Origin of the sequence: Enterococcus sp. E5-37 (assembly GCF_035726925.1) — a bacterium.
In the GTDB taxonomy this organism is placed as follows: domain Bacteria; phylum Bacillota; class Bacilli; order Lactobacillales; family Enterococcaceae; genus Enterococcus_B; species Enterococcus_B faecium.
Map to the genome: position 1 here is coordinate 57,672 of NZ_JAPMLG010000002.1, position 57,671 is coordinate 115,342.

The window sequence follows — 57,671 nt, forward strand, 5'->3', positions numbered from 1 at the left end:
CCTAGATTTTTCCAGTAAATCCTTGGTTTTTTTTCAGAGTCTGCTACAATAAGGTAAAAAGTACTTTTACTGTCAATGGAGGTGGTCAGATGAACCGTTTTGCTTCTAAAGAAGAAGAAAAATTATATTATGAACATGAAGCAAGTGAAGAAGAATTTCTTAACTGGTATCAAAAACAGGAACGTCCAGAATATGACAAGCCCTCTTTGACTGTCGATATCGTACTGATGTGCTATAACAAAGAAGAAGATCAGCTGAAAGTTTTGTTGATCCAAAGAAAAGGGCATCCTTATCGAAATTCATGGGCATTGCCTGGTGGCTTTGTCCAAAAGGATGAGTCAACTGGAGAAAGCGTCTTAAGAGAAACAAAGGAAGAAACTGGTGTGGTTATTTCAAAAGAAAATATTGAGCAACTGCATACATTCAGTACGCCTAATCGAGATCCGCGAGGCTGGGTCGTCACAGTCAGCTACTTAGCCTTTATTGGAGAAGAACCGCTAATCGCCGGAGATGATGCCAAGGAAGTACGCTGGTTCACACTAGAACGTCATAGTAACAAGATCCATTTATCTAGCGGAGAAGTTGCTATCTCGCTTGATTTAGTCACTGGAGAGTCTTCTGGCAAAGATACTTTGGCTTTTGACCATAGTCAAATCATCTTGAAAGCATTCAACCGTGTAGTCAATAAAATGGAACACGAGCCGCAAGTTCTACAAGTTTTAGGTAAAGATTTCACGATTACGGAAGCTCGAAAAGTATTTGCTAAATTCTTAGGGATCGATTATAAAACGATCGATCATTCCAATTTTAAGAAAGCTATGCTCCAATATTTCGATGAGATCGGTGAACGTCCTGTAGGAATCGGCCGTCCTTCAAAAATCTATCAGCTCAAGCCGGGGCACCATGAATAAGGTTGTGAACAAAAGATTCAGACCTAATCATTCAAGAAAGAACGCAAAAACAACTCTTTGTGAGTTACGTTTTTTGTTTCAGAATTTTGATGTATTCGTAAACTTTCTGAATAAAAAATTAACAATAGCAGAAAAAGCTCGTACGAACTTTTTCTGCTATTGTTTTATTGGTTTGTCATAATTAGTGAGCTTTTCTTCAAAAGAAAAATTCCTAGAAACAAAAGTCATTAAGACTTTTTATTAACAAGGCGAACCCTAACGCTCCTATCAGTTTCATTCATTTTTTATCCCTTGATAACCGAATGTCTGCCCATTTTTTCTACTACTTGGCTCTTTCTTACGGAATTGCTTTCTTCTGCTCCGTCGGTATTGATCAAAAGAAATTTTTTATTATACCATTGGGACTTATAACGCAATTTTGTTATTAATTTATGCCAGTCATGAATAGAAAAATCAGCATGTGCTTCTTCTTTTGGAAAAGATTCTACAAATAAGTAGTCATATTGTTTGACCAATTTCCCAGATAATTGTTCAAGATAATCTTCTCGCTGGTTCTTTTGTTTCAGATAAAGATCCATTACTTTTCTCTTTTGTTTCTGATAATTGCTTGCCTGATCTAACCTTGTCTTTCTATGGTGAGCGGAGCGGACTTTTACGCTTAATTTCCGCTGTGCATGCTGAAGTTTTTCTTCTGTCTGGTCAAATTTTGGCAAAGATACTTCTATGGGCTGCGATGTTTCGATCAATGTTTTTGGATGATAGGCGATCCCAATCCATTTAGCTGAAGATTCTTTTTTTATTGATGAAACATCACAAAGTAGTGCGACATAGAACTCTTCATTATATCGAGCAGAAATCGTAGCGGAGCGAATCGATCCTTCAACTGGCCGATGCTGATTTATCTTGATTAGTTCTTTTTGTTTTGGTAACTTTAAGTAGCCATTTTCCAGATAGATCGTACGGGTTTGGTTGTTGGTCGTATAAGATTGCCACATACTTTTTTTCGTTTTAAGCTTTGGGAAGCTGGCACGTCCCTTGAAATAATTGCGAAAAGCCCGGTCCAAATTAAGCTGTGCATTTGCTAAAGCAAGACTGTCTACTTCTTTTAAGAATGGGTATTCTTTTTTTAGTGTAGCGGGTGTGAGCGAAAAATCGGCCACTCCTGTTTGTTGCCAACTTTTCTGCCGTTCTTTCAGCAAATGGTTATAGGTAAATCGAACACAGCCAAAAGTACGGATCAATTGCTGTTTTTGTTCTTCTGTCGGATACATACGGAATTTAAAAGCTTTTAGCATCTATGTCCCTCCTAGTTAGCAACCAGAAGAGATTCCTTTTGTCGTTTTAGTTTTTTTGCGTAATATGGGACTTCCTGCTCAGTTGCATAGACAAAATGTTCTGGTGCGATTTCACGAAGTTGACGTACTTGTCCGTCATCTGGTTCAGGTTGATATTTGATTCTTCTGCGTTTTCTCTCATGATCTGGATCTGGCAAAGGAATAGCAGATAACAAACTTTCTGTATAAGGATGAACACCGTGATTATAGATTTCATCACTTGTTCCCATCTCTAATAACAAGCCGTTATGCATTACACCGATTCGGTCACTAATATGTTTAACCATCGACAAATCATGTGCAATAAATAGATAGGTCAATTGATGTTCTTTTTGGAGATCCTGCAACAAATTGACCACTTGGGCTTGGATCGACACATCTAGTGCAGAAATTGGTTCATCACAAATGATAAAACGCGGTTTTACTGCCAATGCTCGTGCAATACCAATACGCTGGCGTTGCCCACCTGAAAATTCATGAGGATAACGAGTACCGTGGCTTGGATTCAATCCAACAGTTCTCAATAGATCATCGACTTTTTTTGCACGCTCTTCAGATGATTTAGCTAGTCCATTAACATCAATTCCTTCGGCAATGATATCTCTGACTTTCATACGAGGATTCAACGAAGCGTATGGATCTTGAAAGATCATCTGAACATCATGTCGGAATTTCGTCAATCCTTTTTTGTCTTTGATCTTCGTTATATCTTGACCGTCGAATAATATCTCACCATCAGTAGGTTCATTCAAGCGAATGATTGTACGGCCAGTAGTGGATTTTCCGCTTCCAGATTCTCCAACTAAACCGAATGTTTCTCCTTCATAGATGTGAAAGCTGATGTCATTTACAGCATGTACTTCATTCTTTTTTCCTACATTGAAATACTGTTTCAGTCCTTTAACTTCAAGTAGTTTATTTGGCATCAGCAATTCCTCCTTGACCGTAAGTATGTTTTTGTTTCTCTTTATAGATAGCCCAGCGACGTTGGATTTCTTCTGGCGGTGTCACTTTGGGTGCCTGCGGAGCAAGTAGCCAAGTTGCTGCCTTGTGTGTTTTTGATAGTTCAAAAAATGGTGGTTCTTGTTCTGCATCGATTTTCATCGCGAATTCATTTCTTGGATAGAATGCGTCTCCTTTTGGCGGGTTCAATAAATCCGGTGGAGAACCAGGAATAGCATACAATCGATCGTTCGCACTATCTAATGTCGGCATTGAACCAAGCAGTCCCCAAGTATAGGGATGTTGCGGGTTGTAGAAAATTTCTTCCGATGTTCCAACTTCAACGATTCTTCCTCCATACATGACAGCGACACGATCAGCGACATTCGCTACTACACCAAGATCATGAGTGATAAAGATAATTGATGTATCGATTTTTGTCTGAATTTCTTTCAGCAGCTCCAAAATCTGTGCTTGAATAGTCACATCAAGCGCTGTTGTAGGTTCATCAGCAATCAGGATTTCCGGATAACATACCAGTGCAATCGCGATCACGATCCGTTGACGCTGACCTCCTGAGAACTGATGCGGATAACTGTTGATACGTTTCTCAGCTTCGGGTATTCCAACTAATTTAAGCAATTCTAATGCAGCTTTTTGTCCCTCTTTTTTTGAAACTTTATTATGCTTTCTAAGGGACTCAGCGACTTGCTTCCCAATGGGCATCGTCGGATCTAAAGAGGTCATTGGATCTTGGAAAATCATCGCTATTTCTTTACCACGGATTTTTTGCATCTCTCTTTCTGATTTTCCAACGATATCGTTACCTTTAAAGAGGATTTGACCAGCATCTATATTGGCGTTGCTTGACAGCAAGCGCATGATGCTTCTGGTCGTCACTGATTTTCCACTTCCAGATTCCCCAACGATCGCCAATGTTTCTCCTTTATTCAAATGAAAATTGACACCGCGAATCGCTCGTACCTTTCCAGCATACGTATCAAAAGAGATTTCTAAGTCTTTCACTTCTAAAATTTTCGTCATCGTCTTCACTCTTTCATTTTAGGATCAAAGGCATCACGCAATCCATCAGCAAGTAAGTTAAAGCCAATCATGATAACCGATAAAGTTACTGCCGGAATCCACAACAGATAAGGCAGATACAGGAATGTCTTGTACCCTTCGCTCAACATCGTTCCTAATGAAGCTGACGGAGGCGTAAGACCTAAACCGATAAAGCTTAAAAAGGCTTCGAAGAAAATAGCAGATGGAATACTAAACATCATTTGAATAATAATGACACTAGAGATATTCGGCAAAATATGTTTGAATGCAATTTTCATTCTTGATTCACCTAATGTCAATCCAGCTAAAACATATTCTTGATCTTTTAATTTCATTGTTTGTGCACGAACGATACGTGCCATTGGTATCCAGTTTGTGATGGCCATAGCAGCCACGATTGAAAAAATTCCTGGTTCAAAAACGACCAACATCAAAATCATGACAACGAGGTTTGGAATTCCTGACAAGATTTCCAAAAAACGTTGCATCACGTTATCGACACGTCCGCCTAACAAACCAGAAACCAACCCGTAAGCTACACCAATCGTTACATCTAGTAATGCAGCAATAAATGCGATCAGCAACGAGATTCTCGTTCCCATAAATAAGCGGCTTAATACATCACGTCCCAAACCGTCTGTTCCTAAAAAGAAATTTACGTTTGAAGGGACGTTTGCTTGAGCATATTTATCAACAAGTTCACCACCAACCATTGCTTTTCCATTCAATCCATCGATATTGATTCCCGGAATACGAGGAGGCAAATTGATATAAGCCACGTTTTGGGCAGTTGGATCATGAGGAGAAACAAAGATTGTGATCACAGAGATCAAAATGATGACCAATAGTAAAACCATTGAAATAACGGCAGCTTTGTTTTTCTTTAAACGGCGCCATGAATCTTGGATAAAATTCAAAGAAGGTGCAGTAATCTGTTCACGTTCTTCTTCGGTATTTTTTTGTAATGGAAGAAATTCATCCGCAGGGATATCTGCGACTGTTTCATAACGCTTTGGTATCATTTCCATTTATCCTCGGCTCCCTTCTGAAACACGAATTCTTGGATCAACTAGACCGTACAATAGATCCACGATCAAAATAACAAAAATCAGCATAAATGAGTAAAGGATCGTTACAGCCATGATCGTAGGATAATCATTTGTTGTGATTGACTTAACGAATTGTTCCCCGATACCAGGAATAGCAAAGATATTTTCTACCACCAGTGATCCGGTCATCAATGCTACAGCTAACGGTCCTAATAAAGTCATCAATGGAATCAAACTATTTCGAAGACCATGTTTAAAGGCGATTTCCCAACGGCTCAATCCTTTTGCTTTTGCTAATTCCACATAATCACTATGCAGTACTTCCACCATTTCCGTACGGATAAACCGAGCAGAGTCAGCAAGCGGCGACATGGCCAACGCAATTGTTGGTAAGATTGTGTACACAAAGCCATCCCATTTTGCGATTGGCAAAACTTGTAATTTGATTGCAAATATATATTGTAATAAAACAGCAAATACAAAGTTTGGAATGGAACGACCTAATATCGCTACGAGTGTAGAAGATGTATCTGCCCATGTATTTTGCTTCATGGCAGAGATCGTTCCTAAAATCGTTCCTAGGACTGTTCCAAAGATAATTGCCTGTAAACCTAACTGCAAGGATGGTCCGATTCTTCCAGCTAGCAAATGTGCGACTGGCTGGTTTTTAAATTGGAAGGAAATTCCAAAATCTCCTTGAAGCAAATTAGAAAGATAAATCCCATATTGTACGATAACTGGTTTATCCAAACCAACTTGTTTATTTAGCATCTCGATTGTTTCAGGACTCAAACGTTCCTGATTCGTATATGGCGTGCCCGGCAGCAATTGCATCAAGAAAAAGGTGATTGTTGCAATTAACCAAAGCGTGATGATCATGAAAAAGACACGTTTTAATACATATTTGATATAACTATTCACTAATGTTTCCCCCTAGCTTTTGACTTCTGACAGATGTTTCGCTACATTATTAGATAATGAACCAAAAATAAAGGAGCAATCAAATGAAAAAAAAATTTATCCCCTACGCAGTAGCTTCTCTACTGATTCTGGTTAATTTAATAAAAAATCTCATCAACCATTCCTTTACACTCATTCAATTATCTAATGATCTATTCTTATGGTCATTGCCGTTTCTGATTATCGGCGGTTTTTTATGGGTCTTTTCTTCGGGTTTCTTCGATCATTTTCAGCGATCGGTCCATCTTGCACGAACAAGGAACCGAAAGAAAAAACCAGAATTTCCCTCGCTCTCGTCTGCCAGCTACGGTATGTACAGCTTTTGGCTGATCATTGCCGGAATACTAATTGCTCTTTCTGCTATTTTCATGCTTTTTTCTTTGTTAGGATAAGTGAATATGAGAACGAGGTTGCGACATTTGCCGCAGCCTCGTTTTTTCTCATGCTCACGGTATTAACGATTATTCTTCAACGTATGTCCATTTGTAATCCCATGAAGCACCTGCCGCATGGTGAACGATACCTTTGATTTTTTCATTCACTAGGTGACCTTCTGCTTTTTGGTACACCGGAACGACACCCATATCATCAGAGATGATCTTGATTGCTTTTTGGAAATCATCCCAACGGGCTTGTTCATCGCCAGCGTCTGTTGATGAAGCTGCTTTAACTGCTTCGTCATATTCTGCATTGCTCCAGCGACCACGGTTGTATGAATTACCTGTGACAAACAAATCAGTAAAGCTGCTTGGGTCTGCATAGTCAGCAGCCCATCCGCCTAGTACTGCGTCAAAATCACCCGAAGTTGAGCGGTCAAGACGTACAGAGAATGGAACAGGTGTTGGTTTGACTGTTACGCCATCCAAGTTTTCTTGGATTGAGTTTTGAACATATTCGATTACTTTTTTCGATGAATCATCATCAGAAGCCATCAAATCAAATTCTAAAGAATCAACGCCCAATTCTTTTTTCGCTTTTTCCCAATATTCTTTTGCTTTATCTTTGTCATAAGAAACTAATTTTCCAGCTTCTTTTGCAAAGTCTTCGTTCGTTGTTGGACTTTTTACCATATCTGATGGGATCAATCCTGTAGAGACAACTGATCCGTCACCTAGTACTTGTTTTACTAAAGCTTCACGATCGATAGAATAAGAAATAGCTTTTCTTAGGTTCACATTGTTGAATGGTGAATTCTTTTCACGTTGATTGAATTCGATATAGCTTGTCCGCGCTTCTTTAACAGAAGTATAAGCTGGATCGTTTGCGTTTTGCTGTGCTAACTCACCAGACAAGATCACGTCATCTGCTTGGCCATCTTTGAATAAGTTCAATGCAGTAGAAGATTCTTTTACTACACTGACTTTGATTTCAGAAAGTTTTACTGTATCTTTGTCCCAGTAATGGTCATTTTTCTTATAAGTCCATTCTGTATCTGTTCCTGGTCCATCAAAATCTTCTAATGTGAATGGTCCATTATAAACAGCTTTATCACTTGCAGATGCATAGGCATCCCCATTTTCTTCCACTACGGATTGTTTTTGTGGGAAAAATGATGGGAAAGCAAGCAGATATTGGAAATATGGTGTTTGTTTCGTCAATTTGATTTCTAATTCATAGTCACCAACTGCTTTGATCCCTAGTTCTGATTTATCTTTCTTTCCAGCTGTGATGTCTTCTGCATTTTCAACTGGCGCATACAGGTAAGCATATTCAGAAGCTGTAGCTGGGTCTACTGTTCGTTGCCAGCCATAAACGTAATCCGCTGCTGTCACAGGATCACCATTTGACCATTTTGCGTCTTCTCGTAATTTGATTTTGTAAGTTAATCCGTCTTCACTGACTTCTGCCAACTCGCTAGCTCCTGCCGGCTGTGGTTTGCTGTCTTCATCAAGACGGTAAATTCCTTCATAAACGTTATTCAATGCTGTAAAACTGATTGTATCTGTTGCAACTGATAAGTCAGCTGTAGGCATTTCTTGAGGCACGACTAAGTTAAATACGCCTCCTCCATCTGCTGAACCGCTTTTTGCTGAACTACTGTTGCTTGTGGCTGAACTGCCGCCATAACATCCAGCAAGTACAAGGCCGCATACCGCAACCAAACCAAATGTAAATTTCTTTTTCATTTTACGTACCCCTTTATTGGAATTTTCAGAATAATTAATATTTTCTGAAGTTGTTTAAGAGTTTAATGAATAATTATTAAAAAATCAACACTTTTTTTTGTCTTTTTCATAAAATAATGATTTTTTCGTGAGGTTTCAAGGAATTTTTCAGAAAAAATAGCTTTGTACAAGGTTTTCCATGGTCTTCCAAAAGCCATTAAATAATTTTCGTTATATTGTCTATTATTACCATACAAAGATAAAAAAGAATAAATAAAAAGAAACTGTGACAAAAGTCTTGTCACAGTCCCATATCTGAATAAACGGTGTTCAAAAGCTTGCATCTGCGGTAATAAGCCCAACCAAACGAAAAATATGAGGAGCTATTTTTGTTTGGCTGTTCTTATTACTTGATGCAGGACAGCTTTTTCACAACCTCTGGTACATGGTGTTCCAAAAGTAGCTTCTTCGGAAATAAGTTGGAATTTCACAAAAATTCAAGAAGTAATTTTCGTAAATTCCTTCTTATTTCTTGAAGCTGATCACTTCTGTCACAACCTCTTTTTATTATTGAGAATCTGGTCGAGGAATAATCGTTTTTGCCATCCAAATATCCGGTTTGTCCCAGCCATTTGCATTTGGTAAGACACCTACGATTTTATAACCTAATTTTTCATAGAATTCATACGGATGTTCCCGAAGGTTCTGGATGGAAGCCACTTTATCAAATGTATGCTCATACAGGTCCGTTTGACTTAACGTTGTTCCATGGTCTAAATCATCCGTACCTAAATAAATCGTGATTCCTCCTCTGGAAGCTACTTCTTTTTCTAAGTAATTGACTAATCGAGTACCTATTTGGTTCTTTCGTCGGGAGCTTTCTACAACTAATGGATGCAATTCCCAACCTGTGATACCGTATTGAGGGATTGCACCAATAAATCCTACTAACTCATCTTGGTCTACCGCTGCTACCGCGATTCGTTCTGGATTCATCATTTCTTCTACTTCTTCTGCCGAGCTGTCTCCATATTCTTCCGGCCAAGTCAGTCTCAGTAAATCAGAAAGCTGATCTTTCAATACTGGATTATTACGGTCAAATTCACTGATTATCATACGTCTTCCCCCTTGTTCTTGCTTATTCTAACAGTCCTTTTGAAAAAACGAAATGTTCTCGCTCAAAAATCTTTAGCTACCAATCAGTATCTCTATTCTTTCATTATTTATCTTACTTATAAAATAAAAAAATTATACAGAAACACTTTATTCAAAATAGGAAAGATCAGGAAAGCCATCAATTGGAGGAAAAAACTCTGTTTGTTCATCATGATATAGATTATCTTTTGCTTTAAAAAAAACCAATTATGAATTGACAAATAAAACCTGTTTTCATATAATAATCTTAATTTTTAGAATTTTTAGATAATTACAAAAAAGCAAAGGTAATCGGTAGAAATACTAAGAGGAACAAAAATTCAATATTGTCGTTTTCAATGTTTTTGTACTTGTTCGTTTTTAGGATACTTATTGATGATTTCAAGGTGTTCATGCCACCTTATTCATCACTTATCCTGTCTTAGGTTCACCTCTACTCCATCTACAGCTGCAGTCAGATCGATCACTCTTTAAAATTTTAACCCGTTTCAACGAAGAAAGAAGGAAATGAATATGAGTCAAAGTGTTTTCTTACCAAATTATACCATTGGAACAGATGCGTATGAAAAAGCAAATGGAATCGTCAAAGAATATGGGACAAAAGTAGTGCTGATTGGAGGGAAGACTGCACTTTCAAAGGCAGAAAACAAAATAAAAGCAGCTTTGACACAGGAAATAGAGGTTGTCGCCAGTCTCTGGTACGGGGGTAATTCAACTTATGGAAATATTGAACAGTTGATCCAGCATGAAAGTGTCCAAAAAGCAGACGTCCTGTTTGCAGTCGGTGGTGGCCGTGCTTGCGATACTGTAAAAGTCATTGGTGAAAAACTAGCTAAACCAGTCTTCACCTTTCCCACTATTGGTTCGAACTGTTCGCCCGTCACTGCGGTATGTGTCATCTATAACGAAGAAGGCGTAATGGACGGACTCTTCTTTCCTTCAAAACCACCTGTACACACCTTCATTGATACAGCAATTATTGCCGAAGCACCTGATAAATACTTATGGGCAGGTATTGGCGATGCTTTATCTAAAGAAGTCGAATCTACTTTTTCTGCTCGTGGCGATGATCTAGGCTACACGGATAGATTAGGAATCCAAATCGGAAAAATGTGCATTGATCGTCTCTTGACTTATGGTACGCAAGCATTGAAAGATAGTGCCGACGATCGTCCCTCATATGCAATTGAACAAGTCGTTTCGGATATCATTGTTACTACCGGATTGGTTTCTGTTTTAGTTAACAATAACTATAATTCTGCTATGGCACACTCATTCTATTACGGTACGACTGTTCTAGAAAAAATGGAGAGATACCTTCACGGAGCATCTGTCAGTTATGGTGTACTGACCTTATTGATGATGGATCAGCAGTTCGATTTGTTTGATAAAATCTATGTGTTTATGAAAAAGAACCAACTTCCAGTATCGTTAACCGACATGAATCTCAATGTCACGACCGATTTAGAAGCAATCTTAGATAAAGCCATGGCAACAAATGATATTAAACATGTGCCTTATGAAATCACCCGAGAAAAATTTAAACAGGCCATTCTTGACGTAGAAACTTATCATGCTACACAAGAAAGCCAGCAAGGATATAAGAAAATCAGTTAAATAATTGCTAAAACCCCCATCAAGCAGGCTGTCATCAAATTGAGGACATTTCTTTGCTTGATGAGGGTTTTTCTTGTCAAAAAAAGCTTTATAGCTTTCGCTATAGAATCTTTTCTCTTATTTAAGTTGAACAGTTCCTTAATTAAGAAAACTGCTCCTTTTATGGTAATTGAAAAAACGAGTAGGCTACGATTATTTGGCAACTGTTTTTTTCATTTGCTTGCTTCGCAATTGTCCGCAAGCTGCATCAATATCTGTACCATGTTCTTTACGTATCACACAGTTTACGCCGTTTTTCTTCAATACATCATAAAATCTCAATACATCAGCTTTTGGACTGCGAGAATATTGATCATGTTCACTGACTGGATTATATGGAATCAAGTTGACATATGCTAATTTTTTCTTATCTTTTAATAGATCGGCTAATTGCTGTGCATGCTCTGGTCTGTCATTTACTTGATTTAACATGATATATTCAAACGTGATTCGACGGTTTGTTTTCTCTAAATACTCATCTACAGCTTCCATCAATTTCTCGATTGGGAAACTTCGGTTGATCCGCATGATCGATGTTCGCACCTCATTATTCGGCGCGTGCAAGGAAATAGCCAGATTGACTTGCAAGCCGTTATTAGCGAATTCCTTGATTTTGTGTGCTAATCCACTAGTGGAAACTGTAATGTGCCGAGCACCAATTGCCAATCCTTTGGCATCATTGATGATATGCAAAAAGTCCATTACATTGTCGTAATTATCAAATGGCTCACCGATCCCCATTACAACGACATGTGAAACGCGTTCGCCAAGATTGCGCTCATCAAAATAATGTTGGACCATCATGATCTGCGCAACAATTTCTCCAGCAGTCAGATCACGGTTCTTTTTGAGCAGCCCGCTTGCACAAAATGTACAGCCGATATTACATCCTACTTGTGTCGTCACACAAACTGACAAGCCATATTCTTGTCTCATCAGTACAGTCTCAATCATGTTTTTATCAGGGAGTTCAAACAAATATTTTACTGTACCATCCGAAGCTTCTTGGACGACCATCTGTTTTAGAGGATTGATGATAAAATGCTCCGATAATTTTTCGATCAATTGTTTCGATAGATTCGTCATTTCTGTGAAATTACTTACACGTTTTTGATACAACCATTCCCAAACTTGGGCAGCTCGGAATTTTTTCTCGCCGTTTTCTATAAACCAATTGATTAATTCTTCATTCGTCAAGCCATAAATGGACTGTTTTTCCAAAGTATTTTCCCTCTTTTTCTCAAAGTTTCGCTACATACTATACATGATTCATTTCCTTAATGCAATACTTCACAAATAAATCGAATAGAACTTTAATCTCACAAAAACTAAAAAGACAAGACATCATACCGTATTAGAAAAGATGGAAAAAAACCATTTTTTCTTTTGGTATCATCATGCCTTGTCTTTTTATTGGTTATTCGTTTTTCAACCCTTCATCACACAAGTTTTACATGTCATTATCGTCCGGCAACGTTTCTGATGTTTCTTCCTGCTCAATGAATACTTTCCGAGGCTTGCTTCCTTCTGACGGGCCAACAACTCCATGAGCTTCCAGTTCATCTACTAAACGTGCTGCTCGGTTGTAACCGATCCGAAATCTTCTTTGGAGAAGGGAAATACTTGCCGTTTGCATTTCAATGACAAGTGCTTTTGCTTCTTCAAACAGCTCATCTTGTGGCTGCTCTGGAGCACCTGTCGTTTCAACTTCATCTGTCGGCATCATTTTCTCTTCATAATGAGCTTCTTGCTGATCTGTAACAAATTGAACGACCCGTTCTACTTCGTGGTCAGAAATGAATGCTCCTTGCACACGGATCGGTTTATTCTCACCCATTGGCAAGAATAGCATATCTCCTCGCCCTAAGAGCTTTTCTGCCCCATTAGAATCAATGATCGTCCGAGAATCTGTACCGCTTGATACCGCAAATGCCATTCTGGAAGGTACATTTGCTTTGATGATTCCTGTGATAACATCCACACTTGGACGTTGAGTAGCTAGGATCATATGAATCCCCGCTGCCCGAGCCATTTGCGCTAAACGAATAATCGCATCTTCAACTTCATTGCTGGCTACCATCATCAAATCAGCTAATTCATCTACGATCACTACGATGAATGGTAAGGTTGGATGTTTCGTTCCGTTTTCCAAGTTTTTCTGTTGAACAAATTCATTGTAACCAGAAATATTTCTTACTCCGGTTGCCGCGAATTTTTCATATCGTTCTTCCATTTCTTGTACTACTTTTTGTAAGGCTTGCGCTGCTTTTCTAGGGTTCGTCACGACCGGCGTCAACAGATGAGGTATGCCGTTGTACATATTCAATTCAACCATTTTCGGATCGATCATCATCAGTTTTACTTCATGGGGCTTAGCACGCATTAATATACTTGTGATGATCCCATTAATTGCTACTGACTTCCCACTACCAGTCGAACCAGCCACGAGTAAGTGAGGCATCTTCGAAAGATCAGCCGTTTGTACCCGTCCAGAAACATCACGTCCTAAAGGTACTTCTAGTAATTTATCTGGGTGGTTTGGTTGTGCTTCGATGATTTCTCTAAAGGAAACCATACTGATCTTTCCATTTGGTACTTCAATACCAATCAGTGATTTACCTGGAATCGGTGCTTCCATCCGGACATCTTTCGCCGCTAAAGCAAGCGCGATATCATCTGTTAAGTTCACAATTTTACTTACTTTTACCCCTACAGCCGGCTGGACTTCGAATTTTGTGACGGATGGTCCTAAGCTGGCTTTGACGACCTTGGCATCGACACCGAAACTTTGGAAAGTTTGTTCTAATACGCCGATATTTTTTTCAATTTTTTTATACTCATCACTTTGATCCACAGTTGGTATAGAATCAAGCAAATCAACTGTCGGTAATTCATAGTCTTGGTTTTCCTGTTCTGCTTCAATCTCAAATTCTAATGAGGTACCGTCATCCTCTGGCAACTCATCTGAAAAACCTTCTGCTGTATTGGTCTGTTTTGGTGTATCTGGTACTGGTTTCTCTAGATTCGCAGGATGGATATTTTCTTGAAAACTGTCGATTGGAACAAAACTTAGCTGCTCCGGCTCTGTATTTTCTGGTTCCTGCCATTCATCAGCAGTATTTTCCCTTTGCTGGCTCACCGCTTTTTTCTTCTCATATTCTGCAGCTTCTTTTTCTGCAGCTTCTTTTGCAGCTAAGCGCCTTGCTTCTTTCGCTTCTGCGCGCTGTTTCATTCTCTCTTCCTTTGCCGCTTGCTTTCGAGCTTGCTTGGCAGGATCACCTTCCAATAATCCCTGTACTCGTTCTCCAATTGATTGGATACCATTTAACAGCTGATAGCCTTCCAGATTACTGAACAGGAATGCTCCTCCTGCCAGTAATAGTACTGCTGCTAAATAACTTCCAGGCTGTGCAATCAAGAAGTAAGTAAAATGATAAAGGATTGCTCCAATCATCCCACCACCAACGTTATTGTCTACTTGACTTTGTTTTATATCACTGGCTAACAAATCCCATGTCGTCCCCATGATATTTGGTTCCCCAGTATGGAGTTTGCCAAATAAATGGGCATGTAACAATAATAAGATACCGAAATAAAAGAGTATGCCGCCAAACCAGCGTCGGTTTTTACCAATTGAAAACTCTGTATTCTTAATGACAATCCAAAATCCTAAGACGGCTAATAAAAGACAGAGGATTTGGTAAGTATTTCCTGCAATGATCCGAAAGCCGTTTGCAATCAATATTCCTAAAAAACCTAATTTTAAAAAGCCGAAGACAGCAAATAAAATCAAGGCAAACCCAACACCAATCGTCAGCATTTGTTCCTGCTGCTGTTTTTGCTTTTTCGTTTTTTTCGTCTTTTTCCTTTTTTTAGTAGGCCGTTTCTTTTGTGCCATTTATTATCCCTCATTTCATCAAGTTTCATTATACAAAAAAAAGTAAGGGAACTAAAGTTTTGTTTGAAAGAACTGACGCTTTCTTTCATTTTTCAGCTTATTTTACAGTTTTTCTTAATTTCTAAACGATTTTATCAAAAAAAGGCACGGCCATATCCAGCCGTACCTTCTTGTTTTAAGTATGTGAACTAAAGGTTCTCTCCATTTTGTTCAATCAGTTTTTGATACCAGTAATAACTGTCTTTCTTGTATCGTTCCAAAGATCCTTCTTGTGTTTCATCTTGATCAACATATACAAATCCATATCGCTTTTGATAACCGTTCAGCCAGCTAAGCAAATCTGTATAAGACCAGGTGCAATAGCCTAGGACTTCTGCTCCATCCGAAATTGCTTCTTTGATGGCTTTGACGTGGCTTTGTAAGTAATTGATTCGATAGTCGTCATGGATTTGTTTATCTTCTGTCAACTTGTCATACTCTCCTAAGCCATTTTCCGTAATCAGTACCGGCATGCGGTAACGGCTTGTGATACGACGCAGTCCGATCCTTAATCCTTCTGGGTCAATCTCCCAGTCCCAATTTGTTCGTTCGACAAATGGATTCTCAACTTTTTTATACATTCCAGGAACTCCAGTTTCTTCTGATGAACCTTTTTTTCCTGTCGTATTCATTTTTCCTGTACCAACTCCGTTTAATGGATTGAATGCATTCGTCGCCGTTTGATAGTAATTGATCCCAAGAAAATCTGGTTTAGCAGATTCTAGCAATTCTGCATCGCCAGCTTCAATCGTTGGTGCCCATCCTTTTTCTTCTAAGAACCTCATGGCAGCAATCGGATATTTTCCCCACATATAGACATCCATCCAATAATTGGCCATCAGGTCTTCTGCATTTTCAGCAGCCAGAACATTTTCAGGATTACTGTCAATTGGATAATTTGGCGTATACGCAAAGCTTGGTCCGATTTTCCCAGGCATTTCTAACTCGTGAAATTTATTGATGACAGATGCATTTGCTAAATTAGCAATATGGTTAACTTCATACATTCGTTTCGGGTCTGTCACACCTGGCGGATGTGCTGCTAACAAATAACCTAATGAAGTGAAGATATTTTGTTCATTCAAACTAATCCAGTAATGGACTTTCCCGCGGAATGCCTCAAATAATGTTTCTGCATAATGAGTGAAATCTTCAATGATCTGACGTGATTCCCAACCATTATATTCATCTTGCAATGCTTGTGGAAGATCCCAATGATATAAAGTCAACATAGGTTCGATATCGTTTTCAATCAATTCGTCGATCAATCTCTCATAAAAAGCGAGCCCAGCTTGATTGACTTCTCCTCGTCCATTAGGAAAAATCCGTGTCCAAGCTACAGAGAAGCGGTAAGCTTTCAGACCTTGTTCTTTCATTAAAGCAATATCTTCTTTATAACGATGATAGTGGTCTACTGCCAAATCACCGTTCGTTCCTTTAAATGTCTTTCCAGGTATCCGTACAAATCGATCCCAGACTGATTCTCCTTTCCCATCTTCTTGCCAAGCTCCTTCTACTTGATACGCTGCAGAAGCAGAGCCCCACAGAAAATCTTTTGGAAATGAGGTAAGTTCTTTGTGTTCCATTCATCTCTTCCTTTCCTATAACCTTCAATCGTTCCTCTTTTAGAATAACACGAAACCCCTTCCACAACAAAATAAAATTATGTAAAGGAGGTTGTGACAGAAGTGGTCAGCTTCAAGAAACAAGAAGTAATGTACGAAAATTGCTTCTCAAAGTTTTGTAAAATTTCGGCTTATTTTTCGAAGAAGCTACTTCTGGAACACCGTGTATAAGAGGTTGTGAAAAAGTCGCTTAGTTTCGAGTAGTAAGAAAAATTTTGTGAAAATGGCTTTCTACATTTTTGCATAAATTTGGCTTAATACCGAGAAACTGGCTTTTGAACACCGTTTACCAAGAGGTTGTGAGCCTGCCATTCAGCTCCGAGTCACAAGGAGTTGGCAGGAGAACACTGTTTATTCGGAAAAAGGGACTGTGACACGTCTTTTGTCACAGTCCCCTATTTGTTAATTTCTCGGCGTAACATCTTCGCCAAACCATTTATCGGATATTTTTTGGAATTCACCTGTTTTCTCTAGTTGATCTAGGGCTTCATTGATTTTTTTCACTAATGTACTATCTGACTTGCGTGCACCAACTGCAAAATCCTCACTTTCATAAGAACCTTTTGTTATGTTGAAGTCTTCTAGTTCGTTTCTTTGTTTCAAATAATAGTCTGCGTATACTTTATCCATCAGCAGACCATCGACCCGTCTGCTTTTCAGATCGATCAATGCTTCATTAAAACTATCATACAAAACAGCATCTTGGTTTTTGACTATCTCTTTTAATACTTCTGGTTGTTTCGTAAATACATCATAACCAGATGACCCATTTTGCGCACCTAATCTCTTATTATTCATTTGTCCAAAGTTTGTGATTCCTGATTCTTTAGGTGTGATCAGCACTTGATCGTTTTCCATATAAGGTTTTGTAAATTGCACTTTCTTTTCTCTTGCCGGCGTTTTGGAATAGCCGTTCCATATCAAATCGATCGTTCCATTGTTCAGTTCAAATTCCTTCATTGACCAGTCAATGGGCTGAAAGTCTACCGTAATCCCATATTGTTCAAAGACTGCTTTGGCTAAATCAATATCAAATCCTGTGAGCTTCCCGTCTTTATCTCTAAATCCCATAGGAACAAATGTATCGTCTAAACCTATAACGATTTTTTTCTCTTCGTTGATAGTCGCCCAATTATCTGCTGAAGTTTTTTTGTTCGAACAGCCTGCAAAAAGAAGAAGACCTGCGATCAAAGCGAATAGAAAACTGGTTTTTTTCATCTCTATCTTCTCCTTTCTTAATGAATTGGGGAAACTTTTAGTAATTGATCACCGACATTTTCTGCAAATACTAAATCATGGGTGACAATAATTTGGGTTACCCCATCTTCTTTCAATGATAGGATCAAACGCTCGACTTGCTGGCGTAATTCAGGATCTAAAGCACTTGTTGGTTCATCATAAGCCAATACCCGTGGATTCATAGCCAATGCTCTGGCAATCGCTATCCGCTGTTTTTGTCCGCCAGAAAGCTGATAAGGATAGTTATTCAATAAATCACTAATCCCTAATGAAGCCGCTAATTCTTCTGCTTTTTTGGTGTATTCTTCTTTTGTCTGTTTCAATACCATTTTTGGTGCTAAGGTAATGTTTTCAAAAATATTCAGATGTGGAAATAGCTGGAAGTCTTGGAATACGACTCCTACAACTTGTTCTTTCATTTTAAGCTCGAATGGGTTGAACGGTACACCATCTAAATAAAATTCTCCGCTGTCAGAACTTTCTAAGCCAGCCAAGATACGTAAAAGCGTGGTTTTACCGCCACCGGAAGGACCTACGATAGCTAATGTTTTCCCATCTGGAATGATTAGATTCAAATCTTTGATTATTTTTTTTTCACCAAATGCTTTGTTCACTTTCTTCAATTCAATCATATTTCTTCCTCCTATCAGTTAGCGGTAATAATTTAATTTTCCTTCAACTTGTTTCATTACGATTGTTAGAATACCAGTCAATGTAAGATAGATGATTGCCACGCCTAGCAAAGGCAGTAAAGTCGCGTCGCGTTCCATCGCGATTTTCCCAGCACGCATTACGTCACCTAAACCTAATATATAGATCAAGGAAGAATCTTTGACCAAGTTGATAACTTCATTCCCTACAGAAGGTAAAACAATCTTTGTCACTTGTGGGATGACGATTTTCGTCACCGTTTGAAAGGGACTTAATTGCAAAACTTGCGCTGCTTCATATTGACCTTGAGGAATCGATTGTATCCCTCCACGAAAGATCTCTGCAAAATAAGCTGCATAGTTTAAGATAAAGGCAATGAGTGCTGCTTCGAAACGATCAAAAACGATCCCAATCGTCGGCAACCCATAAAAAATAAAAATCAGTTGCAACAACAGCGGTGTTCCCCGCATAACCCATACATATGTTTGAAGCAAGTAGCGTAGCGGCTTAAAATGCAAAGACAATCCTAATGCTAAAACAATCCCTAATGGTAATGAGCCAATCAAGGTAAATAAAAATAATTTCAATGTTGTGAGTGCTCCTACTAATAATTGCGGCATAACTTCAATCAAATACTCCATCTTCTTTTCCTCCTTTAAAATAAAAAAATCCTCTTGGCAAATGCCAAGAGGACGTATTATACGTGGTTCCACCTCTGTTTATTTTTTCCTTGCAGAAAAAACCTCACACAGTCGTTGCCGTTCAGATGAAAACAAAAAGTCCTTTGATCCGAAGATCAAAGGACGTTAATCACGTGGTTCCACCTTTTTTTACCGGCTCCTCACGGAAAAGCCAGCCTTATCTGGTCATCTAGCAACGACCGCAGCTGTAACGGGCTCCCCGGATTTTCCTACTATACGCTTCAGAAAATCGACTCCAAGATGTGTTTCACGGTTAACTGCTGCCTCTTTCCACCAACCAGAGACTCTCTAAAAACACCTAACGGCTACTCTTCTTTTCGATGTCATTTGTTTTAACTTTACGTGTAATTTACATGATTATTTTTCATTTGTCAACTCTTTTTTATGATACACTAATAAAAAAAGGAGGGTGATGCGCGATGAGTCGTGCAACCGAACAAGAAGCTTATGAACTACTAAAAAAACTGGGTATCTCTTTTCAAAAAGTCGATCATCCTGCGATTACGTCAGTCAAAAATGTCCCTTTTTCCCTACCTGGTCCGCAAGTAAAAAATCTATTATTGAAATCAAGAAAAGGAAAACAAATCTATCTTGTCATCTTGCCTGATGAAAAGCATGCCGATTTAAAAGAACTAGCTGAACAATTAAAAGAAAAGCGCTTATCTTTTGTTTCTGAAGAACAGCTTCCTGACCTCCTAGGCGTTCCAGCAGGTACAGTAACTCCATTAGCATTGATGCACGACAAAGAGAAACAAATCCAAGTCGTGATCGATGCTGCTATTGATCGTCAAGATACCGTAGGCTTTCATCCAAATATCAATACCACTACGTTGATCATGGATTTTTCCGACTTTGAAAAGATACTTGCTTACTTAGAACATCTGCCAGTTTATGAAAATTTGTAGCAAAAAATTCCCCAAAGTTAGATAAATCCATTTAACTTTGGGAATGAATAGAATCATTTGAACCTAGCGTTATTTGAAAAAACTACAATTAAATTAGTAGAAAACTTTTGATTGATACAAATCTTTTTATAAATGCCCAAAAGTAATCGGTGCCGAAGCCATTCCTCGACCTAATTCTTTTTCAAATTTTCCTATTGTTGATATCTCCATATAAAACGGTGAGACTGGTTTAGACAATTCCCCCTTGATTGCTAACGGACGTAAACTATGTTCCAAATTATTCATGACTTTAGGATAATACTGACCTTTTTCTAAGCCTGTTTTTGCTTCTATCAGAAGTATACGTTCCTTTTCATTGATCTCTGGATTTAAAACGAGATCATATAATTTTAGTACCATGTTTTCTATTTCTTCACTTTTAGACATCACAATTTCCTCCCAGAAATATATTTCTCCCCACTACATTCTATAAACAAAGTATACGCTATTTTTAATGATTTTTAAATCACACAGACATAAATAAAAAAGACAGATACCCGACCAGGGTATCTGTCTTTTGCTTTATGCCAGCTATAGGGATCGAACCTACGACCTACGCGTTACGAGTGCGTTGCTCTACCAACTGAGCTAAGCTGGCCTTATCCAAAAGAAATTATATACTCTATTTGGCTGATTGTAAAGAGTTCGATGGAAAATTAGTTTAATTTCATGATATTTTTCATAAAACGTGGTATAATTAATGTGAAAGGCAGGTTTTATGAAAATGGCAACTTTTGGAAAATTTGATACAACTATCGTACCATCGGAAATTGGTGAAAAATTCAAGATCAATACTCACGTAATGTTCACAATTCACGGCAAGTCGCAAACTGGAACGATTTCAAAGCAATTGAAAAATTCCGCTGTTGTTGAGATTGATGAAACTGCAGAAAATGCGAACTTGATGACGCAAAGTAAGGGTGTAGTAATCGTTAACTACAAAGAACTAAAAAAGATTTGAATTTGACCATCTCTGCATTTTTGGGATGGTTTTTTTATATGCAAACGAAAGCTGTGAAAAAGCTGTTCTGCATCAAACGTTAAAAATGACCAAAAAAGGATGTGACAAAAGTTGTGTCACACCCTTTTTCGTATTTACTTATTTTGTACCAAACAAACGGTCACCCGCATCCCCTAGTCCAGGAACGATATAACCATGTTCATTCAATTTTTCATCTAGAGAAGCTGTATAGATGTCAATATCAGGATGCGCTTCTTGCAAAGCTTTTACTCCCTCAGGTGCTGCTACCAAACAAACAAATTTGATGTTCGACGCGCCACGTTCTTTCAATGCATCGATTGCCATGATTGCTGATCCGCCTGTTGCCAACATTGGATCTACTACAAACAACTGACGTGCATCAATGTCTTCTGGAAGTTTGACGAAATATTCATGTGGTTCCAATGTTTCTTCATCTCGATAAAGACCGATATGTCCCACTTTAGCAGCTGGAATCAATTCCAAGATACCGTCAACCATTCCAATACCTGCGCGCAAGATTGGAATAATCGCTACTTTTTTACCAGACAACGTTTTTTGTGTTGTTTCAGTGATCGGTGTTTCGATCACGATGTCTTCCAATGGCATATCCCGTGATACTTCATATGCCATCAACATAGCGATTTCATCGACTACTTCACGAAAAACCTTTGTTCCGCAGTTTTTGTCCCGAATAATAGTTAGTTTGTGTTGAATCAATGGATGATCGATCACTTGAAATTTGCCCATTTTTTAAGCTCTCCTTTGTTCTGTCGTTTCTTTTTAATTGTAAAACAAAATCAAGTGATTGACTAGTCAAACTCGCCATTTTTCCTAAGAAAATCCGTTTTTGAAAAGAAGTTTTCCTGCGGACAAGCAAAGCTTATTCTTTTTTCTTGATCCAAGAAGTAGATAATGCCATTGCTGCACGCGTTGCCTTTGTCTGATCCATAGCATTTACCATGACAAAATCATGGATGATTCCTTGGAAGCGTACTTGTGTAACAGGAACCCCTGCATCACGAAGTTTGCGCGCATAAGCCTCACCTTCATCTCTTAATACATCCGCTTCTCCCGTTAAAATCATTGCTGGAGGAAGATCATTTAGTTCATTCAGGTCTGCTCTCAAAGGCGAAGCTGTGATTTCAGCACGCTCTTCCTCATTCGTCGTGTATTGATCCCAAAACCACATCATTCCTTCTCTTGTCAAAAAATAGTTTTCCCCGAATTCATGATAGGAATCTGTATCAAAATCAGCGTTTGTGACTGGATAATACAGCAATTGCTTGGATATTGGGAGGCCCTTTCGTTCTTTTGTTAAGATCGTCATGACTGTAGCCATGTTACCACCTACTGAATCTCCTGCAACGATTAGATTCTCGAGATCCAGATTTTTTGACTTGGCTAATTTATTCAGCTGTTGCAACACAGCATAATTTTGTTCAATTGCTGTTGGATATTTTGCTTCTGGTGATCGACTATATTCTGGATAGACAACGACGGAATTCGTACGAACCGCAAGTTCTCTGATCAATTTATCATGGGTTTGAGCACTGCCAAAAACCCAGCCTGCTCCATGAATATAAAAAATAACTGGTAATTTATCCATATTCCCTTCTGGTCGTACGAGACGAATATTGAGTTTTCCCCATTCGCCAGTATCCACCATCAATTCTTCAATATCGACGGAATATTTGTTCACAGGTGATTCTTGTACTTCTTCTAGTAAAGCTCTTCCTTCTTCCGGTGCTAGTTCATAGATACGCGGATGAGGCGCATTTGCATCACTGAATGCTACTGCTTCCTTTTCTAACGAGATACGATCAGTCATGACTTTTCCTCCCTGAGATTTAGTGTGAAGACTAAAATTACACCTCATATACTAGAGAGCATCACCGATATTGTCAAAGAATCCGTTTTCCCAAAAAATAAACAGAAAAAAACAGAAAAGCCCAACATTGAACTTTTCTGTTTACTAATGGAATTTAAATTTTTATTTTTTATGCAACGGAAATTTTTCAGTTAATTCGCGTACACCTGTTTTGACTTCGTCTAGTTGAGCGTTATCATCTTTTGCTTGTAATGCTTTGACAACTAGTTCAGCCACTTTTACAGCATCTTCTTCTTTGAACCCGCGAGTAGTGATTGCTGGCGTGCCGATTCGAATACCGCTTGTTTTGAATGGACTTAGTGTTTCAAAAGGAATCGAGTTTTTATTTACAGTGATATTCACACTGTCCAAAATGCTCTCTGCTTCTTTTCCATTTATACCTAACTCGCGAACATCGATCAACATCAGATGATTATCTGTCGCCCCTGAAATGACTCTGGTTCCAATTGCTTGATTGAAAACTTTGACCATTGCTTTTGCATTGGCGATGATTTGTTCACTATATTCTTTAAATGCAGGATCTAATGCTTCTTTGAATGCTACTGCTTTACCCGCAATCACATGCTCTAGAGGGCCGCCTTGAATACCAGGAAATACCGCACTATTTATTTTTTTTGCTAATGCTTCATCGTTTGTCAAAATCATGCCGCCTCGAGGGCCACGCAATGTTTTATGAGTGGTAGTCGTTGTGATATCTGCATAAGGAACTGGATTAGGATGAAGTCCTGCTGCTACTAATCCTGCGATATGTGCCATATCTACCATCAGTTTTGCGCCTACTTCATCTGCGATTTCTCTGAATTTCGCAAAGTCGATCGTTCGTCCGTAAGCACTGGCACCTGCTACGATCAATTTTGGTTGATGTTTTCTAGCTAAAATACGTACCACATTATAATCAATAACTTCTGTTGTCGGATCAACACCGTAAGCAACAAAGTGATAGGTTTTGCCACTGAAGTTGACTGGTGATCCATGTGTTAGATGTCCGCCTGCGGAAAGATCCATTCCTAAGATCGTGTCCCCTGGTTCTACCAAAGCGAGATAAGCAGCCGTGTTGGCTTGAGAGCCGGAGTGAGGCTGGACGTTCGCAAATTTCGCTCCGAATAATTCTTTTGCACGGTCAATCGCTAAATTTTCAACGATATCGACAAATTCACACCCACCATAATAGCGATGCCCTGGATAACCTTCTGCGTATTTATTTGTCAAGATACTTCCTTGTGCAGCCATCACTGCTTCGGAGACAAAGTTTTCAGAGGCAATCAGCTCCAAATTATGTTCTTGTCTTTCTTCTTCTTTGGCGATCGCAGCCCAAAGATCAGGGTCAAACGTTTTGTAATCTACCACAAACAACAGCTCCTTTTTATTTTCCTACAATTTTATTTTTCCCATCAAAAACAAATTGCCAAATATTCGTATCTCTTCTATTACGATTAGTTACGCTTAGTTTTTCGTTCACTGATAGAAGATTTACTTGATAGCATTGTATCATACTAAAAGAATGCGACAATAACCAATTGATCATTTTTCAAAATAATTTTGTCCTGCTGCTTTTTTCAAGCGATTCATGTAAGCATTCCCCAATCCAGTTTCTGGATATACTTGTACAAAAATCAAATCTAATCCAAGTGTTGGTTCATCTAATCCTCTTAGACCTGCAAACAATCCTTTAGCCGCCGCTTCTACTGAGTTGTCGTTATACATATAAACAGCTGCAGTATCTGTCCGCACTTGATCCGCAATTTCGGGGCTTGCTATGACACCTGTACGGATCTTCTTATTTTTTGCCCATTGAACTGCAGTTGACCAATCGCCATCTCTGACCATCAGAACACGTGTATCGGGTGAGTAGTGTTTGTATTTCATCCCAGGCGCTTTTGGTGTTTCATTTTCTTTTACAAGATGCTGATCAATAGCAACAGGAGATTCGATGACTGCTTCGATTTGTTCTTTCGTTACTGCACCTGGTCGTAAAATCATAGGCATGGCTGTTGGATCACTTAAATCAAGAACAGTGGATTCTACACCAATTCGCGTAGCTCCATCATCAATAATCCCGGTAATTTTTCCTTGTAGATCATGATATACATGATCTGCAGTCGTTGGACTTGGTTTTCCCGACGTATTTGCACTTGGACCGACAAGCGGAACACCGGAAAGTTCGATTACTTCTAGTGTTTTTTTATTATCCGGCATACGAAATGCAGCTGTGGATAATCCTCCCGTCACAACTGAGGGCAAAGTGTCTTTTTTGATCTTAAATATCAAAGTTAGTGGTCCAGGCCAGAAGTTCTTCACAATCTTCTCTGCTGCCGGATGAAAGTTGTCCACATACTCTTTTACTTGTTCAAAAGAGGCGACATGGACGATTAATGGATTATCTTGCGGTCTCCCTTTTACAGAAAACACTTTCTTGACAGCGTTTGGTAAAAGAGCGTTGGCGCCCAATCCGTATACTGTTTCGGTAGGAAAAGCAACAAGTTCTCCTTCTTTCAGTGCTTCGGCTGCCTCTTGCAATTCTGTTTCATCATATCGTTTCGTTTCCACAGTTTATCCACAACCCCTTTTTCATACATTCTTATTTTGTCTGAGTTTACCCTCAAGTTTTCCACTGTTTGTGGATAATCTATTTGTCAATAGTGGATAAACTTGTTGATAAACCAAAAAGTCGTTTACATCCTTGTCAAATAAGTGTTTTTTTATAATAAAAAAACAAATAAAAAATTTTTCATCCACAACTTCAACCATAAACTTGGATCATTCGTTCATTGCCAAAAAGATCCTTTTTTATCGCCACTTTTTTATCTGGAAATGCTTGCTGAAATATTTTTTTTACTGCTTCACCTTGGCGAAATCCGATTTCTAAAAAAATCTTTCCATTTGATTTTAGTACGCTTGGTGCTTCAACTGCTATTTTTTCATAAATAGCTAATCCATCGTTCTCAGCAAAAAGGGCCATTTTAGGTTCGAATGACCGGACACTTTCATCCATCAGTTCCCATTCATTCCGACTGATGTACGGCGGATTAGAAATAATCACATCAAATTGCTGATCCATTACTGGTCCTAATGTATCTCCATGATAAAAACTGATTTTCGTTCCTTCTTTCTGAGCATTTTCTTTCGCTACTTCTAATGCTTCTTCTGAAAGATCCACAGCAGATACATGCCAATTTCTTCTTGCTGCTTTCAAACTAATAGCAATTGCTCCAGTCCCTGTCCCAATATCTATCACTTCTAACGGTACATCAGGCGTCTCGTCTAAACACCATTCGACTAACTCCTCTGTTTCTGGTCGAGGGATCAGTGTTGCTTCAGTTACCTTTAACCGATGATCATAAAAATCTGCATATCCTAGCAAATACTGAGGTGGATGATCTGCAAGCAGAAGTCGCAGATCGGTTTCGATCAACCGCTGTTCTTCTTCTGAAATCTCTTCGTTCATATGAAGGAGCCAATCAAGTTTTTTCCATTGTTTTCGTTCCAAAAATAAAAATTGGATACTATATGCTTCTTTCCCATGATCCTCTAAAAAAGAAGAAGCCCGTGACAGGACTTCTCGATAGGTCATTTTACCCATTTTGCATAGCTTCCAGTTTTGATGTTTGATCATACATGATCAATGCATCAACGATCTCATCTAATTTCCCTGCTAAAATCTGATCTAATTTTTGGATAGTTAATCCGATACGATGATCAGTCACACGATTTTGCGGGAAATTATACGTCCGGATCCGTTCTGAACGATCCCCAGTTCCGACTGCTGATTTTCGATTGGCATCATACTCGCTTTGTGCTTCTTGCTGGATCTTATCGTACACACGAGCACGCAAGATTTTCATTGCTTTTTCACGGTTCTTGATTTGAGAACGTTCATCTTGCATAGCAACAACGATCCCTGTTGGTAAGTGAGTCAAACGTACAGCAGATGCTGTTTTATTGACGTGCTGTCCGCCAGCACCTGAAGCATGATAGATATCTGTACGGATATCTTTGTCTTCAATATCGATCTCTACTTCTTCAGCTTCTGGCATCACGACAACTGTTGCGGTGGAAGTATGGATACGCCCTTGCGATTCAGTTGAAGGAACACGCTGGACGCGGTGCGCACCACTTTCATATTTTAATTTCGAATATACGTTGTCTCCGGTGATCATCATGATCACTTCTTTATATCCACCGATTCCGGTAACGTTAGCTTCCATCACTTCTGTTTTCCAGCCTTGTGCTTCAGCATACTTTTGGTACATATTGAAAAGATCGCCAGCGAATAATGCTGCTTCGTCTCCGCCTGCTGCTCCACGGATTTCCATGATGATATTTTTATCGTCATTTGGATCTTTTGGTAAAAGCAAGATCTTGATTTTTTCTTCTAAGACTTCTTTTTCTTTTTTTAATTCAGATAATTCTTCTTTTGCTAGTTCAGCCATTTCATCATCCAGTTTTTCACCAAGCAGTTCTTCTGTATCGGTGATTCCTTGTACTACTTCTTTATAACGACGATAAACTTCGACTGTTTCGCGCGTGTTTGCTTCTTCTTTTGAAAGCTGCATAAAACGCTTTGTATCAGAAATCACTTCTGGGTCACTTAAAAGTTCTCCAAGCTCTTCATAACGGTCTTCAATTGCTTGTAATTGATCGTACATGCTTATTCTCCTTCTGTAATCATTGATGGGTGAAAGTAATGTTTTCGACAAACGGGGTAATAAGCTTCATTTCCGCCAATTTGCACTTGATCGCCTTCATAAACAGGGTTTCCATCAATATAATGTAAATTCATGATTGCTTTTTTGTGGCAGAACCAACAGATTGTTTTCATTTCTTCGATTTTGTCTGCATAAAGCAATAAATATTTTGATCCTTCAAATAACTCGTTTCGAAAATCATTTTTCAAACCAAATGCCATAACCGGAATATCCAATTCGTCCACAATTCTCGTAAAAGCAATGACATGTTTCTTTTTTAAGAATTGCGCTTCATCGATCAGCACACAATAGGGTTTGCTTTCCATTTTCTGAATTACGTCAAATACGTCTGTTTCTTCAAATATCGGCATCGCATTACGTTTCAGTCCGATTCGGCTTGAAACAACGCCTAAACCATCTCTTGTATCAATACCGCTTGTCATTAAGACAACTGGCTTATTTTGTTCTTCATAATTATGTGCGACTTTTAGGATCTCGATCGTCTTGCCGCTATTCATTGCGCCATACTTAAAAAATAGTTGTGCCATGCTCTTTTTCACCTTCCAGTTTGTTCCTATGGTATTATACTTGATTTTCAGCATTTTTTACAGTGAGAATTTTCATCAAGCACAGATTAGTATTAAATCTATTGCTCACTTTTGTTCCAATTTTTTGACAAGAACTAAACATGGGTTCTATTCATCCCCTAAATTTGGAAAAACTTCCAACCTTGAAAATCCTAATGATTCGTAGAAACAAATAGTTTGATCATATATAGAGTAGTGCCCCTCGTCTACAGTCTTCACTTGCAAATATTTGTAATGTTTTGCTGCGTAACCTTCTGCTTCTTTAAAAAGTTTTGTTCCTAATCCTTGGTGATGATAGTCTTTTTTTATTCCCATACAATAGATTTCGGCAGTATCTTCACTTGTCTGTGAAAGAGTGATAAAGCCTAAATATTCTTCTTTTCTTTTTTCACACCATAAAGGTAGTTTACTTGATTCCTCGATATATTTTTCCGTTGATTCAGGAAGCCCAAACCACTCAGGCAAGTCTAGTAATATTTCTCGGACACACTTTCCTTTTTCCTCTCTATCTTTTACAAACGATATCGGCATATTCTTTCTAGATTCTCCCTTTTTGAATTGAGTATAGCATGCTTTCTTTCTTTTCACGTGCTATAATAAGTTAAAATTTCAAAGTTTTACGTAAGGAGCTATTTGATGACAAAAAATATTTTTGATTCCATCGCTAACCATTATGATTCCCCTGACCGTCAAGCATTAGCCAAGATTATTCGCGAAGAACTAACTACTTATCTACCGCGCGACAGCCACCAAAAAGTCCTGCTGGATTACGGAGGCGGAACTGGGCTTGTTAGTTTACCGCTTGCGGAAAGATTCAAAGAACTGATCATTGCCGATGCTTCGGAAACTATGCTGAAAATGGCAGAAGAAAAGATCCAAGCAGCAGATCTGAAAAATGTCCGAACGATCCACGCTGATGCTTCTGTCGAATTTCCTGCTGTCCAAGCTAATCTCATCCTTCTATCACTTGTACTTTTACACATTCCTGATACGGAGAATATTCTTACAAAACTTTATGAAATTTTAGCTCCTGGCGGTCAATTGATCATCGTAGACTTTGACAAGAATGAACAAATTAGTCATCCGAAAGTCCATAATGGCTTTAGCCCAGAAGAATTGAATAATCGATTGGAAAAAACGGGCTTTGTCTCTGCTACTAGTCATACCTTCCATCGTGGGGAAAAGCTATTTATGAACAAAAACGCTTCGCTTTTCTTATCCATCAGCCAAAAATCTTAAAATGAGATTGCAAAAAAGTGAGCAACTCCAAGAAATAAGAAGGAATTTTCGGAAAAAGAAGCTGTGACAAAAAACATGTCACAGCTTCTTTTTATTTTTTCATCACATGATTTTGATTTCTGAAAGAGGCCAATAACGGAAAACAACTTTTCCTTGGATCATATCTTTGTCGACTAACCCAAACATTCGGCTGTCTTTTGAAATCAAGCGGTTATCGCCTAGAACAAGATACTTTCCTTTCGGCACAGTATATTCAAAGTCACTCGTAAAGGTGGATGAACTTTCTGCTTGTGCTTGGAATCCTGAGCTATAAGCATATTCTCCTTGTAACTTATCTTCTGAAAATTCTTTTTTGAACTCATCCAGATAAGGTTCATCATACTTTTTGCCATTAATGGTCAACTGGTCATTTTCCATCTTGACTGTATCTCCAGGCATACCGATGATCCGTTTAACAATCATCCGTTCTTCATCCCCCGGTTCCTTTGTAGTAATAATATCCATTCGTTCATAGTTTGAGATCTTAGATGAAATCAATCGTTGTCCATCACTTAATGTAGGGTCCATCGAATGCCCGTTTACAGTAACTGGTGTAAACACGTACACTCTAGCTAATAAAATAGCCGCTAATACAAGGATCAAAATCCCCCAATTTTTCAAAAATTCTTTCACAGCTTACCTCCTACTTGTATTTTCCTCGTTATTTATTACGTTTTTTCACAATACTTCGTTGTACTTTCTTTATTCTACAATGTTTATAAATGAAAGGAAAGAATAAGTGATGTGTTCGTCTTATCTTTCTCGTTATATAAAAAAGGAACGTGACAAAAGACGTGTCACATCCCCCTTATTCCGAATAAACGTTTTTATCGCAACCACTGATACACGGCGTTTCATCACATTATGAATGTCTTCTTCTTTGGCTACGACTATAAACCACTGGTTCTTCCTGCGACTGTGCCTTTTTTGCAATCAATTTCAGACGATAAGGCTCATGATAGCGTAACCCGTCTTTGACAAAATCACCGCCGACGATGAACAATCCGACAGGTTCCAATGTGTCTTCTGTTGAGTCAAGTCGAATGGTCCCTACTTTTTCCATGTCCGAGTAGCTTCGTCCAATATTTAGAACATACTCTTTCTCTCCTGTTTTCTTGACATAGTAATAAGGATACAATGTATTTCTATCGACCAGAAATCCATCCATGCGACCGAGTTCATTTGTTTTGATCTCACCATTTCCAATCAAATACCGCATATTCTCGGCTAATTTCAATTGATAATCTTCGTCATAAGAAACCATGACCTCTTGTGTATTCACTTTATCGATCGAATTTCCATTATCTATCGATTCTTCTGTCTGGATGTTGAACGCTTCATCAGGTAAATACTTCACAAAAAGCTGAGTGACATCGGCTTTCGTGTTTTTATCTAAAAAGTAATAAAATACATTTAAAACAGTAAAATAAACAAGCACTAGAAATGCAAGTCCATATAAGAAAAATTGAAGATAGTTTTGGTTTTGCCAAAGTCCATAAACAATTCTCAATAAATAAAGCGTGGGAATCACACTTAAAATCGTATATCCACGGTTAAGATATTTAGGACTGATGTCTAAATAGCCAAGGAATTTATGCACCCCGTTGATAAGGTCTAGTAAAAATGTCATTGAGAATCACCTGCTTGCTGGTTATACGTTTGGGTATTTCCTGAATCTTGGTTTTGCTGTGCTGTACGTGCTGCATCATCATTTTGCGTGTTATCATCTACAGTCGTACTGCTTGGTATCGTTTCGGAGCTAGCACTTGTATCCGGACTTGTACTTGGATTGGTTGAATCCGATGGAGTGCCATCTGGTACCGTATTACTTGTTTCGCTTGAGCTGTCAGTTGTATATGTCTCATCATACGACGAACTAGTTGTTGTATCGTCCCATGTACTTGTCGTAGTGGTTTCATTCAAACTTTCCGTTGTTGTTGGTTCAGATGTCGAGACTGAAGTAGTTGGTGTTGTTTCTTCTACAGTACTAGAACTTGAACTTGGTGCACGGTAGCTGGAACTATTCACAATACCTGTAGTAGTCGCGACAATCGTCGAGATTGTTAATACAGCGATTGGCTTCAAAATAGGTGCTACTTTTCGCATCTTATCTCTTCCTTCATTGAAATTTATTCTTGTTTCCTTACTTTACTACGGACAAATTATACAGTCTACCTTATTTCTACCATAAATTCTTTATTTTTTTCTTACGTTTTTCCGAAAGATTTCTTTAATTTTCCTCAAAAACTACGGTTGATGTTTTTAAGTAAGCTTTTGCTTCCCGATTGATTTCTTTCAGATCGCATCCTTGCTGCTTGGCAGCGAACACGCAACCACAATAACATTGGCGATAAATATCATACTCTTTGCACATTTGCAAAGAGCGTTCATAGCCTTTGTTTTTCTTGAAATCACTTGGCAAGTATTGTGTCCCGTAAATCTTTTGGATATCCATTCCGATCTGATTGATCAAAGCTGCATTTTTCTTTGGCGAGATGGTCAGGGCACTTCCAAAGTAATCGTATCCTAGTTCTTGCGCTTTTTGCGCAACAAGATCTAATCGCATATTGAAGCATGCACTGCAGCGAGCACCACCTTCTTTTTCGTTTTCAAGATGGTTTGTTAAAACCATTTTGGTGAATTCATTTGGACGGTATTCATCAACGATTAGCGCAACATGATGGTCAGTTTTCTCATTAAATTGGTCTACAAATCGTTTTTGTTCATGTAATCTTCGCAAATACTCACTTTTAGGATGAATATTCGAATTTGAAAAAAATAACGTGATCTCTGCATATTGAGACATGAATTCCAATGTGTGCGTACTGCAAGGAGCACAGCATGTATGTATTAATATCTTAGGCTTTACTTCTTCTTTCTCCCATTGCATGATCATTTTTTTCAGAACTGTATCATAATTTATTTTTTGATTTTTCATTTTCTCTACGATTTGTTGAGCATTAATCAATTTGTTATTCCTCCTCCTTCTTTTTTCTAGGATTTGCCTTATTATAAGCCATTTCTATTTTAATCGAAAGCTGTATTGTTATCTGTTTAATAATTTCTTTGAGTATTCCTAATTCCCCTTGTATACTGGTAGAAACGACTATTGTCAGGAGGATAGTACTGTGCATGCTGATTTATTCTTTCGAAGGCTGCAGCGGCGAGGACAGAAGTTTGCTGCCAATCATTTCTCATCGATCCAAATCATCGTTTTTTATTATATATTGATGACGGTCTTATCACTCGTTCTATTTTATATGCCGATTTTTCGCGAACCAGATAGCCATGTTTCTTTTGTGGACATGCTGTTCATGGCAATCAGTACAGTGAGTGTGACTGGACTATCGACTTTTGATATCAATTCTGTGTTCAATGATAACGGTATTATACTGCTGGAAATATTATTTCAAGTTGGTGGTTTGGGGATCATGATGATTTCTACTGCTTTTGTCATTTTTTCTAAACGACGGATCACACTGAAACAGCGACAGCTGATCATGACGGATATGAATCAACCGCGTTTGTCTGGTATCGTCCGACTGATTCGGATCACTTTTGCTATTTTAATCTGGTTTCAATTACTTTTTGGGACATTCTTTTCTATTTATTTTTATTACAGAGGCTATTTTGATCGTTGGCGTGATGCCGTTTTTTACGGTTTTTATCAGGCAATATCGGCTGTCACGAACTCTGGGTTTGACGTCACTGGGGATTCCATCAAGCCCTTTGCACATGACTATTTTTTCTTGATCCTGATCATGTTTTTGATTTTTGTCGGAGGAATTGGTTTTCCTGTATTGATGGAGTGCCGGGAATGGCTATTATACAAACGTTCCAATGCGAAGCTTCCGTTTCGTTTTTCCTTGTTTACCAAATTAGCTGTGTTAGCTTTTGTTATCTTGTTTGTTTCGGGAACTGTCTTGATTTATCTATTGGAAAAGGACCATTTATTCCAAGATTCCAATATGAGTGTCAAATGGATCAATTCGATGTTTTATTCGATTACGACTCGTAATGCTGGTCTGCAGATTCACGATTTGGGTGATTTTCAAATCACAACACTGATCATTTTTTCTTTACTGATGTTTATCGGATGCAGTCCTAGTTCTGTAGGCGGCGGGATTCGAACAACTACTGTAGCAATCATCGGTTTGTATCTATATTCCTTCCTCAAAAGTGAAGATAACATCAATATTTTTGGACGGAGAATCGATCAAGATGATGTGCGAAAATCAGTCGTTGTCTTTATGCTTTCTCTTGGTATGTGTTTCTTTTGTATCGTTTTTTTATCTGCTACAGAAGAACAAACGCTAATCTCGATCATCATCGAAGTAACTTCTGCTTTTGGAACAACTGGTTTATCTTTAGGGATTACCGGAGACTTGTCTGTTGTGGGCAAAATCACGATTGCTGCACTGATGTTTATTGGGCGGATCGGAATGCTATATACATTGATGTTATTCATACCAAAAGAAACACGAGATCTAGGCTATGAATATCCAAGCGAGAAAATTATTATCGGTTAAAATGGGAATATAGGTAAGAGGGAATAATAAAATCACAGCAGCTTGAAACAATCATTTTGTTTCAAGCTGTTTTTTTGTTAAATCATGCGATTTTGTCCGAATTCATGCACTTTCAGCCGTAACCTTTTCTTAAGAATAAGAAAAGCAATTTAACCTTTTTTTCAACATATGGTATGATTAGTTGAATTTATTCGTCAGCAAATCGTTTTTGGAGGTTACATAATGGGAATACGCAGTCATTTTGCGATTGCAGTTGGAAAAACGTCGCAATGGGCATTAAAAACTTTTTTTAAAGGCGGATCAAGTTTACCAGGTAAACTAGCGCTGAAAGTCGATCCACATATACTAGATAGTTTGGCAAAAGACTACCAAGTCGTCGTTGTCACCGGAACAAACGGTAAAACATTGACTACCGCTTTAACAGTCAATATTTTGCGCCAGCAATTCGATGAAGTTCTAACCAACCCTACTGGTGCGAATATGGTACAGGGAATTGTATCGACTTTCTTGCAGGCAAGACCAAAAAAAGGACAGAAAAAGTTTGCTGTCCTAGAAATAGATGAAGCAAGTTTGAGCAAAGTCACAGAATATATGAAACCAGAACTGTTCTTATTTACAAATATTTTCCGTGATCAAATGGATCGGTATGGAGAAATCTATACGACCTATAAAATGATTATAGACGGTGCCGCAAAGTCACCAAATGCAACGATTATCAGTAACGGTGATTCACCAATCTTCAATTCTATCGAAACAGTCAATCCTAGAAAATATTATGGCTTTGACCATGAAGAAGATCGTGAACAAATGGCTCATTACAATACAGACGGTGTCTTATGTCCAAATTGTCATCACATTTTGCATTATAAAATGATCACTTATGCAAACTTAGGGAAATATTACTGTCCAAATTGTGACTTCAAACGTCCTGAATTGGATTATCGATTAACTGATATGGTACGGATGGACAATGTGTCAGCAGATTTCGTGATCGATGGTCATGAATACGGAATCGAAGTTGGCGGTATGTATAATGTCTACAATGCTTTAGCAGCTACTGCAGTGGCAGAGTACTTCAATGTCGATCCTGATAAAATCAAACAAGGTTTAGGATATGACGAGAAAGTGTTCGGCCGACAAGAAGTCATCAATATCAATGGGAAAAAATGTACATTAGTACTTGTCAAAAATCCTGTAGGTATCAATCAAGTAATCGATATGATTGGTCTAGCTCCTTATCCATTTTCTTTAGTGGCTTTATTAAATGCCAATTACGCAGACGGAATCGATGTCAGCTGGATTTGGGATGGTAATTTTGAAAACTTTGCCGATATGGATATCCCAGCTGTTATTTCTGGAGGAGACCGTCATACAGATATGACTTTACGTCTAAAAGTTGCCGGGATTCCAGAAAATAAATTGACAGAAACAAAAGAATTACCAGAAGTAATCGAAAAAATCAAAGAATTGCCAACTGAGCATGTCTATATTTTAGCTACTTACACTGCTGTATTGCAGCTTCGTAAAGAACTAGCTGCTCAAGGATTTATCAAAGGAGGAATGAACCGTGGCTAATTATGAACTCAATATCGCCCACCTTTATGGAAATTTGATGAACACATATGGTGATAACGGAAACCTTTTGATGTTGAAATATATAGCAGAAAAAATGGGGGTTTCTTGCCATACGGAGATCGTTAGTATACATGAACCTTTTGATGCTGATAAATATGACTTGGTTTTCTTTGGCGGTGGTCAAGACTTTGAGCAATTAATCATTTCAAAAGACATCCAGAAAAAGAAAGATTCTTTGATCAACTATATCGAAAATGATGGCGTCATGTTAGCCATTTGTGGTGGCTACCAATTGCTAGGTCACTACTACATGGGAGCTAATGGAGAAAAGATCCAAGGAATCAGTGCACTGGATCACTACACGTTAAGTCAGGAAAATAACCGGTTTATCGGTGATATCGTTATCCATAACGAAGAATTCAATGAAACTTATTATGGATTTGAAAACCACAATGGTCGGACTTTCTTAGGTGAAGGTGAACGACCTTTGGGGAAAGTGGTACAAGGTCAAGGAAATAATGGTGAAGACCAATCTGAAGGTGTCATTTACCGAAATGTCTTCGGTTCTTATTTCCATGGACCTATCCTTGCAAGAAATGAGAACCTGGCAGCTCGTTTGATCCGCCTAGCTTTAGAACAACGTTACGGTAAAGAATTGGATCTGCCCTATCTTGAAGGACAAACAGCCTAGTTATTCGAAAAAGGGGAATGTGACAAAAATTTCGTCACATTCCCCTTTTTCGTATCCTATTTTAAGCGACTTGCTTGGCATAACGGTTCACGTTTTGCTTGATATTCCCGATTGTTTTCGGATCATTGATTCCTGTGACTTCTTGAATCAATTGTTCCAAGTTTTCATGGATCTTCATTTCATGCAATTGACGGCTTTGTTCATCTTCAGGATCATAGTAATTAAAAATAATCCCCATTGTTGCCGTCAAATGTGGGCAAGTCAAGTTATGTTCTTGTAGTTCTCTCACTGGACGTGTAAATCTTTCTTGATAACCTAACTTACGTAATGGTGTCCGAGCGACACGTGTGATCGCATCAGAGATATTTTTGTTTTGGAAGCGATGAATGATTTTTTCAATATACGCATGATGCTGCTCTGCATCAAACCCCCATTTGGCAATCAGCAAACTTCCTGTTTCCTGCAAAACTGATTTTAATTGTGCCACAACTAACGCATCTTGCATTGCTTCATCAATGGTCTGGTAACCTAACAAGGCACCTGTATAAGCGACAGTAGCATGACCAGTATTGACACTAAATAGTTTGCGTTCGATATATGGTTCTAGATCATCTACATATAAAACCCCTTTTAATTGGATTTTTTTATTTTTTCTTTGGCTATCGTCAATGACCCATTCTTTGAAAGGTTCCACTTGGACGAATAAAGGATCTTCATGGTGTTGTAATGGGACGATTCGATCGACTGCTGCATTTGGAAAGCCGATATATTTGTCAGTAAATGATGTTTCCGGAAGATATTTATACACTTCTTTTTCTAGAAATGCTGAACCGCCAATCATATTTTCACAGGCAATGATATCTAAAGATGTTGTGCTTCCTTCCTTTTCTCTTTCTTGGATACCTTTTGCAATCAACTCAGCAATAAAAGGTAAGATATTCGGGCCAATGGCGGTAGTAACTAAATCTGCTTCAGCGATTTCTTGGATTACTTTTTCTGGATTTGTTTGATTGTTGATTCCTTTGACATTTTTTACAGTGATTTTTTCTTTTGATTCATCTGCTAATTCGATTTCGTATTCTTTTCTTTCATTTAAAGCATCAATGATCGTGTGATTCACATCTACGAAAGTAATCTCAAATCCATTAGCTGCCAAAACCTCTCCAATAAATCCTCGACCGATATTTCCTGCACCAAAATGTACTGCTCTCATTTTTCTCTCTCCTTAAGCAATTGCTAGATTTTCCGTTACTTCTTCTTTGCTGAGCGCGTCTGCTAGCTGGACAACATTGTCCATATCACTGCAATAAAGTGCGATTTGCTGTACAAGTTGCAAATGCTCATCTCCGACTCCTGCAATACCGAACAAAACAGTCGCAATCTTTTCTTCTTCTTCGGTACCAAAATCTACACCATCTGGTACTTGAACGACACAGATGCCGGATTTTTTCACATATTTTTTTGCTTCATCTGTTCCATGAGGAATCGCGATAAAATTCCCCATATAAACAGATAACATTTTGTCTCTATCTACCATGGCCTCGATATATTCCTCATCAACACACCCTGCTTCTACAAGCATCTGACCGCAATAGCGGATCGCTTCTTCTTTGGTTTTAAAAGATCGATTGAGCTCGATCATGTCGAATGGCAAACTTTGCATGCTGTTTTCCTCCCTTAAGCTGTCTGTTTCAAATATTGTGCAATCGATTCGTATTTTTGCGGATTGACCATGCTGTTGACTGATAAATGAATGGATTGAGGCGCAGCCATCTGTACTTTTTCCGCTAAACTTTCTTTGGCTACGATCAGTGAATCAGGTTCATCTTTTAAATCTTGGATATTGACTTTTCTTAACGGGATAGTTAAATGGTTCTTGTCTAATATATCTTTGAGCACGGTCATCCCCATTGTTGCTGATCCGGAACGATCATCGTGGACAAGTAGAATCTCTTTGATTTGTTTGATGTTTGCTGAAAGAAACTCTTCTGCTAGCTCATTCTCAATTTCAGAAACTGATGGTTCCTGCTTGCTGCTTAATTCTTGAATGATTTCATCATATCGAGGTGAATTCAAAAAGTTTTCTACTGAGACAAAACGCGCGCTCGGTGCTTTTTGTTTTGCTCTTTCTTGTAGTTCGACCTGAGTAACGATCAATGTATTCGAGTCATCTGTCAGTTGGCTGATTGCTTGATTGGTCACCATTTGAGGCAAGTCTGCTTCCTGTACTTTTTTTCTCAAGATCGAAGCGCCCATCGCACTTGATCCCATCCCTGCATCACAAGCAAAAATGATTTTTTGTACGCCAGAGAATGTAGCTCCTTGAGGAATACCTTGGGCACCTTTGGAAGCTTGCTTAGCTGCCTTTGTCTCTTGAACAGATTTTTCGAAGTCTTCATTTGTATCTTTCGCATCCGCTTTCAAAATTACTGCAGAAATACCAAACGAAACAGCTGCGGCAACAATCACGCCCAAAATAACAGGAAGGTAAGAATTGAACGGTGTCATCGCTAGAATCGCAATGATCGACCCTGGAGAAGCTGGCGCTCTTAGTCCAGCATCCATCAATTGGAAAATGAAACTTCCTGACATTCCTCCGCCTATAACTGATAAGAATAATAACGGTTTCATCATAACGTAAGGAAAATAGATTTCATGGATCCCGCCTAAAAAGTGAATGATCATGGCTCCTGGTGCTGAAGATTTTGCTGCTCCTTTGCCAAACAAAGTAAAAGCAAGTAATACGCCAAGTCCTGGACCAGGATTTGCTTCAAGCAAGAATAGAATAGATTTTCCAGCCTCTGCTACTTGTTCAGTTCCCAATGGTGTCAAAATCCCATGATTGATTGCATTATTCAAAAATAAGATTTTTGCTGGTTCAATAAAAATACTTGTCAATGGAATCAAATGGGCAGATAAAATGATCTCTACACCTTTTGCCATTGCTTGAGTCAATGCATCGACAACTGGACCAATCGCAGAAAAACCTAATAACGCTAATCCAAAACCGATAAGACCTGCTGAAAAATTATTGACTAGCATTTCAAAACCGGATTTGATCCGTTTTTGGAATAGCTGATCAAATTTCTTGATGGCATATCCGCCAAGAGGTCCCATGATCATCGCGCCTAGCATCATTGGAATATCTGTTCCGACAATCACACCCATCGTTGCAATTGCTCCCACAACTGATCCGCGGTCACCAGCAATTACTTTTCCGCCAGTATAGCCGATCAATAAAGGAATTAGATAAGTTAGCATCGGGCTTACCATGGTAGCAAAAGCTTCATTTGGCAAATAACCATCTGGGATAAATAGAGCCGTTAATACACCCCAGGCAATCAGTGCTCCAATATTTGGCATGACCATGCTTGATAAAGTACTGCCTAATTTTTGTACCCTCGCTTTTAGCGAAATGTTGTTTTTGGGAATCGTCCGTTCCATTTTGTCTCTCCCTCTCTCCTTTTGATACTCTAATTGTATCCGCTTACTAAAAAGAGAAATAGTCGTACTTTGGCACGAAACTTTGTGCCAAAGGTTTGAGTATGTCAGCAAAATAAAAAGATTTCGGTATCAGAAAACTTCAATTTTAAATAAAACTGTTATTTTAATTTTTTATAATATGCAAACAATAACATTTGTTAGCATTTCATTTAGATGTTTTTCATTCTATTATGTTATTAAATTTTATATTGGAGGCCTATCTATGACATTACTGATCAAAAACATGAACATGAAACGTGGTAAAAAACGTGTGATTCGACAATTGAATCTTTTAGTAGAATCAGGAGAAGTAGCTGCTTTGATTGCCCCGAACGGATTTGGCAAAACAACTTTGCTGAATGGCATTGCCCAACTGCTACCAACAACTTATGATCAATTGTCCCTTCACAACATCTCTCCTACTGCTTATACAGATTATCGCCGGTCTTTCTTTTTTCTAGAATCAACGAATCAGTTATCCGACTATCTATCGGCTGTTGATTATTTGACTTTGATCAAATACTATTGGCAGAGCAAAGTAGAATGCCAAACTGTTTTCCAACGATTGAAGATGACTGAGTACCTTACTTTGCCGATTGGAAAAATGTCTCTAGGAATGAAACAACATGTCTTGCTTGCTGCTTACTTGATCAGTGATTCATCTGTCATGTTATTCGATGAACCGTTGAACGGATTAGACCCAGGAAGTATTGATATCTTGAATAGCCTCATCAGACAATGGCAGAAAGAGGGGAAGACGATTCTTCTTTCTTCCCACGCTATCGCGAATATCCAATCGATTTGTTCTAAAGCATGTTTTCTAAAAAATGGAGAAATCGTCACAGAATCCTCAAATATGGAAGAGATTTTAGCTATTTATCGTAAATTATATGAGGTGTAACTATGTCTTTACTTACATTTGAACGCAATCTCTTACTAAATAACAAAGTAAACTTTTTATTTCCTCTATTGTTGGTCGTGCTCTTTGCATTCCCACTTTTTTTTGATCATAAACTTGCTTATACAGAATTCGATGAACTGAATCATAACTATGAAGAGACGCAACGTTTGATTGAAACGTTGAAAGAAGATGAGAATGAGAAAGAATTTGTGGAAAGTTTAGAGAAAAGCAACAAACTGATCGAAGCAATCTTACATGCAAAAAACACAGGGAATGTCCAGCAAATGGTCGAAGCAACTTATCATTATGAAAAAGATATACTGGATCGACTGATTTCTGGTCAAAGACAAGGAATTCCAATCATTGAACAACAAAAACGTGTCGAGTTGCTCCGTTATATGAAAGAACATCAGATCCAAAGATATTCTATTTTTGACTTGCCAGCACATCTCCCTTTAGCGAATTACTACGAAAATATTTTTTCAGGAATGATTTCTAGTTTTTTGATTTTATGTATAACCGCCTTGTTTCTTTCTTCCATCATCTCTTATGAAAAAAGAAAGCAGGTAATCTCTCTAGTCAATCTATTACCGGATAGTATGGTAAAGAAACATAGCATCCGTTTTACCGTTTATTATGGTGCAGCTATGCTAAGTCTCGTGATGCCATTTTTGATCGTCTCTATACTAGTAATAATCAAAAATGGTTTGGGAGACTTCCGTTATCCTGTAGGAACGATCATTGGTCAGGAGATACGAATCCTTCCGATATATGCGTATCTTTTCCAGAGCTTTCTGTTCCTGTTGTTGTGGGTGCTCTTTTTAAGTACAATCAGTTTTCTTCTATCTGCTTTATTTGAACATTCTCTAGTCAATCTTTTAGGTACACTTCTTTGTCTTTTCTTAGCAGAGTATCGCTTATTTTCTTCGATTGGATGGATAGAATCAATCAGTCATTACTTGCCAACTTCTTATGTTGATTTTCAAAATGTGATCATAGGAGAAGATATTTTCTCGCCACTAGCTTCAGAACAGGTTACTTTCATGAATGGTATCTTGACACTTGGTATATGGAGTATCGTTTTATTATTCATAGGTATGGGCACTATTTATATAAAAAAGAGCTATTAAAACACAAAAATAATAGGGGCGGTGACAAAAACCTTGTCACCGTCCCCTATTTCAAATAAACGTTTTTCTAGAATAAATAGTTTTCAAAAGCTTGCATCCGCAGTAATAAGAACCTCCCAACAAAAATAGCTCCTCTTATTTTTATCTTGGTTGAAGTTATTACTTGATGCAAGGCAGCTTTTTTTACTGTGAACATTGGTTATATATGTCCATGTTCAAAAATCATTTGGACTTCTTCAATGGTTTCCGCATCACTGAGCGCCATTACTTGGTCGATGTCTGAACAGAAAAAGGCTAAATCTTGGAGCACCGCTAACTGATGTTCTTTTTTTAAAGCCACTACAAATAAGAGTGTCGCGATTTTTGGTTCCTCTTTTGTTCCAAAGTCCACACCATCAGGCACTTGAACTAAATAGATTCCTTCTTCTACTACTTCTTCATCTTTGTCAGTCCCATGTGGCAAGGCTACGAAATTCCCGATATAGACACTCGCTTTTTCTTGTCTTTCGATCATTGATTGGATATATGCCGGTTTGATTCCCCCTTGTTGGGTCATCCACTGGCCGATCTCGGTCAACGCTTCTTTCCAATTTTGATAGGATTGATCGAGCAATATTTTTTCTGCTGGTAGCTGGATCATCTTTTCACCTTCATTTCTTTATTTCTTCAATCAGGATTGTCGCTAGCAACTGATAAACGATTTCTTTATTTCCTGAGCGGAAGATCTCGGTGTTCAAGTCATTCATGATGATTGCTCCACTGATCTTTCCTAAAAGAATCCCGTCTTTTTCTTGGATTGGCGAAGGCGCCAGCATAACTAACATACGGGACAAATCGACTGGCTGTCTATCCATCCCTTCAATGGTCAACGGATGTTTCAAATTGAAAATACAAAAGATCGGTTTAGAAATCAATGAGCTGGATGCATGGAATAACCCCATATTTGTATGAGGAATACCGATAGGTGCTTGTTCATATCGCTTAAGCAGCCGGCGATGAACCACCTCTTCATCCGTTACTAGTCCTTCAGGAAAATAAGGAAATAAGCTGCGAATCGTTTCGGAAATCGTCTCAGGATTATCCAGTTCTTGGATAAAAAAACGACCGAGTAATTGATTGATTTGCTCCATGAAATGCATTGTTTCCTCATAAGTATCTTCTATCATCCACTCGTTATTGCTGTTATACGTAATTTTTTGCCTTTTTTTCTTCTCAATATGCGAAAAAGCTTCTTTTAGCTGCTTGACTTCATCTTCTAGCAGTAGCGGGGAGACTAAAATATATTTTCCACCGTATCCTGGTAAAATAGATGTAGAAATAACAACATCATATTCTTCTTGTAAATCGATTTTTTTTAAATCAGCAATCCGATAGAAATGAATTTGTTGGATGAAGGGAAAATACCTTTTCAATCGTAGTTCCAACATGCTAGTAGAAGCTAATCCACTTGGCGAAAATCCTGCAATACTGATATTGCTTTCTTTCGGACTTTTTTCCAATGAATTTGCAAAATGAAGGACCATATAAGCAATCTCTTCTTCGGATAATTTTTTTTCTTGAAAAATCCGCTCTACTGCTTTACGGATTGCATTCGCAACTTCCTCGTATTGAACCATGATTTTTTCTAAAATCGGATTGGTCAGTGTCTCTTCTTGTAAAACGGCTCTTGAAAACACACCAGATAAATGAGTCAACAGCATTTTGTACAAAGTTTCATCTTCATAAAAATGGACATTCGTCTCTTCACTTACTTCTTGAATCAGTTGTTTTACTAAATAAGCAAGCTGTGTATCGAACGTCTCTTCAAAGAAATTCTGATCAAATGAGTTCGTGAAGTCATTTAATAATCCTGCAAAAAAGACGATCTCATTTACTGGATAAAGTTGTTTTGTCTCAGAAGCGATCCGTGAAAACAATCGTTTAGCTGTCTGTAGTAATTCTTTGTTTGCCAGACCATTATATGTCTCATTTGTCAGTAAATGATTTTTCGTCACACGCTCCATCGTCAATGTCAGCATCAAAACCAAATGTTCAAGCTTTCTATCACTTAGTTTGGTCTTTTTTTGGATCAATTCTTCCCCGATTACTTTGCGTGCAAGAGATAGATGTTGCGGATCAACGAATCGAAAAAAATAATTCAGTGATGCATCGAAAGAAATACTATGAAAAAGTTCATATTCATTGATTTCTAATTCTAATACATTCGCGGTCAGAAGCCGGCGGTATTTTTCCGGTCCTTCGATCTCGTATCCCTGGTTCCGAATGATTTCCAAAGGCAGTTGGCGAATACTTTCTTCCAACTGTTTGATATCTGCATAAAAAGTGGTATTACTGATGCGATATGATTCCATGAAATGAGCAAGACTCAACGGTTCTGTCGTCAGTAACAACTCGGCTAAAATCGCGTGTTGTCGTTTAGCAGTGGATAAGTCATTACTTTTCCCATCTGTATTTTCTTTTAATTGCTCTAATACTTCTTCTGATGCCTCAATGACAAATGAGCCTCTAGCTGCTTTTTTCAAAGAAGCATTTACCGATTTCAATGAGACTTCAAGATTATCTAATTCGCGGTAAATAGTTCGTTTACTGACCTTCAATAAATTCATCATTTTTTGGATAGATACAGGTGACGGGCTACTGAGAAATTCTGCTAATAATTGTTTTTCTCTGGGCGATAAATACATCTTATATTTCTCCCTTCACGAGTTTTTCGTATTCATTCGTAGCTACCCAATGTTCAACTAGAACTAGCCGAGGGATCTTTTCTTCTAGCTGTTCAGTTACAGCTAGTTCTCTTTGTGCGATATAAATCGTTTCTTCTTGGATTTTGATTTTTTCTATTGATTCTTTTGAGATAACAAACTGTTTTTTCGCTTTTTTTGCTAATTGACTTAAAATCGTCATGCCCATAGTTTGTGAGCCGCGTCTGTTGTTTTTATACAAAAATACAATATTAGCAGGCGACGTTTTTTGTTCTGTGATATCTGCTATCTCTTTTTTTTCTTCCCGCTTTGGAAATTGGATCGCTTCTTTTATTCGTGACAGCAAGATATCTGTTTCCAAAAAGTGATCCAGTACATAGATTTGACTTTGAGGTACTTTTTCTCTTGCAAGACCCGCTAGTTCATGTTGCACGATAACCAGCTGTTTTACTTGGTTATTCAATTCATAGATAGAGCTGTATCCGACAGAAAGATCGATTTTTTCTGCTGCTAATTTCTTTTTCAGCAGGGCGGCTCCCATAGCACTTGATCCCATACCTGAGTCGCAAGCAAAAATGACGGAATGAATGATAGATGGTTCCAAGATTTCTCCCCTTTCTTTGACCGTTTTGTTCTCTTTTTCTTTATTTGGTAATTTCAATAGTATCGCTGCACAAATGAAGGTCACAAATGTACTGATTGCTATCCCTATACTTACCCCAGCTAGTTGTGGATAAGGCGCATTGGCAAAAATCACGAGTAGTGACCCAGGCGATACAGGTGCAGCTAATCCCGTATCTAACCATTGAAATATCAACGTGCCGCTTGCCCCACCAGCCATTACAGCTAAAAATAGATACGGTCGCAGCAAGACAAATGGAAAATAGATTTCGTGAATCCCGCCAATCGCATGGATCATCAATGCTCCACTCGCATTTACTTTTTCCTGTTTTTCTGCAAAACAAAGGATAGAAAGTAAGATCCCTAAACCAGGTCCAGGATTTGCCTCCATCAAAAATAAGGAAGAGTACCCGACTGTTTGTGAGAATTCTATTCCTAAAGGTGTCAATACACCATGATTGATTGCATTATTGAAAAATAGTACTTTTAGAGGTTCTAAGATCAGACTGACAAGTGGTAACAGATTCATTGTGACTAGCCAAGACACAACGGAGGCGAGCAACAAGTGAACACTATTTAAAACTGGTTCAATAAAAACGATTCCAATTATACAAATAACGCTACCAGTCAGTCCTACTAGTAAGTTGCTGACAAGCATTTCATATCCAGCCTTGAATTTCACATGGAATCTAGAAACAAATTGTTCATATACGATGCCGGCAAGCGGCCCGATAATCATCGCTCCTACGATTTGTGGAGCATTGGAACGAGCGATTAACCCTAAAGAAGCAATTGCACCGGCGACTGCCCCTTTTTGTCCCCCTACCGATTTCCCGCCTGAATAACTGATCAAGATGGGTAAAAGCAGCTGGATCATCCAATGGCATACCTCTTCTAATGTGGTGTGCAAATCGCCAGACACACCTTTTGTTGCTAATGACAAGATTCCCCAAGCGATAAACAGACTTAGATTTGGCATGATCATTTCATTTAAGTGATGTCCAGCTTTTCTCAGTTGTTTCATAGACACGCGACTGCTGTTGTTTGCTTTCCATTTGTATTCCATCTTTTTCACCATACTTCTATTTATTGATGGACGGATTTTATGTAGAAAAAGCAGCAAACGAAAAACCGTCTGCTGCTTTCAGCTATCTGGGAACTATTTGCCTGGTTCAGACGCAATGATTGCTAGTTCACCTTGGACCGCCCACTCAGAAACGCCATTTGGAATAATACAGCTTGTTCCTTTTTCTAATGGATATGTTTTTCCGTCAACGACAAGGTCTCCTGCTCCTTCGATTACCGTCATCAATGTATAAGGGGCTTGTTTTTTGAAAGATGTGATTCCTTTAATATCCCACTCATATACATTGAAAAACTCAGTTTCTAAATAAGTGACGATCGATGAATTCCCTTTTCGGACTTCTTTGATTTGTAATTCTGGTGTTTTCGCAGGGACAGTTGTTACATCGATCGATTGTTGGATATGCAGCTCTCTTGTTTGTCCTTGCGCATCTTTTCTGTCGTAGTCATACACGCGGTAAGTCGTGTCAGAACTTTGCTGTGTTTCTAAAATCATGATTCCTTTACCAATAGCATGGATCGTTCCGCTTGGTACATAAAAGAAATCACCTTTTTTAACTGGTACTTTCTTCAAAAGGTCATCCCAGCGCCCATCTTTGATCATCTCAGCTAGTTCTTCTCTTGTCTTTGCATGATGACCATAGATGATTTCTGCACCAGGTTCAGCATCGATGATATACCAGCATTCAGTTTTTCCTAATTCACCTTCATGTTTCATCCCATAGGCATCATCTGGATGTACTTGTACAGATAGATCATCTTCTGCGTCTAAGATCTTGATCAATAATGGAAACACTGGTTCTGAAGGATGGCCAAACAATTCCTTGTGTTCTGACCATAGTTCATCTAATCTTTTCCCTTTGAATTCGCCATTTTCTACTACACTGACACCATGAGGATGCGCACTGATCGCCCAATCTTCTCCGATTTTATCGTTAGGGATATCAAAACCGAAGACTGAACGTAAACGACTTCCTCCCCAAATTTTTTCTTGAAAAACTGGTTTTAAAAACATAGGTTCCTGCATAATTCAAACTCCTCTCATTTTTCATAGCTATTATAGCATTATTTCGGTAATACCGCTTTCTCTTTCAAAAAGTTTTCAACAATTTCATCTCGACATATGAGATACTCCGCACGATGATCGACAGGATGTACGCGATTTGACAAAAATATCAACGCTTCTTGTGTTTTTATATCAATCAAGAAAAACGTACCTGTATAACCAGTATGAAAAAGAATCGCATGACCGTCTTCTACATCTTTTTTTAAATCCCACCCTAGAGAACGATAGCCATTTTTTTCTGGAGTGTGGTCTTGTAGCAAAGAATCAATCGTTTCTTCTTCTAAAAACCGACCATTACGGATTTTTCCCTTGTTCAAATACATTTGGACAAAAGTAATGCTGTCGTTCAAATCGATAAAGAGCCCAGCATTCCCTGCATGTTCAGCTAAAACTCTTGCTTTCGGATCATGAGTTTGTCCACGCAAAACCTCACCCGAAGGCAGTTGTTCTGTGGGAACGATTTTTTTGGAAGGAAAAGGAAGAAATAAGCTGTTCATCATTCCTAATGGTTCCAATACTTGTTCTTGAAAGATTTCCACTGCAGTTTCTTGGTAAATTTTTTCCAGCATCAATCCAAGAAGAATCGTTCCGGCATCTGTATATTTTACTTCTTTTCCTAGTTGCTCACCTGGTTCTAGCTTCAAATAAGCGGCGATCAATTCTTCCTGAGATAGCTTATCTCTGTTTGGTATCCATGTTTTGATATCAGAAGTATGTGTCAGTAAATGACGCAAAGTGATTGTCTGATTTTCAAATTCAGGAAGATATTTATGAAGCGGTTGATCGAGTTCTATCTTTCCATCTTCTAATAGACGTAAAACTAATGAAGTGGTTGCAACGACTTTCGTCAGTGAGGCTGCATCAAACAACAGATCTTCTGTCATCAGCTGCTTTTCAGGAACGACTTGGGCAAAGCCGGCTGTAAATGTTTCTACTTGATTTTCTTTTATGAAGGCGACTGCTACACCCGGATAAAATCCTTCTTCCATTTTTTTCAAAATAAGCTGTTTCGTGTGTGGATACATCTTTTTCTCCTGCTTTTCTATCAGATTCTTACAGTCCAAGCTTAAAGCTTAATCTATGAGGAATCAACCTTTTTTACACAAAAAAACTGCGCGAAAAACCGCGCAGTTTCCTTCGGTATACTGTTTGCTCTTTCTATCTCTAGAATAAGCGATAGTATGACCGTTCATAAAATGACGAGACATGCGACAATCGTTAAGAAAGAAAAAGTTAAGCGTCGCATCGAATGTCAGTTTTATTCTTTTCTTTTGGCTCACTGACGAACCACCATTCGATTCCTATAGCATCATAGATTGTGAGTACTGTGTGCTTTTTGTCTAAGAAGAAATCAACTGATAGTTGCTGCAAGTGAGCAATCAGTCCTTCCATGCTTTCAGTATCGATCATGAATTTCAGAAAATCAAGTCCAATCAGTTCATCTGTAGGCAAATCAATTGCGCCTCCGCTAGCTTCTGTCAAACCAACATGGAAATCTCCTTCATTCAATACATGGATGCCCTCTTCTTCATTATGTACCTTCAAACCAAGTACATGATTAAGAAATTGGCGTTCTTTTGTTAAGTTAGTAACATTTAAATGGATTTTTTCAAAATAAGAACCTGTTGATAGTTTACTGAATTTTTCTTCAGATTTTCTTAATAATGCTTCTTGATCCATTGTTTCCGGAATTTCTCTTTGGTCGTTCTTATTCTCTTCATGGTAAATTTCCAATTCATTCTCTTCTGGGTCTACGAGCAAAATCCCCATACGTCCATGATCTTCTAAAGCTTCTTTGATTGGATAATTCATTTTACGGATACGACAAAGGATATCTGCCATTTCTTCTGTGCTAGGGATAATCAATGAAAAACGGTTCAGCTTTTTGATCACCCCCATGTGATCATTCGCTCTAGGACTTTCTTCCAGCAGCAACATTTCACTTCCAGCTTCTTCTGTTCCTAAAATGGCTAATTCGTTTTCTTCTCTTTTCAAATCAAAGCCAACAACGTTCTTGTAAAAATCAATCATTTTATCTCGGTCTTTCACCCGAATGGCTACACTTTTTAAATAGGTGGCAGCCCCCAATTGAAAATCTTTCATATTTCTTGCTCCCCTCTACGTCAAGCTTTATTTTAACGATGGATTCTTCTTCTTTCAAGCAATAACTTTGATTTTGTTAAAAAAAATGTGAGAAAATTCGCATTTTGCTTGTTTTTTGTAAATTAATGAGTAAAAACTCTTATAAAAAGAGGTTGTGAAAAAGCTGTTCTGCATCAAGTAATAAGAACAGCCAAACAAAAATAGCTCCTCCTATTTTTCGTTTGGTTGGGCTTATTACCGCAGATGCAAGCTTTTGAACACCGTTTAAGGAAGAGGTTGTAAAATCAGCGGTTTGACCTGAGTATTAGAGAAACAAAACGGAAAAATAGCTTCTCATATTTTGCCGTTTTTTGAGCTAATACCGAAGGACAGCTGATTGAACACCGTTTATTCGGAAAAAGGGACTGTGACACGACTTTTGTCACAGCCCCTAAAAAAAAATAATAAATTTGTACTATTCTATGAAGCTTCTTCTTCAGAAAACTGACTGTTATAAAGATCTGCATAGAATCCGTCTTTTTCCATCAATGTATCGTGGTTTCCTGTTTCTACGATCGAACCATGATTCATCACAATAATGTTGTCTGCATCGCGTATTGTAGACAAGCGGTGAGCAACAACGAAACTTGTCCGGTTTTCCAATAGGCGGTTCATCGCTTTTTGAATCAGTATTTCTGTTCGTGTATCTACACTAGATGTTGCTTCATCAAGGATCAGGACATCCGGATTTGCTAAGAATGCCCGCGCAATTGTGATTAGCTGACGCTGCCCTTGCGAAATATTGCTTGCATCCTCGTTTAATACAGTGTTATATCCTTCTGGCAATTTACGAACAAAATCGTCTACGTGAGCAGCTTTAGCAGCCTCAATGATTTGTTCGTCTGTTGCATCGTCGTTCCCATATTTGATATTGTCATAGATACTTCCTGTAAACAGCCAAGTATCTTGCAGTACCATTGAAAACTGTGCGCGCAATTCATCACGTGAAAGATCACGGGTATCTACACCATCGTAACGAATACTACCTCCAGAAACATCGTAGAACCGTTCAAGAAGGTTGATCAGTGTCGTCTTCCCTGCACCAGTCGGACCTACAATAGCGACCATCTCACCAGGTTTGACATCCAAGTTAAAATCAGTCATTAGCAAGTTATCTGGTGTGTAGCCGAATTGAACATTTTCAAAACGAACTTTGTATGGTGTATCTTTTTCTTCTGGAAGGCCAGATTTTTCATTGGACATCTCTTCTTCATCCAACACTTCAAATACCCGTTCGGCTGAAGCAACTGTTGATTGGATAGTGTTCATCAAACTTGCAAGTTGAGTGATTGGTTGAGAGAACTGTGTTGTATATTGCAAGAACGCTTGAACATCCCCTAATGTCATGTTCCCATTTGCAACTTTTACTCCGCCTAGTACAGCGACGAACACATAGCCTAGATTTTTAACAAAATTCATCAACGGCATGATGATTGCCGAAATAAATTGAGCTTTCCAACCAGCGGCATACAGATTCTGATTTTCTTTTTCAAATACTTCCTGGTCTTTTTCAGTATGATTGAATGTTTTAACAATGGTATGACCACCATATGTTTCTTCTACTTGGTTATTCAATAAACCTAAACTTTTTTGCTGATCTGCGAAAAACACTTGTGATTTCGGCGCTACGATCATCACGATGATCAAGCTTAAAGGGATCATCAATAACGCGACTAACGTCAATTGCCAGCTGATTGAAAGCATCATCACGATGACCCCAATCAATGTGACTGCACTAGTTACAAATTGAGTCAAATTTTGCTGCAGCGTGCTTGCGATGTTATCCATATCATTGATTGCTCGAGACATGATATCCCCATTTGTATGTGTATCATAATAGGAAATCGGTACACGATTCATTTTGGCTTCCAAATCATGACGTAATTCATAAACTGTTCGTTGGGAAACACGTGTCATAATAAATTGCTGTAAAAAGTTGAATACAGCAGAAATCAAATACATCACGATTACTGTCGCAATGATCTGCGCGATTTTATCAAAGTCTATCGGAAATTTTGTTACTTGTTGGCCTTGTTGCATCTGTTGAGCGCCAGCCATTACACCTTTGAATATTTCTGTGGTTGCTTTCCCCAAGACCTTTGGTGTTTGGATTTGGAAGATCACGGCTGCTATTGCTAGTACAAATACAGCGATGATCGCAACCATACGTTTAGACATATAGCCAAACAATCGGCGTACCGTTCCCCAGAAATTTTTAGGCTTTTCACCTTTTACACCGAGATTTCTGCCAGGTCCACCATGTCCTGGACCGCCTGCTGGTCCATGAGAGGGACGTGTGTTTGTTTTACTCATGCTAAGTCCTCCTCTCTTAGTTGTGAATGAACGATTTCTTGATAAGTTTCGTTTGTTGCTAATAGTTCTTCATGTGTTCCTTTGCCAACCAGTTTTCCTTCATCTAGCACAAGGATCATATCTGCATCCATTACTGTACTTACTCGTTGAGCAACTAAAACGGTGATACTTTCTTTCATATTCGTTTTCAATGCTTGGCGAAGATTGGCATCCGTTTTGAAATCCAACGCTGAGAAGGAATCATCAAACACATAGATATCTGCTGTTTTGACTAATGCCCGTGCAATTGCCAGACGCTGTCTTTGTCCACCAGAGAAGTTTCCTCCTCCTTGTTCCACATGGCTATCTAAGCCATCTTCCATCTCTGAAACAAAATCTTTAGCTTGTGCGATTTCTAATGCTTTCCAAATCATTTCATCTGTTGCATCCGGCTTACCATACTGCATATTGTCTCGGATCGTTCCAGAGAACAGAACTGCTTTTTGAGGAACAAAGCCCATTAATTCTCGCAAATTATATTGAGTCATGTCACTAATGTCCGTTCCATTTATTTGGATCGAACCAGATTCGATGTCATATAATCGAGGGATCAAATTGACTAAGGTCGTTTTACCTGAACCAGTCCCCCCTATGATTGCGACGATCTCGCCCGACTTGGCTTGGAAATCAATATCTTCCAATGCAAGTTTTTCTGCTCCATGATATCGATAATTGACATGATTGAAGGCCAATGTTGCGTTTTTTCCAGCAAAAGAAACTGTTTTAGGATTTTCAGGGTCATGGATACCGATTTTTTCATCCAACACTTCATTAATACGGTCAGCTGAAGCTTGTGCACGAGGCACCATGATAAAAATAGCGGAAAGCATCATAAAGCTGATCAAGATCTGCATCGCATAAGTCATAAATGCAATCAGATTACCGACTTCCAAAGTCATATCTGCTATGTAGTGTCCACCAAACCAAGTGATTGCTACGTTTGTACCGCTCATGATCAATGTCATCATCGGCATCATCAATGCGACGATCGTATTAACTTTGATTGCCGTATTTGTATAATCTTTATTCGCTAAATCAAAACGATTTTCTTCAAAGCGTGTCTTATCGAATGCTCGAATCACTCTGACCCCTGTCAATCCTTCTCGAAATACCAGGTTTAAACGGTCAGTTTTCTTTTGCATGCTTTTGAATAATGGAACAGCAAAATACATGATTCCGCCAATCAAAATAATCATTACTGGAATGACGACTAAGAAGATCTTTGTCAACTGATGATCTTTTTGATAAGCAAGTATGCTTGCGCCAATCAACGTGATTGGTGCATTGATCATCATACGTAAAAACATTTGTGTAACCATTTGGATTTGAGTCACATCATTGGTCGTTCTTGTGATCAAAGAGGCCGTTCCGTATTTATCAAACACATCTTTTGTCAGACTCTCTGATTTTTTATAGACATCCGTACGTAACTGCTTACCCAGTTTCTGTGATTCTCGAGTAGCAAAAAATGTATTTGCAATAGCAGCTAAGATACTGATCAAAGAAAAACCGATCATCACAAAACCTGTATGCCAAATATAATCGACATCTCCTTGCGCTACCCCTTTATCAATAATATTGGAGGTAAGTGTCGGCAAATATAAATCTGCCAGTACTTGGATCACCATGAAAACTGCAGCTGCAATTGCTGAAGTCAAGGAGATCCGTTTTACGATTTTTAGCATCTAGTTCCCTTCTTTCTATTTATATACTCCGTTTTTCAGCCAAGAAAGTTTCAAATTGAATTCACTGATTGCTTGCTCTACTGAGTAATCTTCAGATGTTGAAAATAAGCGATACGAATGCGCAATTGTTGTAAATACAGTATTCATCACTAATTGGATCAGTAATTCCAATTCATGATCATTTTTTACTTTCAGCTTCGTCCGATCAATCAATTCAAGCAACTCTTTTGCATCTTGTTTGTGTTCTTTATGTGGATCATGAGGCGTTTTTTGGCGACTCGTATGAGGAGCGATTTTTCTTGAGGCACGGTAATCCATGTTCATAAACAAGTTACGATAAAAAGAAGCATTCTCACCTTCCAAAATCTCATAAATCATTTTAGAAAAATAGGATTCGAATCCTTTGAATAGATCACCATCGGATTCTTTCATTAGTTGCAACATATCTTTAGAGCTGTCACGTCTCATTGTCTCAAAGTAATAAAAATAAAGATCCTCTTTATCTTCAAAATACTGATAGAAACTGCCTCTAGGGATATCCGCTAATTTGACGATATTAGCAATCGAGGCTTCTTTTAAAGGTACTCTAGAAAACTCGATTCTCGCCGCTTCAATTAACCTTTTTTGTTTTTCTTTCGGCAAATGGAAAAATGTCTGTGTCGGCATATGGATCCTCCATTCTTCTAAGATGACACATTGTCATATGACGCTATGTCATTATAACACCTCCCACCTGTTTTGCAAGACATTTGCATAGTTTTTTTCATTATTATCCGATACATTAAAAAAGTGATAAGAGGAATCCTTCCATTTGAATTAATGAGAGCTGCCCTTTAAAATAGCCACATACTAAACAAAGGATGAGATAAATGGCCCAATCAATTAGTGTCCAAGACTTCAATAAATTGCCGCTCGATGCTGACAGCATCGTTTTAGATACAAGAAATACTTTAGATTACACAAAAAAACACTTAAGCCACTCGCTTTCTATCCCCGCTGCTATCTTGCCAAGACAATTAAAAAATCTAGATCCAAAGAAACTTTATTATATTCTAAGCTATACAGGCAGGCGATCAGAGGCATTAGCCGATCAACTTACTGCTAATGGTTTTCGTGCTGTTTATATCATTGGTGGGATGGAAGCTCTTCAGTCGAGTGTTGCTTGAACATTGCTTGCTAGATTCAAAAGAGGCTGTGACAAAAAATCGTGTCACAGCCTCTTTTATATCCTGTCTTTTTTTAGTTATTTATTCTTCAACCTTATCAATATGACTTGATAGCCTTTTCTTTTTCGAGTAAACTGATTTTGTTAGTCATAGTTATAACAATCATAGCAATAAAAGGAGAAGGTAAGCATATGGCATCTGTTTTAGTAGTCAAAGGTCATCCCCTAACTGCAGAAGAATCGCGCACAGTTAAGGCATTGACGTCTTTTTTAACAAGTTATAAAGAAAATCATCCAGATGATGAAGTGACTGTTTTGGAACTTTATCGCGATGATATTCCGGAAATCGATGAAGAATTATTATCAGGTTGGGAAGCATTACGTGCTGGTGCAGAATTCACTTCCTTATCAGAAAGTCAACAACAAAAAATTGCTCGTTTCAATGAATTGACTGATCAGTTCCTTGCTGCTGATAAAATCGTTATCGCAAACGCCTTATGGAATCTAAATATCCCAACAAAATTAAAAGCTTGGTTCGATACCGTCAATGTAGCTGGAAAAACGTTCCGCTATACAGAAAACGGGCCAGAAGGATTAGTGACAGGTAAAAAAGCACTGCACATCCAATCTAATGGCGGTGTATACAACGGACAAGACTTTGCCTCTCAATATGTAAAAGGTATTTTAAACTTTGTAGGCATCGATCAAGTAGATCAGCTATTCATCGAAGGAATCGATTATGACCCTGACCGTGCAGATGAGTTGATGCAAAATGCATTAGATAAAGCTGCTGCTTTAGGTAAATCATTTTAAAAATTGAGATAAATGCATACAAAAGAGACAGAGGAAAAAATCTTCAAAGCAGCATTTGTGCCTTGGATATTTTCCCATCTGTCTCTTTTTGTTATTCTTTCTGCTTTTTCAACGGATTTTCTTCATAAAGAGAAGAGATTGTTGTGTACCATTCAAAAACATGAGTAATCACTACTTTAGCTGCTGCATAAACAGGAATCCCCAAGATCACACCGATGATTCCGAACAATTTCCCAGAAGTCAGCAGAACTAATAAAATCGTTACTGGATGGATTGCTAACTGATTCCCTAGTACTAATGGAGAGATCAAGCGTCCTTCTATTGTCTGCTCTACTGCAAAAACGATCAGTACTTTGATGATCATGAATGGACCTGCTACAATGGCTAAAAAGATAGCCGGAATCATCGCTAAAAATGATCCTAAGTAAGGGATCAGGTTCAAAAAACCCGCAATAATCCCCAACGTGACAGCATACTCTAAACCAATGACCGCAAAACCAATCATAAACATGATTGCCACAGCAAAAGCCACAGTTAGTTGTCCTCTTATATAAGAAGAAACTTGACTATTCATTTCACTCAGCACATTCAACGTCGGTTTTTGCATGCGTGTCGGTAAAAATTTGACAAAATAAGGTGCTAATTGTTTACCGTCTTTCAATAGATAAAATAAGATAAACGGCATCGTCAGCAGAGCCACTAAAATAGTCGCTACCGCGCCGACAAAACTTCCAAGACTCTGAACTGTACTCTTAGATATATCTTGGATCATATCGCCTGCCGAATTCATGAACTTATCACCTGCTGTTTCCAACTGTTCGCGAAATTGGTTGAACAGCGGGTCCCGCAAAATCTCGGTTAATTTATTATCAATCGTATCTACATATTGAGGGAAGTTACTGATGAAGCTCACTGTTTGTTCCTGAATCTTAGGGATGATCACTACGCTCCCCCATGCGATTAGTGCAACAACCAAAACAAACAGCCCAATGATACTGTAAAGCCTTGGTACTTTTCGCTTTTCAAAGTAATCAACTACCGGATTCATCAAGTAATACAAGATTCCTGCTAAAATGATAGGCAGACCTACGATTGCTAAAAATTGCCAGATTGGTGCAAACAAATATGAAACTTTTGTAAATAAAAAGACGATCAGCAATATTAACAATACAACAAGTAAGGCTGTGACTACTTGATTATTTAAAAACCAGCGCCAAAACCACGACACCGGTCTGTTCTTCTTATTTTTTCCTTCCATAATTCCTCCTGTTAGTTATAAAAAATTTGGCTTCCCAAACCAATAGCAGGCAGTCTATGCGGATGAAGATAGATTCCATTTGCAATTTGTCCTTCTTCTGGACAAGCATCAAAAATCAATGATACGTGAGCTACTGTCTCTAAATTCCCATTGGCCATCGGACCGACATAATCGATCGTATATACCTGATCATCAAAAGCAATTGTTCCGCCTGCTTTCAAAGAAAAAGGTTCGTCTTTTGATACTTCTTGAATCACCGAATATTTTCGTAAGGCAGCTGTTGCTGTTTTATCGAACAAAATCAGCATGGGTTCTTCCTTGTTTATTGCTTCTGTCCCAATTTCTGTAATCTTTGCCTGAATCATTGCACTCTCTCCTTTAATTGCTTTCAAAAACAGTATAACACATTCTCATTCTTTAGCCGTGTGGAATAATTATGTGATAGAATAAAAACGAAAACTATTTCATTACAATTAGGAGGAATCAGCTCATATGATCGAAAAGATAATTTTAGGAACCTATACGCGTCGCGAAAGTAAAGGAATCTATACGATCGACCTTGATACAGAAAAAGAAGAATTAGCCAACCTTTCATTAGCTGTTGAAGAAAATAGCCCTACCTATGTAGCAAAAAGTAAAGCTGGCAATCTTTACACAGTTACTAGTGTGGATGGATTAGGTGGTGCCGGTGCGTACGATAAGGATTTTCATTTTTTGAATGCGGTAACAGAGTCTGGCGCTCCTTTGTGTTATGTAGCGGTTGATGAAGCACGTCAATTAC

The 57,671-nt window shown here is 38.4% G+C and carries 56 protein-coding genes, 1 tRNA gene, 1 pseudogene and 1 other annotated feature (1 of these 59 only partly in view); of the genes and pseudogenes, 15 read left to right on the forward strand and 43 right to left on the reverse strand.

What is annotated here, in order from left to right; translation table 11 throughout:
• The first annotated feature begins 89 nt into the window (after positions 1-89).
• Positions 90-911: an NUDIX domain-containing protein gene (locus tag OS138_RS01840; protein WP_002293995.1), complete on the forward strand. Its 822-nt coding sequence runs from the start codon at positions 90-92 to the stop codon at positions 909-911.
• A gap of 284 nt (positions 912-1,195) precedes the next feature.
• On the opposite strand, the gene OS138_RS01845 is transcribed toward OS138_RS01840, so the two are convergent.
• Genes OS138_RS01845 through opp3b form a run of 5 tightly spaced genes read right to left on the reverse strand, consistent with a single transcriptional unit; the run spans position 1,196 to position 6,222 of the window.
• Positions 1,196-2,206: an RNA-guided endonuclease TnpB family protein gene (locus tag OS138_RS01845; RefSeq protein ID WP_127821286.1), complete on the reverse strand. Its 1,011-nt coding sequence runs from the start codon at positions 2,204-2,206 to the stop codon at positions 1,196-1,198.
• Between the two features lie 11 nt (positions 2,207-2,217).
• Positions 2,218-3,171: an ABC transporter ATP-binding protein gene (locus OS138_RS01850; protein WP_002289330.1), complete on the reverse strand. Its 954-nt coding sequence runs from the start codon at positions 3,169-3,171 to the stop codon at positions 2,218-2,220.
• Complete coding sequence (locus OS138_RS01855) at positions 3,161-4,231, reverse strand: ABC transporter ATP-binding protein (protein WP_002327647.1); 1,071 nt, start codon at positions 4,229-4,231, stop codon at positions 3,161-3,163. The genes OS138_RS01850 and OS138_RS01855 overlap by 11 nt, the downstream gene beginning before the upstream one ends.
• Positions 4,232-4,236: 5 nt before the next feature.
• The gene (locus OS138_RS01860) at positions 4,237-5,280 is read right to left on the reverse strand and encodes an ABC transporter permease (RefSeq protein WP_002293994.1); all 1,044 of its coding nucleotides are present in this window, start codon (positions 5,278-5,280) and stop codon (positions 4,237-4,239) included.
• Positions 5,281-6,222 carry an oligopeptide ABC transporter permease gene (gene opp3b / locus OS138_RS01865; protein ID WP_002293573.1) on the reverse strand — a complete coding sequence of 314 codons (942 nt, stop codon included), beginning with the start codon at positions 6,220-6,222 and terminating at the stop codon, positions 5,281-5,283.
• An 83-nt stretch (positions 6,223-6,305) separates the two neighbouring features.
• Here opp3b and OS138_RS01870 point away from each other — a divergent pair, with 83 nt between their 5' ends.
• Complete coding sequence (locus OS138_RS01870; RefSeq protein WP_127821287.1) at positions 6,306-6,653, forward strand: DUF3899 domain-containing protein; 348 nt, start codon at positions 6,306-6,308, stop codon at positions 6,651-6,653.
• A gap of 69 nt (positions 6,654-6,722) precedes the next feature.
• Here OS138_RS01870 and OS138_RS01875 read toward each other — a convergent pair whose 3' ends face one another.
• The gene (locus OS138_RS01875; protein ID WP_002299119.1) at positions 6,723-8,387 is read right to left on the reverse strand and encodes a peptide ABC transporter substrate-binding protein; all 1,665 of its coding nucleotides are present in this window, start codon (positions 8,385-8,387) and stop codon (positions 6,723-6,725) included.
• A gap of 178 nt (positions 8,388-8,565) precedes the next feature.
• On the opposite strand from OS138_RS01875, the pseudogene OS138_RS01880 reads away from it, so the two are divergent.
• Positions 8,566-8,640, forward strand: a pseudogene (locus OS138_RS01880) (ribonuclease P); the annotation flags it as partial.
• Positions 8,641-8,933: 293 nt separating this feature from the next.
• Here the strand turns inward: OS138_RS01880 and OS138_RS01885 are convergent.
• Positions 8,934-9,482, reverse strand: coding sequence for an aminoglycoside 6'-N-acetyltransferase (locus tag OS138_RS01885; RefSeq protein ID WP_002293989.1), 549 nt, complete (start codon positions 9,480-9,482; stop codon positions 8,934-8,936).
• Between the two features lie 552 nt (positions 9,483-10,034).
• On the opposite strand from OS138_RS01885, the gene OS138_RS01890 reads away from it, so the two are divergent.
• Positions 10,035-11,138, forward strand: coding sequence for an iron-containing alcohol dehydrogenase family protein (locus OS138_RS01890; protein ID WP_142652111.1), 1,104 nt, complete (start codon positions 10,035-10,037; stop codon positions 11,136-11,138).
• Here OS138_RS01890 and OS138_RS01895 read toward each other — a convergent pair.
• The 7 genes from OS138_RS01895 to OS138_RS01925 form a co-directional block, all read right to left on the reverse strand.
• Positions 11,135-11,341 (reverse strand): hypothetical protein, encoded by a 207-nt coding sequence (locus OS138_RS01895; protein ID WP_002307236.1) that lies wholly within the window; start codon positions 11,339-11,341, stop codon positions 11,135-11,137. The two genes, OS138_RS01890 and OS138_RS01895, sit on opposite strands and share 4 nt — an antisense overlap.
• Positions 11,331-12,398, reverse strand: a complete 1,068-nt coding sequence (gene rlmN / locus OS138_RS01900) for a 23S rRNA (adenine(2503)-C(2))-methyltransferase RlmN (RefSeq protein ID WP_002293986.1) — start codon at positions 12,396-12,398, stop codon at positions 11,331-11,333. Before rlmN ends, OS138_RS01895 begins: the two co-directional genes overlap by 11 nt.
• Positions 12,399-12,627: 229 nt before the next feature.
• Entirely contained in the window at positions 12,628-15,075 is a 2,448-nt protein-coding gene (locus OS138_RS01905; RefSeq protein ID WP_087626449.1) for a DNA translocase FtsK, read from the reverse strand.
• A 188-nt stretch (positions 15,076-15,263) separates the two neighbouring features.
• Positions 15,264-16,700: a glycoside hydrolase family 1 protein gene (locus OS138_RS01910; protein WP_325069611.1), complete on the reverse strand. Its 1,437-nt coding sequence runs from the start codon at positions 16,698-16,700 to the stop codon at positions 15,264-15,266.
• A 441-nt stretch (positions 16,701-17,141) separates the two neighbouring features.
• Entirely contained in the window at positions 17,142-17,957 is an 816-nt protein-coding gene (locus OS138_RS01915) for an amino acid ABC transporter substrate-binding protein (RefSeq protein WP_002289242.1), read from the reverse strand.
• 17 nt (positions 17,958-17,974) lie between these two features.
• Positions 17,975-18,610, reverse strand: a complete 636-nt coding sequence (locus OS138_RS01920) for an amino acid ABC transporter ATP-binding protein (RefSeq protein WP_127821290.1) — start codon at positions 18,608-18,610, stop codon at positions 17,975-17,977.
• An 18-nt stretch (positions 18,611-18,628) separates the two neighbouring features.
• Positions 18,629-19,270, reverse strand: a complete 642-nt coding sequence (locus OS138_RS01925) for an amino acid ABC transporter permease (protein WP_002289240.1) — start codon at positions 19,268-19,270, stop codon at positions 18,629-18,631.
• A 155-nt stretch (positions 19,271-19,425) separates the two neighbouring features.
• Positions 19,426-19,660: a binding site (T-box leader), on the reverse strand.
• Positions 19,661-19,749: 89 nt separating this feature from the next.
• Between OS138_RS01925 and OS138_RS01930 the strand changes: the two genes are divergently transcribed.
• Positions 19,750-20,235, forward strand: a complete 486-nt coding sequence (locus OS138_RS01930; RefSeq protein WP_087626447.1) for a prolyl-tRNA synthetase associated domain-containing protein — start codon at positions 19,750-19,752, stop codon at positions 20,233-20,235.
• Positions 20,236-20,361: 126 nt separating this feature from the next.
• Here OS138_RS01930 and OS138_RS01935 read toward each other — a convergent pair whose 3' ends face one another.
• Both OS138_RS01935 and OS138_RS01940 read right to left on the reverse strand, forming a co-directional pair.
• Positions 20,362-20,661 (reverse strand): bacteriocin immunity protein, encoded by a 300-nt coding sequence (locus OS138_RS01935; RefSeq protein WP_061343876.1) that lies wholly within the window; start codon positions 20,659-20,661, stop codon positions 20,362-20,364.
• Between the two features lie 138 nt (positions 20,662-20,799).
• Positions 20,800-20,872 (reverse strand) — tRNA-Thr (locus OS138_RS01940).
• 120 nt (positions 20,873-20,992) lie between these two features.
• Between OS138_RS01940 and OS138_RS01945 the strand changes: the two genes are divergently transcribed.
• Positions 20,993-21,235: a hypothetical protein gene (locus OS138_RS01945; RefSeq protein ID WP_002294094.1), complete on the forward strand. Its 243-nt coding sequence runs from the start codon at positions 20,993-20,995 to the stop codon at positions 21,233-21,235.
• 138 nt (positions 21,236-21,373) lie between these two features.
• On the opposite strand, the gene upp is transcribed toward OS138_RS01945, so the two are convergent.
• The 9 genes from upp to OS138_RS01990 all read right to left on the reverse strand — a co-directional run bounded on the left by upp (position 21,374) and on the right by OS138_RS01990 (position 28,947).
• Complete coding sequence (upp, locus tag OS138_RS01950; RefSeq protein ID WP_002294095.1) at positions 21,374-22,003, reverse strand: uracil phosphoribosyltransferase; 630 nt, start codon at positions 22,001-22,003, stop codon at positions 21,374-21,376.
• A gap of 133 nt (positions 22,004-22,136) precedes the next feature.
• Positions 22,137-23,084: an alpha/beta hydrolase gene (locus OS138_RS01955; protein ID WP_325069613.1), complete on the reverse strand. Its 948-nt coding sequence runs from the start codon at positions 23,082-23,084 to the stop codon at positions 22,137-22,139.
• Positions 23,085-23,246: 162 nt separating this feature from the next.
• Positions 23,247-24,491 (reverse strand): serine hydroxymethyltransferase, encoded by a 1,245-nt coding sequence (gene glyA / locus OS138_RS01960; RefSeq protein ID WP_002294099.1) that lies wholly within the window; start codon positions 24,489-24,491, stop codon positions 23,247-23,249.
• Positions 24,492-24,665: 174 nt separating this feature from the next.
• Positions 24,666-25,691, reverse strand: coding sequence for an L-threonylcarbamoyladenylate synthase (locus OS138_RS01965; protein ID WP_127821292.1), 1,026 nt, complete (start codon positions 25,689-25,691; stop codon positions 24,666-24,668).
• Between the two features lie 21 nt (positions 25,692-25,712).
• Positions 25,713-25,892 (reverse strand): hypothetical protein, encoded by a 180-nt coding sequence (locus tag OS138_RS01970; protein WP_025479785.1) that lies wholly within the window; start codon positions 25,890-25,892, stop codon positions 25,713-25,715.
• Positions 25,885-26,724 carry a peptide chain release factor N(5)-glutamine methyltransferase gene (gene prmC / locus OS138_RS01975; RefSeq protein WP_002325410.1) on the reverse strand — a complete coding sequence of 280 codons (840 nt, stop codon included), beginning with the start codon at positions 26,722-26,724 and terminating at the stop codon, positions 25,885-25,887. The genes OS138_RS01970 and prmC overlap by 8 nt, the downstream gene beginning before the upstream one ends.
• Positions 26,717-27,790 carry a peptide chain release factor 1 gene (gene prfA / locus OS138_RS01980; protein ID WP_002289676.1) on the reverse strand — a complete coding sequence of 358 codons (1,074 nt, stop codon included), beginning with the start codon at positions 27,788-27,790 and terminating at the stop codon, positions 26,717-26,719. Before prfA ends, prmC begins: the two co-directional genes overlap by 8 nt.
• A gap of 2 nt (positions 27,791-27,792) precedes the next feature.
• Positions 27,793-28,377, reverse strand: a complete 585-nt coding sequence (locus OS138_RS01985) for a thymidine kinase (protein WP_002289675.1) — start codon at positions 28,375-28,377, stop codon at positions 27,793-27,795.
• A 147-nt stretch (positions 28,378-28,524) separates the two neighbouring features.
• Positions 28,525-28,947 (reverse strand): GNAT family N-acetyltransferase, encoded by a 423-nt coding sequence (locus tag OS138_RS01990; RefSeq protein ID WP_228023265.1) that lies wholly within the window; start codon positions 28,945-28,947, stop codon positions 28,525-28,527.
• A 105-nt stretch (positions 28,948-29,052) separates the two neighbouring features.
• On the opposite strand from OS138_RS01990, the gene OS138_RS01995 reads away from it, so the two are divergent.
• The gene (locus OS138_RS01995; protein WP_325069617.1) at positions 29,053-29,655 is read left to right on the forward strand and encodes a class I SAM-dependent methyltransferase; all 603 of its coding nucleotides are present in this window, start codon (positions 29,053-29,055) and stop codon (positions 29,653-29,655) included.
• Positions 29,656-29,757: 102 nt separating this feature from the next.
• On the opposite strand, the gene lepB is transcribed toward OS138_RS01995, so the two are convergent.
• The 4 genes from lepB to OS138_RS02015 form a co-directional block, all read right to left on the reverse strand.
• Positions 29,758-30,327, reverse strand: coding sequence for a signal peptidase I (gene lepB / locus OS138_RS02000; protein WP_002294105.1), 570 nt, complete (start codon positions 30,325-30,327; stop codon positions 29,758-29,760).
• 229 nt (positions 30,328-30,556) lie between these two features.
• On the reverse strand, positions 30,557-31,324 hold the full coding sequence (locus OS138_RS02005; RefSeq protein WP_002302142.1) for a DUF6681 family protein: 768 nt from the start codon (positions 31,322-31,324) through the stop codon (positions 30,557-30,559).
• Complete coding sequence (locus tag OS138_RS02010; RefSeq protein WP_002294107.1) at positions 31,321-31,800, reverse strand: hypothetical protein; 480 nt, start codon at positions 31,798-31,800, stop codon at positions 31,321-31,323. The genes OS138_RS02005 and OS138_RS02010 overlap by 4 nt, the downstream gene beginning before the upstream one ends.
• A gap of 124 nt (positions 31,801-31,924) precedes the next feature.
• Positions 31,925-32,662, reverse strand: a complete 738-nt coding sequence (locus OS138_RS02015) for an epoxyqueuosine reductase QueH (RefSeq protein ID WP_002287242.1) — start codon at positions 32,660-32,662, stop codon at positions 31,925-31,927.
• A gap of 160 nt (positions 32,663-32,822) precedes the next feature.
• On the opposite strand from OS138_RS02015, the gene OS138_RS02020 reads away from it, so the two are divergent.
• From OS138_RS02020 to OS138_RS02030, 3 genes are all read left to right on the forward strand, one after another.
• Positions 32,823-34,223, forward strand: coding sequence for a TrkH family potassium uptake protein (locus OS138_RS02020; protein ID WP_087626443.1), 1,401 nt, complete (start codon positions 32,823-32,825; stop codon positions 34,221-34,223).
• A 222-nt stretch (positions 34,224-34,445) separates the two neighbouring features.
• Entirely contained in the window at positions 34,446-35,798 is a 1,353-nt protein-coding gene (locus OS138_RS02025) for a Mur ligase family protein (RefSeq protein ID WP_087626442.1), read from the forward strand.
• On the forward strand, positions 35,791-36,489 hold the full coding sequence (locus OS138_RS02030; RefSeq protein ID WP_002287245.1) for a type 1 glutamine amidotransferase: 699 nt from the start codon (positions 35,791-35,793) through the stop codon (positions 36,487-36,489). The genes OS138_RS02025 and OS138_RS02030 overlap by 8 nt, the downstream gene beginning before the upstream one ends.
• Positions 36,490-36,550: 61 nt before the next feature.
• Here the strand turns inward: OS138_RS02030 and OS138_RS02035 are convergent, their stop codons facing one another.
• From OS138_RS02035 to OS138_RS02045, 3 genes are read right to left on the reverse strand one after another with little or no spacing between them, the layout of a single operon-like run.
• Positions 36,551-37,702, reverse strand: coding sequence for a mannitol-1-phosphate 5-dehydrogenase (locus OS138_RS02035; RefSeq protein WP_002287246.1), 1,152 nt, complete (start codon positions 37,700-37,702; stop codon positions 36,551-36,553).
• Between the two features lie 12 nt (positions 37,703-37,714).
• Positions 37,715-38,152, reverse strand: a complete 438-nt coding sequence (locus OS138_RS02040) for a PTS sugar transporter subunit IIA (RefSeq protein ID WP_087626440.1) — start codon at positions 38,150-38,152, stop codon at positions 37,715-37,717.
• A gap of 14 nt (positions 38,153-38,166) precedes the next feature.
• Positions 38,167-39,933: a PTS mannitol-specific transporter subunit IIBC gene (locus OS138_RS02045; RefSeq protein WP_325069618.1), complete on the reverse strand. Its 1,767-nt coding sequence runs from the start codon at positions 39,931-39,933 to the stop codon at positions 38,167-38,169.
• A gap of 262 nt (positions 39,934-40,195) precedes the next feature.
• Between OS138_RS02045 and OS138_RS02050 the strand changes: the two genes are divergently transcribed.
• Both OS138_RS02050 and OS138_RS02055 read left to right on the forward strand, forming a co-directional pair.
• A complete protein-coding gene (locus OS138_RS02050) occupies positions 40,196-40,873 on the forward strand; it encodes an ATP-binding cassette domain-containing protein (protein ID WP_002287251.1) in 678 nt (225 codons plus the stop codon).
• Between the two features lie 2 nt (positions 40,874-40,875).
• Positions 40,876-42,003, forward strand: coding sequence for an ABC transporter permease (locus OS138_RS02055; protein ID WP_087626437.1), 1,128 nt, complete (start codon positions 40,876-40,878; stop codon positions 42,001-42,003).
• 199 nt (positions 42,004-42,202) lie between these two features.
• On the opposite strand, the gene OS138_RS02060 is transcribed toward OS138_RS02055, so the two are convergent.
• The 9 genes from OS138_RS02060 to OS138_RS02100 all read right to left on the reverse strand — a co-directional run bounded on the left by OS138_RS02060 (position 42,203) and on the right by OS138_RS02100 (position 54,320).
• A complete protein-coding gene (locus OS138_RS02060; protein WP_002287254.1) occupies positions 42,203-42,643 on the reverse strand; it encodes a PTS sugar transporter subunit IIA in 441 nt (146 codons plus the stop codon).
• A 10-nt stretch (positions 42,644-42,653) separates the two neighbouring features.
• Positions 42,654-44,687, reverse strand: a complete 2,034-nt coding sequence (locus tag OS138_RS02065; RefSeq protein WP_325069619.1) for a BglG family transcription antiterminator — start codon at positions 44,685-44,687, stop codon at positions 42,654-42,656.
• A 1-nt stretch (position 44,688) separates the two neighbouring features.
• Positions 44,689-46,392, reverse strand: a complete 1,704-nt coding sequence (locus OS138_RS02070; protein WP_142652115.1) for a PTS transporter subunit EIIC — start codon at positions 46,390-46,392, stop codon at positions 44,689-44,691.
• A gap of 93 nt (positions 46,393-46,485) precedes the next feature.
• The gene (gene manA / locus OS138_RS02075; protein ID WP_002287262.1) at positions 46,486-47,436 is read right to left on the reverse strand and encodes a mannose-6-phosphate isomerase, class I; all 951 of its coding nucleotides are present in this window, start codon (positions 47,434-47,436) and stop codon (positions 46,486-46,488) included.
• 38 nt (positions 47,437-47,474) lie between these two features.
• Entirely contained in the window at positions 47,475-48,500 is a 1,026-nt protein-coding gene (locus OS138_RS02080; protein ID WP_087626435.1) for a serine hydrolase domain-containing protein, read from the reverse strand.
• Between the two features lie 208 nt (positions 48,501-48,708).
• The gene (locus tag OS138_RS02085; protein ID WP_325069620.1) at positions 48,709-49,578 is read right to left on the reverse strand and encodes a VOC family protein; all 870 of its coding nucleotides are present in this window, start codon (positions 49,576-49,578) and stop codon (positions 48,709-48,711) included.
• Positions 49,579-50,037: 459 nt separating this feature from the next.
• Positions 50,038-51,930 carry an ABC transporter ATP-binding protein gene (locus tag OS138_RS02090; protein WP_002287265.1) on the reverse strand — a complete coding sequence of 631 codons (1,893 nt, stop codon included), beginning with the start codon at positions 51,928-51,930 and terminating at the stop codon, positions 50,038-50,040.
• A complete protein-coding gene (locus tag OS138_RS02095; RefSeq protein WP_311801890.1) occupies positions 51,927-53,654 on the reverse strand; it encodes an ABC transporter ATP-binding protein in 1,728 nt (575 codons plus the stop codon). The genes OS138_RS02090 and OS138_RS02095 overlap by 4 nt, the downstream gene beginning before the upstream one ends.
• 15 nt (positions 53,655-53,669) lie before the next feature.
• Entirely contained in the window at positions 53,670-54,320 is a 651-nt protein-coding gene (locus OS138_RS02100) for a TetR/AcrR family transcriptional regulator (protein WP_002340252.1), read from the reverse strand.
• A gap of 203 nt (positions 54,321-54,523) precedes the next feature.
• Here OS138_RS02100 and OS138_RS02105 point away from each other — a divergent pair, with 203 nt between their 5' ends.
• Both OS138_RS02105 and OS138_RS02110 read left to right on the forward strand, forming a co-directional pair.
• A complete protein-coding gene (locus OS138_RS02105; RefSeq protein WP_087626432.1) occupies positions 54,524-54,820 on the forward strand; it encodes a rhodanese-like domain-containing protein in 297 nt (98 codons plus the stop codon).
• A 191-nt stretch (positions 54,821-55,011) separates the two neighbouring features.
• On the forward strand, positions 55,012-55,632 hold the full coding sequence (locus tag OS138_RS02110; RefSeq protein ID WP_002287272.1) for an NAD(P)H-dependent oxidoreductase: 621 nt from the start codon (positions 55,012-55,014) through the stop codon (positions 55,630-55,632).
• A 91-nt stretch (positions 55,633-55,723) separates the two neighbouring features.
• Here the strand turns inward: OS138_RS02110 and OS138_RS02115 are convergent, their stop codons facing one another.
• Both OS138_RS02115 and OS138_RS02120 read right to left on the reverse strand, forming a co-directional pair.
• Positions 55,724-56,890 (reverse strand): AI-2E family transporter, encoded by a 1,167-nt coding sequence (locus OS138_RS02115; protein ID WP_002287273.1) that lies wholly within the window; start codon positions 56,888-56,890, stop codon positions 55,724-55,726.
• An 11-nt stretch (positions 56,891-56,901) separates the two neighbouring features.
• Positions 56,902-57,255: a PTS glucitol/sorbitol transporter subunit IIA gene (locus OS138_RS02120; protein ID WP_002294113.1), complete on the reverse strand. Its 354-nt coding sequence runs from the start codon at positions 57,253-57,255 to the stop codon at positions 56,902-56,904.
• 127 nt (positions 57,256-57,382) lie between these two features.
• On the opposite strand from OS138_RS02120, the gene OS138_RS02125 reads away from it, so the two are divergent.
• Positions 57,383-57,671, forward strand: the beginning of a protein-coding gene (locus tag OS138_RS02125) for a lactonase family protein (protein WP_002318648.1). The gene runs 734 nt beyond the window's last position; the window shows 289 of its 1,023 coding nt (coding positions 1-289); its start codon is at positions 57,383-57,385; its stop codon lies off the right edge, out of view.

Bases quoted from the DNA above. Each gene is read 5' to 3' on its own strand.
- OS138_RS01840 (WP_002293995.1), top strand. From the start codon at position 90: ATGAACCGTTTTGCTTCTAAAGAAGAAGAAAAATTATATTATGAACAT.
- OS138_RS01845 (WP_127821286.1), bottom strand. From the start codon at position 2,206: ATGCTAAAAGCTTTTAAATTCCGTATGTATCCGACAGAAGAACAAAAA.
- OS138_RS01850 (WP_002289330.1), bottom strand. From the start codon at position 3,171: ATGCCAAATAAACTACTTGAAGTTAAAGGACTGAAACAGTATTTCAAT.
- OS138_RS01855 (WP_002327647.1), bottom strand. From the start codon at position 4,231: ATGACGAAAATTTTAGAAGTGAAAGACTTAGAAATCTCTTTTGATACG.
- OS138_RS01860 (WP_002293994.1), bottom strand. From the start codon at position 5,280: ATGGAAATGATACCAAAGCGTTATGAAACAGTCGCAGATATCCCTGCG.
- OS138_RS01870 (WP_127821287.1), top strand. From the start codon at position 6,306: ATGAAAAAAAAATTTATCCCCTACGCAGTAGCTTCTCTACTGATTCTG.
- OS138_RS01875 (WP_002299119.1), bottom strand. From the start codon at position 8,387: ATGAAAAAGAAATTTACATTTGGTTTGGTTGCGGTATGCGGCCTTGTA.
- OS138_RS01885 (WP_002293989.1), bottom strand. From the start codon at position 9,482: ATGATAATCAGTGAATTTGACCGTAATAATCCAGTATTGAAAGATCAG.
- OS138_RS01890 (WP_142652111.1), top strand. From the start codon at position 10,035: ATGAGTCAAAGTGTTTTCTTACCAAATTATACCATTGGAACAGATGCG.
- OS138_RS01905 (WP_087626449.1), bottom strand. From the start codon at position 15,075: ATGGCACAAAAGAAACGGCCTACTAAAAAAAGGAAAAAGACGAAAAAA.
- OS138_RS01910 (WP_325069611.1), bottom strand. From the start codon at position 16,700: ATGGAACACAAAGAACTTACCTCATTTCCAAAAGATTTTCTGTGGGGC.
- OS138_RS01915 (WP_002289242.1), bottom strand. From the start codon at position 17,957: ATGAAAAAAACCAGTTTTCTATTCGCTTTGATCGCAGGTCTTCTTCTT.
- OS138_RS01920 (WP_127821290.1), bottom strand. From the start codon at position 18,610: ATGATTGAATTGAAGAAAGTGAACAAAGCATTTGGTGAAAAAAAAATA.
- OS138_RS01925 (WP_002289240.1), bottom strand. From the start codon at position 19,270: ATGGAGTATTTGATTGAAGTTATGCCGCAATTATTAGTAGGAGCACTC.
- OS138_RS01930 (WP_087626447.1), top strand. From the start codon at position 19,750: ATGAGTCGTGCAACCGAACAAGAAGCTTATGAACTACTAAAAAAACTG.
- OS138_RS01935 (WP_061343876.1), bottom strand. From the start codon at position 20,661: ATGTCTAAAAGTGAAGAAATAGAAAACATGGTACTAAAATTATATGAT.
- OS138_RS01945 (WP_002294094.1), top strand. From the start codon at position 20,993: ATGAAAATGGCAACTTTTGGAAAATTTGATACAACTATCGTACCATCG.
- upp (WP_002294095.1), bottom strand. From the start codon at position 22,003: ATGGGCAAATTTCAAGTGATCGATCATCCATTGATTCAACACAAACTA.
- OS138_RS01955 (WP_325069613.1), bottom strand. From the start codon at position 23,084: ATGACTGATCGTATCTCGTTAGAAAAGGAAGCAGTAGCATTCAGTGAT.
- OS138_RS01970 (WP_025479785.1), bottom strand. From the start codon at position 25,892: ATGGTTGAAGTTGTGGATGAAAAATTTTTTATTTGTTTTTTTATTATA.
- prmC (WP_002325410.1), bottom strand. From the start codon at position 26,724: ATGGGTAAAATGACCTATCGAGAAGTCCTGTCACGGGCTTCTTCTTTT.
- prfA (WP_002289676.1), bottom strand. From the start codon at position 27,790: ATGTACGATCAATTACAAGCAATTGAAGACCGTTATGAAGAGCTTGGA.
- OS138_RS01985 (WP_002289675.1), bottom strand. From the start codon at position 28,377: ATGGCACAACTATTTTTTAAGTATGGCGCAATGAATAGCGGCAAGACG.
- OS138_RS01990 (WP_228023265.1), bottom strand. From the start codon at position 28,947: ATGCCGATATCGTTTGTAAAAGATAGAGAGGAAAAAGGAAAGTGTGTC.
- OS138_RS01995 (WP_325069617.1), top strand. From the start codon at position 29,053: ATGACAAAAAATATTTTTGATTCCATCGCTAACCATTATGATTCCCCT.
- OS138_RS02005 (WP_002302142.1), bottom strand. From the start codon at position 31,324: ATGACATTTTTACTAGACCTTATCAACGGGGTGCATAAATTCCTTGGC.
- OS138_RS02010 (WP_002294107.1), bottom strand. From the start codon at position 31,800: ATGCGAAAAGTAGCACCTATTTTGAAGCCAATCGCTGTATTAACAATC.
- OS138_RS02025 (WP_087626442.1), top strand. From the start codon at position 34,446: ATGGGAATACGCAGTCATTTTGCGATTGCAGTTGGAAAAACGTCGCAA.
- OS138_RS02035 (WP_002287246.1), bottom strand. From the start codon at position 37,702: ATGAGAGCAGTACATTTTGGTGCAGGAAATATCGGTCGAGGATTTATT.
- OS138_RS02040 (WP_087626440.1), bottom strand. From the start codon at position 38,152: ATGCAAAGTTTGCCATTCGACATGATCGAGCTCAATCGATCTTTTAAA.
- OS138_RS02045 (WP_325069618.1), bottom strand. From the start codon at position 39,933: ATGGAACGGACGATTCCCAAAAACAACATTTCGCTAAAAGCGAGGGTA.
- OS138_RS02050 (WP_002287251.1), top strand. From the start codon at position 40,196: ATGACATTACTGATCAAAAACATGAACATGAAACGTGGTAAAAAACGT.
- OS138_RS02055 (WP_087626437.1), top strand. From the start codon at position 40,876: ATGTCTTTACTTACATTTGAACGCAATCTCTTACTAAATAACAAAGTA.
- OS138_RS02060 (WP_002287254.1), bottom strand. From the start codon at position 42,643: ATGATCCAGCTACCAGCAGAAAAAATATTGCTCGATCAATCCTATCAA.
- OS138_RS02065 (WP_325069619.1), bottom strand. From the start codon at position 44,687: ATGTATTTATCGCCCAGAGAAAAACAATTATTAGCAGAATTTCTCAGT.
- OS138_RS02070 (WP_142652115.1), bottom strand. From the start codon at position 46,392: ATGGAATACAAATGGAAAGCAAACAACAGCAGTCGCGTGTCTATGAAA.
- manA (WP_002287262.1), bottom strand. From the start codon at position 47,436: ATGCAGGAACCTATGTTTTTAAAACCAGTTTTTCAAGAAAAAATTTGG.
- OS138_RS02080 (WP_087626435.1), bottom strand. From the start codon at position 48,500: ATGTATCCACACACGAAACAGCTTATTTTGAAAAAAATGGAAGAAGGA.
- OS138_RS02085 (WP_325069620.1), bottom strand. From the start codon at position 49,578: ATGAAAGATTTTCAATTGGGGGCTGCCACCTATTTAAAAAGTGTAGCC.
- OS138_RS02090 (WP_002287265.1), bottom strand. From the start codon at position 51,930: ATGAGTAAAACAAACACACGTCCCTCTCATGGACCAGCAGGCGGTCCA.
- OS138_RS02095 (WP_311801890.1), bottom strand. From the start codon at position 53,654: ATGCTAAAAATCGTAAAACGGATCTCCTTGACTTCAGCAATTGCAGCT.
- OS138_RS02100 (WP_002340252.1), bottom strand. From the start codon at position 54,320: ATGCCGACACAGACATTTTTCCATTTGCCGAAAGAAAAACAAAAAAGG.
- OS138_RS02105 (WP_087626432.1), top strand. From the start codon at position 54,524: ATGGCCCAATCAATTAGTGTCCAAGACTTCAATAAATTGCCGCTCGAT.
- OS138_RS02110 (WP_002287272.1), top strand. From the start codon at position 55,012: ATGGCATCTGTTTTAGTAGTCAAAGGTCATCCCCTAACTGCAGAAGAA.
- OS138_RS02115 (WP_002287273.1), bottom strand. From the start codon at position 56,890: ATGGAAGGAAAAAATAAGAAGAACAGACCGGTGTCGTGGTTTTGGCGC.
- OS138_RS02120 (WP_002294113.1), bottom strand. From the start codon at position 57,255: ATGATTCAGGCAAAGATTACAGAAATTGGGACAGAAGCAATAAACAAG.